The following is a 57671-nucleotide window of genomic DNA, read 5'->3' on the forward strand; positions in this document are numbered from 1 at the left end:
CGGTGTCGGGGTCGCCCGCCCAGACGAACTGCTCGTCGTCGGCCGTGACGGTCATGCCGTGCTCGTACAGGCTCACGGCGCCGCCCGCGATCCACGCGTCCCACGCGGTCTCCAGTTCGTCGACGAGCCGGCGCGGACCTCCCTGGGAGGCGATCGCGCACCCGTTCGGCGGCGTGGAGATCGTCGCCCAGGACCGGGCGCCATCGTGGAGGCGGGCATGGACGCCGCCGGTGTCGACGGTGGTGTCGAACAGGACGTCGGGCAGGCGCAGGCGCAGCGCCCACATCAGGTGGGCGTTGTCGTGCAAGGGGCGTAGGTCGCGGGTGAGGGCGCGTTCGTGGTCGGGGTCGCGGTCGGCGCGGACCCTGCGGTGGGTGGGGGTGGTGGGGGTGCCTCGGGCGTTCATGAATTGGGCGAGGCCATGGAGCCATCCGCTCGCCGAGCGGCCGTCCTTGGCGGTGGTGAGGGCGAAGTAACCCAGGCGGGTCCAGGGGAAGACGATGTCGCCGCCGGGGGTGGTCTGTTCGATCCAGGCGCGGGGGACGCGTTCGACCGCATAGGTGGCGATCAACCGGTCGAAGGGGGCGGCCGGGGCCCAGCCGAGGGCGCCGTCGCCGACCCGGACGTCCACGCGGACTCCGGCCCGGGCCAGGGTCGCGGCCGCGCCGGTGGCGAGGGCAGGGTCGGTCTCGACGCTGGTGACGTGTCCGGTGGGTCCGGCGCGGTGGGCGATCAGGGCGGCGTTCCAGCCGGTTCCGGTGCCCAACTCCAGGACGCGGTGGCCGGGTTCGAGGTCGAGGGAGTCGAGCATGTCGACGACGATCGACGTGCAGGACAGGGACGAGGACGGGATGCCGTCGGTGATCTCGGTGATCGTCGCGTCGTCGGGTCCGGCGTGGACGAGCCGGGCCCAGGCTTGCGGGTCGTCGGCGCGGGCCACGCGCCGCCAGGCGTGGCCGTCCCAGGTCCACAGAGTGTCGGGCGCGAAGGCGTCGCGGGGCAGCGCGTCGACCGCGTCCCGCAGCCACGGGGAGTCCTTCGGCCACGCGTTGCCGGTGTCCATCGCCGCGAGCGCGCGGCGGCGATGGACACCGATGTTCTCGGGGTCGGCGTTCACTCCTGCCGGTCCTTCTTGTGCTTGCCCTTGGGGTCCTCGGGCTTCGGTACCCGGCCGTCCCCGTTCCCGGGAGGCGGGTCGCCCTTGTCCAACGGCTGGTCCGGCTTGCTGTGCTCGCCCACCGCACACCCCCTGGGATCGTCACGCTCCGGGGTCCCATGATGACGCGACACACACCTCGAGGGGAACCGGCGAACACCCGACATCGCGGTCAGGTCCCTTCCTCGGTGGCGCGGGCATCGGGCCCGTCGTCGAGTTCGCGTTCGTGTTCGGCGATCCGCCGGTCGACCGCGCCGTCGCATGCCGCAATCTGCTCCCGGCAGTGACGCAGCAGGAGCTCCGTGGTGGGCTCCGGGTCGTCGGTGCGGCCGATGATGTGCAGGAGGGATTCACGCAGTTGCCAGTCGGCGCCCTGGTCCCAGCGTTGCTCGTCGAACGCGTCGTCGCCCGGCCAGTCCATGCGGACGACGATCTCCTCCCAGTCGGTCAGGTCCTCCGCCGCCCAGGCCCAACGTTCGGTCGGGGTCGGGTCGGGCACACCGGAGTCCTCGACATACACGGGGTGGTCGGCGAGTACTACGGCCGCGTACTCCAGGGGGATGCCGCCGTGTTCGACGGCCCACCCCACCCCCACACGGCCAAGGCCTCGACGAACGACGGACTCTCGGAGGGCGGGATGCCGCGAAACACGATCGTGTGTCCCTTCCTTCGGTGGTGCGCCGCACACCCTTGGCTCACGCTGTTCGATCGAAGTCGGCGCGGCGACGAACGTTCGCGGCGGATGGCGTAGGGCGTGGCCGGGTCGGCGGCCGGCCCGTGCCGTGGCCGGTCCCTCGATGCCGGCGAACTCGATGGTGTAGCAACCCATCGCCCGGCCGCCGTGCAGCAGGGGGAAGTATCCGCGCGCTCCCTCGCCGGGATGCACGGTGACGCCCGGATAGGCACGCTCCACCTCTTCGCCCGAGCCGAAGATCCTGGCCCTGGCCGTGGCGACCGTGTCGGTCTCCGGAGTGCGCCGGGACAGCGGCGTCCCTTCGATGTCGCGGACCGCATCGCGGGGCAGACCGGCGGCCCCCGCCACGTGCAGCCGCTCCCGCTCGACGACGGACAGCGCCGAGGCCCTGCCGCCGAAGGCCTGGACTGGGGGTTGGCTCCGTGGGCCTTTGGGGGTGGGGGCGATGTGCCGGGCGGGCGGGCGGTGGTCGGTCGACCACCGCCCGCCCGCCCCTGACGTTGCGTCAGGGCGCTGGGTTCAGCGCCCTGGGGGTCTCGACGACGCCGGGACGGTCGTCAGACCTGTTCGAGCCAGAACATGTCGGCCGTATAGCGGTGTTGTTCGGTTACCGCGCCGACCACCGAGAAGCTCGGGATGGAAACGAACATCTTGGTGTGCTGGACCTGCATGACGAACGGCCGGGGGTGCGCCATGGGGCCGTCGCTGAAGAACAGCTTGAACCGCTGGCTCGCAAGGTTGTTGCAGTCCTCGACCTTGAGCATGGCGCCCTCGTAGGCGGCGCCTCCGGTGACGCCCATGCACCACGGGCCACCGGCCCACCTGGTGACGAACGTGTACTCGAAGTCGTCGATGGGCCCGCCGAAGACCGGCCGGGTGCGGCACATCGTCCACTTCTCGTCGTCCCAGTCGTTCCAGGGCATTTGGATGACCCTACCGTGCAGGGGTTCCCAGCGATTCTGGTCGAAGTCGAGGAGCATGCCGCTGTTGGTGTGGATGATGTAGACGCCCCCACAGTCCATGTCGGACGGCCACGACGGGCCGGCCTGGGCGGTGGGCGAGGCGGTGAGGAGCATCGCCGCCGCGACGATCGTGGTGGTGACCGCGGCGACGAGGCGCCGGATCGGTATCGGGGTTCGGGTCGTACGCTTCATCGGTTCCCTACCATTTCGGGGTTGGTGGGACGGGGTATGGGACCGGTCAGCAGTGCAGGCGGGCACGGGCGACCGCGCGCACGGTGCCGGGGGGTTCGGCCTGGGCACACGAGACGGTGCCCTGATCGGGGAACGTGAAGGTGACGTACGTTCCGGTGCCGGCGGGGCCGCCGACCCAGACCCACTTGCCGGTGGTGGGGCCGGTGCGGCCGCAGATCTCCAGGAGCCACTGGCCCTCCACCCGCTCGGTGCCGCGGTAGAGCCCGTAAACACCGGGTTGGTTGAAGTGCACGTTCTCCGTCAAGGTGCTGGTCGTGGTGCTGCCGGCGCTGGTGGCGACACTGAGACCGAACTTGGTGCCGACGCTGCCGAGGGTGGTCTTGTCCTCGGACGAGAAGTCGACGCTGTTGTTGACCGATGTGCTGACCGAGTTCACCTGGGTGAGCGTGCGGGTCTGGTCGATGGAGGTACCCGGCGCGACGGCGAAGCTGTCCCACTCGGTGATGACCGGCGTGAGCACCGCGGTGATGGGCGTGCCGCGATAGCGGGTGACGTTCGGGTTGCAGTCGGGCGCATCCGCGTACGCGGGGGCGGCCTGGATGCCCACGGCCATGCACGCCAGCGTCGCGAACGCGGCGGAAACGGCCAGCGAGCGCCGCAATATCGGACGGGGAACACTACTCGTGCTCACGAATCGACCCCTTCGATGGACGGAGCCGCTTCCTCCGCGCCGGCGAGGGAGCGCGTCGTTGCGGGGGCGGCCCGCATGAGCGTGACATCGGTGAGGTGAACCCCCCATCAACTCGTAGGATGGAAGCCGAGGACATCCCACCGGAGGAGTTGGTGGTGACCGGTGATGCCGTGGTGACCATCCGGCGTCATCCGGTCGCAGGATTGTCGGAACATGCGATCTTGTGGGAATGGCGCATCGCGTGCACGCCGGCAGCGTTTCGATGTCCGCGCAGGCCACAGGCCGTGTGAAGGGCATCCTGTGCGGGCGGGTCCCGCGTCGAGTGGCGCGGGCGGGTGCCGGCTTCGGCGGCCGTGCCGGATGAGACCAGCGGAGGATGGCCCCGAGGTCGAGCACGCGCGTCGCGGCGGCCGTACGACTTCAACAGCCGGCGCGCGCATCACGCCTGCGTGCGCACGCGTGCACGTCGCCGTCGATGTGGCGGTAACGCGACTTGCCTGGCGGGTCCGCGACTTCGTTCCATCCGGGCGATGCGTCGGCGGGTCGGTGCTTCGGTTCCGTCCGATTCGTCGGCCCGATCGATCCATGTTTCCAGCGTCCTTGTGCCGGAAGGGGGCGGGTGGAGACAGAGTTCGATGGGAGCGCAGGTGAGGGTCGGACAGGCACCAGGACCGGTGGCCGTCGTGGCCGGCGGGGCGCGTGCAGCGTCCAGGGGCAATGGGGTGGGCCATGCGGGTGGAGCGGGCAACCCCGACACCGCGCCGAGGACCGGGTTCTGCGGCGAGGTTTCGGGGGTGCGACCCGGCCGGTCGGCGAGTCCTGGGCCGTGGGTGCCGGTGGTTCCGTGGGCGGCGTGGCCGACGGCGGTGTCGTCGATTGCGTGGAGGGTGTCGAGGGCGTGATGGCGGGGGCGGGCCCGGCCGGCGGTGGCCTCGCCGGAGTCGGCGTGTCGGAGGCCGTCGTCGTGATCGCCCAGCCGGCCGCGGCCAGGGCCAGTACCGCTGCCGGGGCGCGGACCCGGTCGGCCAGCAGCGGCTTACCGGTGCTTTGTTGACGGCGGCTCTCGTTCGCAGTATGCCGTGAAGTAGCAGTCTTCGTGGGTATGTTCGGGGACACAGACCTCGGTGCCGCCGTCGACGCCGCTCGTTGCCAACGCGCGGAGCTGTTGCAGCAGTCGGCGCCGATACCGTCGTCACCGACGGCGATCGCGTGATCGGCGGCGGCCTTGGCGCGCGGTATCCAACCCGCCGGGTCGCCGAGACGGCCTGCGTGATGGGCGACCTGAACGAGTGGAGGCGGCTGCGATCCGTTCAAGACCTCGATCGCCCGGCGGTGCAGTCGTCTGCGCCGCGGACCGAGGATGCGGGCGTAGAGCGCCTGGCGGAAGGTGTACCGGTCGTCCGCGACCTCCTCCAGGACACTCGCGGTCAGGGCCGCCTCCAGGGCCTCCTCGGCCTCCTCCGGTTCCAGGCCCGTCATCCGGGTGAGCAACTCCTCGTCCCGGGCACCGCGAGAACCGCTGCGGCCCGCACGATCGCCACCGCGGGGCGCGGCAACTCGTGGACGCGGCTGCCGATCACCTCCTGAAGCGCTCGCGGCACGCCGACGTGCTCCAACGCGGCCGCGGAGACGCTGCCGCCGGTGGCCGCGAGACGCTCCTCCAGCACCCGCAAGTCCTCCTCGACCGCCGGCGGCAACCCCGCGCTGCGCTCGTACAACTGCCGGTCCAACGCCGCAGCCGCGGTCGAGCCGAGCACAGCGGCGGCCGGCTCGGCAACCCCGGCCTGCTCTTGCACCCGGCGCTGGATCTTGACGCCACCACTAGCCTGAAGCGGGGCGGCCTGCTGGGCGCCCCGCCGGTCCGGGCTGGTGTGGACGGCCCATTGCGCACCGTGCGAGTAGCAGAGCGTCCGGGCTGCCCTGCGCGGATCGGGTACCAGCCTGCGGGAGTGTTCGGTCGCGTGGTCACCGAGGGCCCACTATCGCGAGTTGATTCCTGACCGGTCCTCACGACGCGGTGGTCATCGTCCTGTTACTCCGTGATGATCGCGGGGTCGCTGACGCCGGGGGTGCCGTTCTCGACGTGTCCGGCGAATCGCCGCAGAAACGTCGAGTCGGCGTTCGATGTGACGGTGAGGTCGTACCAGCGGCGAGTGGCTGCGAGGTCGACGGTGTGCCGCACCCGGGCGCCCGGGCGCACCTGGAAAGTCAACGGCCGTCCGGTGTGGCCGTTGGCGAGCTTCAGCATTACCGTGCGGGATCCCTTGTTGGTGAAGGTGAGTTCGACGCAGTCGCCGCAGTGGCGGGCTGTGACCTCGGGGCCGGCGGCCTTGCCTGGGCCCTTGAAGACGCGCAGGAAGCCGTTCGGGCCGTGCACCGTCAGGTCGTAGGAGCCATTCGAGAACGCCGAGTTCCAGGTGTCGGCGACCGTCTTGCCGGCCTCGGTGGTGTAGGACCACGGGCCGTCGGTGCGGTTGCCGGAGGTGACGAGGAAAGCGGCGCCGGCCTTCGCGCCAGAGGTGAAGGTGAGGGTGAACTTCCCGGCCGCGCTGTCCACCGAACCGTCGACGATGGGGGCGTACTTGAGCGGACGGGTAGGCTTGCGGCCGCGTTCCTGCCGGGGCAGGACGGGGTTGGCGGGCGGCACCGGCACGTAGTCGGGGTGGCGGTCGTGGTCCGGCGGCTTGTAGCCGGCCGGGTCCGGCAACGTGACCGGCCGGGTGTCCTTGCGGGAGAAGTCGAACGCGGCGGTCAGATCGCCGCATACCGCACGCCGCCAGGGCGAGATGTTCGGCTCGTGCACGCCGAAACGGCGCTCCATGAACCGGATGATCGAGGTGTGGTCCAGGGTCTCGGAGCAGACGAACCCGCCCTTGCTCCACGGGGAGACGACGAGCATCGGCACACGCTGACCCAGACCGTAGGGTCCCGCGACATGGTTGCCGTCGCCCTCGAAGACGTCCGGGCCGACATCGACGGTGGACTTGCCCTGGGCGGCGGAAACCGGGGGGAACGGCGGGAGTTGGTGGTCGAAGAAGCCGTCGTTCTCGTCGTACGTGATGAACAGGGCCGTCTTCGCCCACACCTTCGGGTCGGAGGTGAGCGCGTCGAGGACTTGGGCGACGTACCAGGCGCCGTAGTTGGCGGGCCAGTTGGGGTGCTCGGTGAATGCCTCGGGCGCGACGACCCAGGAGACCTGCGGCAGCTTTCCGCCCTTGACGTCGGCCTTCAGCTCGTCGAAGAAACCCTCGCCCTTGCGTGCGTCGGTGCCGGTGCGGGCCTTGTCGTACAGCGGGTCGCCGGGCCGGGCGTTCCGGTACTGCTCGAAGTAGAGGAGCGAGTTGTCGCCATAGTTGCCGCGGTAGGCGTCCTGGATCCAGCCCCAGGAGCCGTTCGCGTCGAGGCCGTCGCCCACGTCTTGGTAGATCCTCCAGGAGATCCCGGCCTTCTCCAGGCGCTCGGGGTAGGTCGTCCAGCCGTAGCCCGCCTCGTCGTTGCCCAGGACCGGCCCACCGCCCCGGCCGTCGTTGCCGGTGTAGCCGGTCCACATGTAGTAGCGGTTCGGGTCGGTCGAGCCGATGAACGAGCAGTGGTAGGCGTCGCAGATGGTGAAGGCGTCGGCGAGCGAGTAGTGGAAGGGGATGTCGTCGCGGGTCAGGTACGCCATCGTCGTGGCGCCCTTGGATGGCACCCACTTGTCGTACTTGCCCCCGTTGAGGGCCGCGTGGCCGTCGTACCAGCCGTGCGGGAGGTCCTGGAGGAAGGCCATGCCGAGGTCGTCGGCGTTCGGGTGGAACGGCAGGAGGTCCTTCGTGCCGTCCGACTGGTACCAGACCGGCTTGCCGTCCTGGCGGGTGATGACGGGACGCGGGTCGCCGAAGCCGCGGACACCTCGGAGGGAACCGAAGTAGTGGTCGAACGACCGGTTCTCCTGCATCAGGACGACTATGTGCTCGACGTCCTCGATCGATCCCGTGCGGTGGTTCGCGGGCAGCGCGGCGGCCCGCTGGATGCTGCCGGAGAGTGCGGTGAACGCCGTGGTGGCGCCCGCGAGTTGAAGGAACCGGCGCCGATTGACTTCGGGCATGAGTGCGACCCCTCATTCAGACGTGCTGAATTGTTGGAACGTGGCGGATTCCGTGCGATCGACGGTTTCGAGCGCAGCACCGTCAGGACAAGCTTCGATTGAGTCGACGTGACGGTCGGCGATGCGTGACGGCGCGGGCGGTGTTCGCGCCGCCGAGAACACGCGTCCCCGTTTTCGATCAGGGCAGGGCGTCACTCCGTCATCGCCGGGGAGGCGTTGTCGAAGCCCCCCACGCCTGGGGCACCTCATTCATCGTGAAGTCGAGGTGTCCGCCGCGTATCAGCGCCTCGTGGCTCACGAACGGCTTGTTGATGCTGTCTCCGTTCAGCTTGACCGCTTGCACGTAGGCGCGGGACTTCGCGTGGGAGGCCGAGATGACCAGCGGGCGACGCGCCCCGGGCAGGTCCAGGGTGACCTTGTCGAACAAGGGGCTGCCCACGGCGTAGTTCCCCGAGGCGGGGTTGACCGGGTAGAAGCCCATGACGGAGAACAGGTACCAGGACGACATCTGACCGCAGTCCTCGTTGCCGGGCAGTCCGTCAGGGGCATGGCGGTAGCTGCCCTCGGCGGTCTGCCGCACCAACTCCTGGGTACGCCACGGCCGGCCCGAGTAGTCGTACAGGTAGGGGATGTGGTGGCTCGGTTCGTTGGTGTGGTTGTTGTGGCCCCCGGCGAAGTACCCGTCGAGCCATGAGGCGAACTTGTCGTTTCCTCCCTTGAGGGCGATAAGGCCTGGGACATCGTGAATGACGTCGTTGGTGTAGACCCACTCGTCGCCCTCGGTCCAACCGCCGTCGGCCCAGGTTCCGTCGAGGTTGCGCGCCTGCATGAAGCCGGTCGCGGCGTTGTACTGGGTCTTGTAGTTCTCGCTGCGCTTGAGGAAGTACGCGGCGTCGTCGGGCTTGCCCACGGCTTTGGCGACCTGCGAGACGGCGTAGTCGCCGTAGGCGAAGTCCAGGGTCCTGGTTCCGGCTTCGGCGGTGCGGTCGGCCGCGACCCAGCCGTTCTGCATGTACCAGGTCAGTCCGGCCCGGGCTTCGACGGCCGTGGCCATCTCGCGGTCTTCGTAACGCTGTTGGGTGTCCTTGTCCGGGGGCGTCATGGCGTTCTTGCGGACCGCCTGGTAGGCGAGGTTACGGTCGAAGCCGTGGAAGCCCTTGACGACGGCCTCCGCGATCACCGAGTCGGCGCCGCTGCCCTCCATGATGTTGGTCTCGGTGATGTTCTTCCACAGCGGCAGCCAGCCGCCCTGCTGGTAGTCCTGCAGCATGGAGGTGACCATGTCGTCGATGCGCTCGGGGGCGAACAGGGTGAGGAACGTGTTCTGCGCCCGGAAGGTGTCCCACAGCGAGTATCCGGTGTAGCTGACACCCTTGTGGACCTTGTCGTCGTAGGCGCTGTAGTAGCGACCGTTCTCGGACATCTCCGACGGGTACTGCAGTGCGTGGTACATGGCGGTGTAAAAGGTCGCGAGCTGATCGGGCGTGCCACCGCCGATGCGAACCCGGTCGAGCTTGTCCGCCCACGCAGCTTTGGTCTTGGCCACGGTCGCGTCGAAGCCCGCCCGGTCGGGGGCCTCGTTCTCGAGGTTGGCCCGCGCCTGGTCCACCGAGATGAACGAGGTTGCGATCCGCACGGTGACGGTCACGGCGCCGGCGGGGAAACGCACATAACCCGAGACGCTCCGGTCCGTACGGTCGGACTGACCCTCATGCTGCGTCGCGCCGGTCGCCGTGCCATGGGTGTCGAAGGCGGTGTCGAAGCGCGCCACGAAGTAGCCCTTGAATCCCGGCGCCTTGAACGGGCCGAGATTGCTGTCCTGACGGTCGGGGTTGTAGCCGGTGATCTCCCGTTTGGTGGGGTCGATGTGCACCTGACCGGTGATGCCGGATCGCGTCGCCTGCACGACGAAGTTGGCCGGCACACCGCTGGGGTAGGTCATCCGCAGAAAGCCGATGCGGGACGTGCCGGTGAGTTCCGTGCGCAGCGTCTGCCCGGGCGTCGGGTGCATGTTCACGGTGTACTTCTCGGGCGAGGCCGTCTCGTCGCCGTGGCTGTAGGGCAGGGCCCGGTCCTCCTCGGCCGTCTTGACGGTACCGACTCCGGGCATGCCGACCACGTATCCGGAGTCCCCCATCCAGATCGCGGGTTGGTGCGTGCCGATGAACCCGGTCATCTTCGGATCGTTGAGGCGGTACGGGAGTCTGCTGACGTAGTTGGTGCGCGTCATCGGTGACCACCGCGTCATCGCGAACGGAGGTGCCGCACTCGGGATCATGCCCCCGTACTCGGTGCCGCTGTCACCCGTCGTCCCGATGAACGGGTCCACCTTGCCCACGTTCGAGTTCTGTCGGTCACGCAGGCGTTCGGTACCCGCAGGGGAGGCCGCCCGCGTCGGGGGAAGCAGTGCCGCTGGCAACGCGATGAGGATCAGGGCTGCCCACCACGACGGCGCCCGCCCGCGCGACGCCACGGGCGAAGCGGGAGCCGTCGATTGGCGCCGAACCCGGCCCATGCGGATACGCATCTTGCCTCCACATACGGAGAGGATGGGAAACGGTGCATGGCAAGTGGTGACAACGGTGTGGCGTCCGAAGCGCGTCGTCCCCAACCCCGGCGCGCCCAGGACGTGGCGGCGAGCGCGATGACGACCAGCCACGGCAGCCCAGCAGACGCCCGTCGCCGACGGCTCCGGTGAGTTTCGTCGGTACGCCGCGAACGTCCTGGCCATCCGTCGTGACCGGAGCCGGGCGCCATGCCGAGACTGCCCAGGGTGATGATGAGCGCGGGCACCCGCGCCTTGGCGATGAGGAACCCGTTGATCGGCCCCACGTGGCGCCTGCGGCGAGCCCGGCGAGAAGCCCGACCATTATTCGATCCCCATCCCGCTTCGGCCCCGGCGATGCCGGACCGCAGCAGGACGCGGGGCCGGAGAGTGGTGGATGATCATACGGAAGCCTTCAATATGAGTAGTACTCATGTTTCGTCCATATGTTAGGGACACGTGCCCACGACGCCAACCCTTGACGGGGGCTGTCATCGGAATGTGGGGAGACCGCGGCGATACTGCCGGCAACCGTGACGAGGCGCTCACTCGTGTCGGCGGCGAACGACCGGTCGGACTGGGGGCGTCCGGGCCCTGCGCACAGGGGGCTGCTTGGTCGGTGCGCACCGCGCCCCACCAGCCGCGTTCCGGGCCGTCACGCCCTTGGGCGCCTGTGCACCCCCAACGCCACGGACCGTGATGTCGCGCCGCCACGATGTCCCTGCCCGCCTTGGCACCCCGGCCGAACGCACTCCGGGTGGGTCACGCCAGGTGGGCAGGGTGCTGTCATTCCGCCGTGCCCTGTTGCCGCTCGGCCATGGCGCGCCGGCTGGAGGCTGCCGCGCCTACTCCGCTGTCGACGAGTACCGGGTCACGATGCCGTTGTGTCGGCTGAGGGAAGGTTCTGCTCCGCCCAGATGATCTTCCCCGCGCCCGTGTAGCGGGTTCCCCATCGCCGGCTGAGGTGTGCGACGAGGAACAGACCCCGGCCGCCCTCGTCGGTCGTACGGGCATGCCGCAGACGCGGAGACGTGTTGCTGCTGTCCGAAACTTCACAGATGAGGGCGTCGTCAAGGATGAGGCGCAGGCGAATGGGCCCGCCACCGTAGCGCATGGCGTTGGTGATCAGTTCGCTGACGATCAGTTCCGTGGTGAAGAACAGGTCCTCCAAGCCCCATGACACGAGCTGATCATGTACGAGTCTCCGGGCGCCTGCGACGGCAGCCGGATCGCTCGGCATATCCCACGTGACAACCAGGCCGAGACCAAGGGCATGGGTACGCGCTACGAGCAGCGCGACGTCATCGGACAGCGGCCCCGACACAAGAGCGCTGATCACGGCGTCGCAGATGCCTTCGGGATGCGTGTCATGCTCAGCGAGGACAGCGGCCAAGCGAGCCATTCCCTCATCGATGTCCTGATCACGGGTTCGGACGAGCCCGTCGGTGTACAGGGCGAGCACGCTGCCCTCGGGGAGTTCGAACTCGGCGGACTCGAAAGGCAGCGCCCCAAGGCCCAGCGGCGGCCCGGCAGCGAGGTCGGGAAAGGACACCGCCCCGTCCGGGCTGACCACAGCGGGGGGCAGGTGCCCGGCCCGCGCCATCGTGCAGCACCGGCTGACCGGGTCGTAGACCACGTACAAACACGTTGCGCCCGTGGCCGCGGCAGCCACCGTCTGTGTCTCATCCCCCCCGACCGCGTCCTCCGTTCCCTGCAACTCGAGAACGAAGTCGTCCAAATGGGCCAAGACCTCCTCCGCAGGAACTTCCAGAGTGGCCAACATGTGAACAGTTGTTCGAATACGTCCCATGGCCACGGCGGCGTGGTAGCCGTGCCCAACGACATCGCCGACGACCAGCGCCACGCGGGCCCCGGACAGCGGGATCATGTCGAACCAGTCACTTCCCAGCCCATGGCTGGCCACCGCCGGGAGGTAGCGCGATGCCACTTCCAGGGCGGGGCGCTCGAACAGGACACGCGGCATCAGGCTGCGCTGAAGGACCGTAGCCGCCGTCTGCTCACGGGTGAACCGTCGCGCGTTGTCCACGCATACTCCAGCACGCGCGACGAGCTCCTCGGCGAGGAGAACGTCGTCCTCCTCGAACCGGTCCGGAGAGCGCCAGCGTGCAAAGCACACCACTCCCAGCGTCACGCCGCGGGCCCGCAGTGGTACGGCCATCACCGAGTGCGGCCGCAGCGCGCCGACCTTCGACCACGGGTCCTCGGCGGCCGACGCCGCCGTGACCGTTTCCAGGACGGCCCTGTCCTCAGCCAGGGTACGGGCTGCGAGCGAACCCAGCGGGTGGCGGATCGCCTCTCCGATCCGTACGCGGGCCTCCGGGTAGTCCCCGGAGACCGACCGCATCGCCGCCCGATACATGTCTGGGATGTCGTCGGCTCGGCCGGGAGCAGGCTCGACACCTTCCGGAACCGTATACAGCAGGTCGATCGCGGCAAAGTCGGCCAAGCGGGGAACCGCGACATCGGCCAGTTCCTGAGCAGTCCGTGTGACATCCAGAGTGCTACCAATCCGCGCGCTGGCCTCGTTGAGCAGCACCAAACGCTCCCGAGCCCGCCAGCGGTCCGTGATGTCGCTGGTGATGTACCACACCCCGTGAACTCTGCCCGCTTGGTCCTCAAGCCGGAAGAACGACATGCGGTACACGTACTCACGGGAGTCCTTCGTCGGTACGCGGCCACGGAACTCGTAGTCCAGAATCGGAACGCCGGACTCAAGCACCCGCCGCACCCGCGTCTCAACCCCCCGAACATCCACGTGCGGGACCGCCTCCGCAATGTGCAGGCCGAGCCGCCGAGCGCGAGGGATGGCGCCTCCGTATTCCAGCGCATCGTTGACCCAGACGTAGCGCAGGTCCGTGTCGAGCACCGCCACGCCGATGGGGGAGCCGACAACGAAGGGCTCGAACATCATCTGGCTGAGCGTCGAGGCCGACTTGCGCTCGTCATCTTCGGCAGACACCAGCCAGCAGGTACGCCCGGTGGTGTCGAGCAGCGGGGATGCCAGCACGGCCCGTTCCAGACGTCCGCCGTCTCGGTGGCGGAGCGGCACAGTACCGCCCCAACTACTACGCGCCCTATGCTCTTTGGCCATTCGGAGCACCCCTCGAGCGTCCCCCGCCAAAAGCGCAGCGGCCGGCCGATTCAGGATCTCTTGGGGCGCATAACCGAGAAGCTGCTGCGCAGCCAGGCTCCACGCGATGACCGTACCTCGAGGATCCAGCACTGCTGCCGCCACGCCTGCCACGTCAAAGGGCCGTGCCATCTCCCCCGCCGGCCCCGTGCCTCTCGCCGCCGACTCTTCCGGTCCGTATTCAGCGCGAGGGCGGTCATGTGGGTTGCACACATTTCCACCTTAACAGCCAGTAGATTAGCGAACCCATCATCGGCCAGGAGCCCACACGAACAAGGGCAGCAGGTGTTCGTGGACGACGTCCACCACGTCCTGACCGGTGACTGCCGAGGCGAGTGCCATGGTCGTCGCGGCGATTCGCTCGGTGCGGTCCACGGCCACTTCGCGCGTTTGATCCCGCGGCATTCGACTGGGGCGGGCGCCGGTGGAGGCGACGATGGAGACGGCCAGTCCCCCTGGATCACCGAACTGATGCACAACGCCGGCGACGCCACCTACGAAGGGGAGTTCCGCAAGGAGATCGCTCGGGCGGAACCGGAGCGCCGGTTCACCTCGCCCACGGCGAGCCGTCTCTTCGGCGAACTCAGCGCCGGACTGCTCTGAGCAACAGCCTCGGGCGCACCCCACGGAGTCCCTGGAGCCGGTGACTCACCGGCTCCAGGGCCGCTGGAGCAGCCGACCCCCGTGCCGACCGATGCCCCCATCACCCGGGCGCAGAGCCGAGAAGAAGTCCGCAGACAAGGCATTTCCCCGGCATATCCCCACGACCTCGCGGCCGCCTTGGCGCCGAGCGCACAGGCGGGCGCAAGCACGCCCGCACATGGCCGTCGCCGACGCCCCATTGTGCCCGTGCCCGGGCCGCGTTGCCGATCCCCATCCGACGTTGCAGCCGTCCGAAATCCGGCCGGCCCGTCTTGTCCAGGGCGACCACCTCCCCGTCCAACACCACCGCTCTTCCGCCCAACTGCGTACCCGGCGCTAAGAGGTCCTACTTAAGCCGGACCATCCACCTCTCACGCACGAACCCGCTGTTTCCCCCGGAATCGCAGCCTCCGCGTGTGGCGTTCCCTGCCGGTCATCGTCGGCGTAGTTCGTTCACCGTCGTGGTGACCTCGTCCAGCACCGCCGGGATCGGCGTGACACCGAGGCCGGGACCCGTCGGTACTGTCAGGTGCCCGTCCCGCAGGACGAAAGGCTCGGTGATGTCGGTGGCGAAGTATCGGTCCGAGGCCGAGATATCCCCCGGCAGCGTGAAGTTCGGCAGCGCGGCCAGTGCCGCGTTCCCGGCTCGACCCAGCCCGGTTTCGAGCATTCCGCCGCACCACACCGGAATGCCGGAGGCGGCGCAGACGTCGTGGATCCGACGGGCCTCGAGGTAGCCGCCGACGCGCCCGGGTTTGACGTTGACGATGTGGCAGGCGCCCAGCGCGATGGCGTCGGCGGCCGAGCGGGCCGAGACCACGGATTCGTCGAGACAGATCGGGGTGTGCAGACTCCGCGCGAGGGCGGCGTGTCCGAGCAGGTCCTCTTCGTCGAGCGGTTGCTCGATCAACTGGAGGTCGAAGGAGTCGAGTCGGGCGAGGTGTCGGGTGTCGGCACGCGTGTAGGCGGCGTTTGCGTCGACCTGTAGGAGTGTGTCGTCACCGAAGCGCTCACGGACCGCGCGAACCGGCGCGATGTCCCAGCCGGGTTCGATCTTGAGCTTGATCCGTCGGTAGCCCTGCGCCAGGTAGCCTGCCACGGCGTCGATCAGCTCCGGCAGCGAGTCCATGATTCCGACCGATACCCCGCTGGGGACGCGGTCGGCGACGGCGCCCAGACCGGCCGCGAACGACCTGCCGTAGGACCGCAGTTCGGCGTCCAGGACCGCCATTTCGAGTGCGGCCTTCGCCATGCGATGGCCTTTGACCGCGGCGACCAGGGGCGCCAGGGTACGAGCGGTCACGGACTCGGCCGCCAGCAGTGGGGGCACCAGATGCCGCAGGAGGACGTCTTCGGCGCCCTCGACGTACTCCGAGGAATAGTCGGGTTCGGCCCCGGCGACGCACTCGCCCCATCCCTCGGCGTCCGCTGTGAACACCTGCACCACCAGCGCCGAGCGCTCGTATTCGATGCCCAGGGACGTGCGGAAGGGGGTGATCAGGGGCAGGGAGATGCGTCGAAGGCGGACGTGCTCGATCCTCATCGGCCCTCGCCTCGGGTGAGCACGTAACCGCAGGCCGTCCGGTCGAAGTCGACCAACCGGCCGCCGTCGGCCAACACGGTGCCCAGGGTGTCCCGGAGGGCCAGGCGCCAGTCACGGGCGACGGACGGCCGTCGGGCACGGAGAAGGTCGATGTCGGGTGGTACGGCGACCAGGACCGTCGCGTCCCCTGCCCGCCGAGTCACCGGCCGATCGCCGTCGATGTCCAGCAGTGCCCGTGGGGTCGGCCCGGCGGGCGTGGGCGCGGGCGCGGGCCCGGTGTCCTTGTCGCATGCCGCCATGACCCGCTCGGCGCGCAGATCCCAGTGCAGCATCAGCCGATCCGACTCGTCGGCGGAGTTGAGCCCGTCCGACAGGGGTCCGTAATAGTCGGGCAGGTACGTGTTCGTCGTGCCGCCGAGTTTGTGCAGATTGAAGTGGGCGTTGCGGGCGACGAGCGGGTCGAACGTCCAGGTGATGCGATCGACGCCGTGCTCCAGGGCGTGCGCCCGCTGATCCAGCTTGAGCGCGTAGCCGACCTCGCGTCCGCGGGCGGCGACGTGGACGCCCGCGATGTGGCTATGCATTCCCGGCCGGCCGGGTGGGCTCCACAGGCCGACGCACGCTCCGAGAAGCCGGTCGTCGCCGTCCGCCTCGTCGAACGCACCCACCACGTAACTCCCCGCGTCCGCCATCGCCTTGACGACGTCGCCGGCGAGTGGCGGGCGGTCCGGATCGGTCTGCCACACCTCGCAGAGGAAACGCGCACAGGTGTGGCCGTCGGCCGTGGAATCCAACATCCGGATCCGTACGCCGGATTTCTTGCCGGCGCTCGTCGCGCTCGCTCGTGCCCTGGTTGCCGCAACACCGATGTCCATAACACGCCATTGTCGGCAACTCCGGTGCCCGGTAGGCGAATCGCGATCATCGTTAAGATCACCTTCGGGTGAATGCCAACTTCCGGTTACGTCAAATATCCCTGAGGCAACGACCGTTGGGGCCATGAACCTCGGCAGGCGGAGCCATCGGCGTCTCGTCCTTCTCAGGCCCGACATCTCCTTAGCGGACACCGCGGTCCGGACACTGGCGGAAGTCGCCCGACGGCTGAGTCGGGATCTGGTCCCCACAGCGACCGCGATCGACCCGACGGCTGTCGCCGTCCACACGCACGACGCGTCCGACGACACCGTCGGGCCCACCATGTACGTACGGATCGAGCCACCCGATCGACTGTCGCTCGAACTCCGATTTCCTCCCGGCGATGTGTGGGAGCGGGCCGCGTCGGCGGTCACCGAGATGCACACCGAACTGCTGGGCGCGGTGCTCACCGATCCGGACCCGGACCTCGATGAGGTCGCCGCGCTGTCCCGGGACACCGAGTCGGCGGTGCTCGGCCCGCTCGCCGGAACACGCGTGGACCACGGCCCCTACCGCAGCGTCCCGGAACGGATTCTGGCCGTCTGCCGCTCCGTTCCGGACGCCGTGGCGGTGTACGCAGCCGACGGAACCCTGACCTACCGGCAGTTCGTCGCCCACGCCGGCACGCTGGCCGCCCGGATCCGCGCCGCGGCACCGAGAACCGACGGATTCTTGCCCATTCTCGTCGCGGACGGCCTCGCTCTGCCGGTGTCGTGGGCCGCCGCGATGATCGCCGGGATCGGCTACGTGCCGATCGACCCCCGCTGGCCCCCACAGCGGATCGCCCACACTCTCGATCTCCTCGACGCCCCCGCGGTGCTGTGCGCCGACCCCGCCGCCGTCCCCGCCGCCCATCGCGACCGGGCGATCCGAGTCGAACTCGCCGAGCCCGACGAGGACATCGCCTTGGACGGCCCGCCCGACCCGCCCCGCACGGCGCCGCACGACGTCGTCTACGGGGTGTACACCTCCGGTACCACGGGAACACCCGTGTGCGCGGTGAACCTGCACGGCGGCCTGGCGAACCGGCTGGCGTTCATGGACCGCTGGTTCGGACCCCCACCGGGTCGCGAAGTGGTGCTGCAGAACACTCGGCACACGTTCGATTCGGCTTTCTGGCAGCTGTTTTGGCCGCTGACCACCGGTGGCGCGACGGTGGTGCCCACCACCGGAGAGCATCTCGACCTGCAGCACACCATCGACCTCATCGACACCCACGGCGTGACCGTCACCGACTTCGTACCGGCGGTACTGGGCGCGCTGCTGACCCTGCTGGAACGACGACCGGCGACGGTCGAGCGGCTGCGATCGCTGCGACACCTCGTGGTCGGTGGCGAACAGATCAATCCGCAGGACGTACGGGCCCTGCGGGAGTTGCTGCCGGGGCTGCGCGTCAGCAACGCGTACGGGCCCTCGGAGGCGTCCATCGGCATGATCTTCCACGAGGTGACCGCCGAGGACGGCGACGACATCCCGCTGGGACGGCCCATCGACAACTGTGTCGCCGTCGTCGTCGATGTCGACGGGCGGCCCCTGCCGCCCGGAGCGACCGGGGAGATCGTCATCGGCGGCGCCTGTGTCGGGGCCGGCTACCACGGCGAGCCCCACCGCACCGCGCAGCGCTTCTTCGCTTCCCCCACGTTCGGCCGGATGTACCGCACCGGTGATCTCGGGCACCTCGACACCGAGGGTCGCTTTCACTTCGCGGGACGCGTCGACCAGCAGATGAAGATCGGCGGGGTACGCATCGAGCCGGGCGAGATCGAGAACGTGTCCCTGGCCTGCAAGGGAGTTCGGCAGGCCGTCGCACTGGTCGCCGGGTCCGCCGAGAGTCGTGAGCTGGTGCTCGTGATCACCGGGACGGCGAGCGAGGAGGCGGTGCTCGCACATCTGCGGGCCGGACTGCCTCGTGCCTGCATCCCGCGACGCGTCGTGGTCGTCGAAGGGATGCCCCTGACCGAGGCGGGAAAGATCGACCGGCGGCAGCTGGCCCCGCGGGTCGAACAGCCCGACTCCCCGCCCCCCGCCATCGGCGCCGATCCCGTGCTGGCCATTCTCCGAACCGCCCTGCGGCGCCCGGACTTCGCAGCCGACGACGACTTCTTCGCCGCGGGAGGAAACTCACTGCAGGCGGTTGCGGCGGTGGTCGAGCTGAGCGACCGGTGCGGGACGGACATCGGGGTCCGGGACATGGTCGATCATCCGACGGCGACCGGTCTGCGTCGGCTGATCGCACGGCGCGGGCGCGACCCCATACCGTCCTCGGCCGAGTTGGTCGCCGCCGACCTCGCCGCCCTGGTGGCGATGCCGGCACCTCGCCACGAGCGGCGAAGCCGGGCACCGCGCACGGTGCTGCTCACCGGCGCGACGGGGTTTGTCGGTACGCGGCTGCTCCACGAACTCTTCGAAAACACCGACCTGACGGTGCTCTGCCTGACCCGCGGCAGGGACGATTCCCACGCGCGGGAACGTCTCCTTGAAGCCCTGTCCGCGCGCGGGCTCGACCACACCGGGTACGCCGGACGGATCACCGCGATCGCCGGGGACCTGGCCCGACCCGGACTCGGGCTGACGGACACCCGCCGGCGCTCGCTCGCCGAGGAGTGTGACCTGATCGTCCACGGCGGCGCCCTGGTCAACCTCTTGTACGACTACCGCGCGCACCGCGAGCCGAACGTGCTGGGCACGGCGGAGATGATCCGCCTCGCCCGGGAAGCCGGCGGCGTCCCCCTGCACCACATCTCGACCCTCGGAGTCCTGCACGACCACGCGCTGGCCGACGGCCGGCCCGTACCCGAAGACGTGGACATCACCACCGTGACCCCACCGTCGAGCGGATACAGCCTGTCGAAGTGGGTGGCCGAGCAACTCGTACACGCCGCCGTCGACCTGCCCGTGACGGTGCTGCGCCTGGGCGAGGTCATGCCCGCCGTCGACGCCCTCGCAGCACCCAACCCGACGGCGCTCACCCATCTGCTGCTCACCGCCTTCGACCGGCTGGGATCGGTGCCCCGGGCGACGATCCGATCGGACTACAGCCCGGTCGACGCGATCGCACGGGCCATCGGCGAAGCGATCCGGGATCCGGCGATGCACGGACGTGCCGCGCACCTCTTCAGCCCGGGCAGCGTGCACTTCGACGAACTGGCCGGCGCGCACGCGGAGCGGGTTTCCTGCCTGCGTTTCCTGTCCCGGCTGCGCACCGCCGCAGCGGCCGGAGACGCCGAGCTCGGCATGCTGCTCGCGATCGTCGAACACCGCGCCGGCGGCCGCCGCGACGACGAGGCGGACATGCGCGAGGTGCTCGAAAACCTCCTGCAGGACAACCCCGCCCTGTTCACCACATCCAACACCCGCCCGAAGGAGCCCGTCGGTGCATGACGAGGAGCGAGCGATGGTCGCCGACGAGCGAGAGACGCCGATGCGAGAGCGCACCATGGGACGGCTCGGCTGGAAGGTCGGCGAGGTCGGCTACGGGATGTGGGGAATCGGCGGCGGTCCGGGCGGATTCACCGGATGGGACTACGACATCGCCCCCAACGCCCTCGACCTCGCCGTGGACATGGGATGTACGTTCTTCGACACGGCCTGGGTCTACGGGCGCGGCAAGTCCGAGTCCCTGCTCGGCGAACTGCGCGACCGCCGGCCCGGCTCCGGAATACGGCTGGCCACCAAGGTTCCCCCGCTCAACCGCGAATGGCCCCCGCGCCCGCAGGACACCCTCGAGGACGTCTTCCCCCTCGATCACATCCTCGACTACACGCGCCGCAGCCTGGACAACCTCGGCGTCGACAGGATCGACCTCCTGCAGTTCCACGTCTGGGAGGACCGCTGGGCCGCGGATCCCGCCTGGCGGAAGGCCGTCACCCTGCTCAAGGAGCGGGATCTGATCGACGGATTCGGCATCAGCGTCAACCGCTGGGAGCCGACGAACTGCTTCGCCGCGCTCGACACCGGGCTGGTCGACTCGATCCAGGTCATCTACAACATCTTCGACCAGGCCCCCGAGGACGAGCTGTTCCCCCGCGCGATCGAGGAAGACATCGCGATCATCGCCAGGGTCCCCTTCGACGAGGGTTCCCTGACCGGGAACCTGAGCGCCGACACCGTGTTCCCACCCGAGGACTGGCGAGCCGTCTACTTCGGACCGGAGAACCTGCCACCCACCGTCGAACGCGTCGACGCGCTGCGGGGCCTGGTCCCCGCCGGCCGGACCCTGCCGGAACTGGCGCTGCGATTCGCACTGCACCACCCCGCCGTCTCCGTGGTCATCCCGGGCATGCGCCGCCCCGAGCACGTGCGCTCGAACCTGCGCGTGTCCGGATCGGATCCGCTGCCGCCGGACCTACTCGAAGCCCTGCGCGCCCACCGCTGGGACCGGCGGCCGACGCACTGGTCGATGTGAAAACCGAGGAGACCCGGGTGACCCCAACCCATGACACGTCGCCCTCCACAGTCGACGGCGACGTCTGGTCGTCCCTGGCCACGCAGGCCGTCCGGACACCGCACGCGACGGCACTGGTCGACGCGCACGGCGAACTGGACTACGAGACCCTGTTCGACCTGGTCGCCGACCTGGCGGACCGACTGGCCGACGCAGGCGTTCGTCCGGGCGATCTCGTCGGAATCCCGCTACCGCGTGGCCGGGACGCCATCGTGGCCATCCTCGCGGTCCTGCGCGCCGGAGCCGGGTACGTACCGCTCGACCCGGTCTATCCGGCGGCCCGCCTGGACCTGATGATCGAGGAGACCCGGCCCCGCGCGCTGATCACGGCCGACGGCGTGCTGGCACTGGACGAGAGCGTGCGCAGGCGGGATCCCGCGTATGTCATCTTCACCTCCGGTTCGACGGGCCGGCCGAAGGGCGTCCTGGTCGGCCGTCGGCAACTCCGCGATTTCACGGAGGTCTTCGCGGACCGGTTCGCCTTCGCGGAAGGCGACCGGATCCTACAGTTCGCCTCGCTGAGCTTCGACACCAGCGTCGAGGAAATCTTCTGCCCACTGCTCCGGGGTGCCACCCTGGTCCTGCGCGACGACGACATGATCAGCAGACCGGACCTGTTCTTCGAACGCTGCGACGCGCTCGGGATCACCGTCCTGGACCTGCCGACCGCGTACTGGCATCAGCTGGTCGCGGCCCTGGATCGGGGCGAGACCGCGCTCCCGGCCGCCGTGCGGTGCGTGATCATCGGTGGCGAGACCGCGCGGCCGGACGCGGTACGCCGCTGGCAGGCCGCGGTGGGCGGCGCCGCCCGGCTGTTCAACACGTACGGCCCCACCGAGACCACCGTGGGCGCCACGGCCGCAGACGTGACCGAGTGGTCGGGGGACGTGGTCCCGATCGGCCTCCCGCACCCGGGCGTGACCTGCCGGATCGGCGACGACGACGAGCTGCTGATCGGCGGCATCGGCGTGGTCGACGGCTACCTGAACCGCCCCGAGCTGACCGCCGAGCGGTTCGTCACGACCCCCGGCCGGGGCCGCGAATACCGCACCGGCGACCGGGTCCGCCGGTCCGCCGACGGGCAACTCGAGTTCCTGGGACGGCTCGACAACCAGGTGAAGATCCGGGGCCACCGGGTCGAACCGGCCGAGGTCGAGGCGACGCTCCGCACGCTCGACAACATCACCGACGCCGTGGTCCTGGTCGACGAGCACACCGGCCGCGCCAGGCTGATCGGCCACGTCGTCACCGACGCCACGACCGACCTCACCACGGTACGCGCCGCCCTCGCCGACCTCGTACCCGCCCACCTCGTTCCCGCCGCCCTGATCGCGCACCCACGGTTTCCCCTGAACCCGCAAGGAAAGATCGACAAGGCGGCCCTCGCCGCGAAGGCGCCGCAGCAGCACGCTCCGGACATCGCCCGTACGGCGGCCGAACGGAGCGCGGGCACGCTGATGGGGGAGGTCCTCGGCGTCCCCGTCACGAGCGCGGGGGACGATTTCCTCACCCTCGGCGGCGATTCCCTGGACGCCGTACGCCTCATCGCCGCCCTACGGCTGCGGCACGGCGCGGAGCTGACCCTCACCCGGTGGTACGCGGATCCGACCGTCGCCGCGCTCGCCGGGCTGATCGACGGCGCGAAGGGGACGACGGGCGCGAAGACCGATCCTCCCACCGGCACGCTCGCCGAGGGGGTCCCGCACAAGCTGAGCCCGATGCAACGCGACTACTGGATCGCCGAGCAACTCTGCGCCGATCTGCCCGTGTACACGCTGGGCATCAAGTATCGCTGGGCAGAACCGGTCGACGTCGCGGCGTTGACCACGGCGCTCGCGGAACTGTCCCGCAGGCACCCGCTGTTGCGAGCGCGCTTCCCCGACGACGGCACCGAGCCGAGTATGGTCGTCGCGCCTGCGGCACAGATCCCGCTGACGCTCGGCGAGCCGGATCGCGCCGGCATCGACTTCCGGGACGGCCCGGTCGCACACGCCTTCCTGAACGGCGACGAACTCGTCGTGATCGTGCATCACCTCGCCTTCGACGGATGGTCGGCGGGTGTGCTGGGGCAGGAACTCGCCGCCCTGTACCGGGCCATGCGCGAAGATGCGGACCCGGCCACCGTCCCCGGTCTGCCGCCGGCCGCCCCCGTGCCCGACCTCGCCGCCCGCAGCGCCGAAGCGAAGGGCGACGCGTCACTCGTCTCGTACTGGCGGGAGCGATTCGACGGCGCCGATCTCGATTCGGAGCTGCCCACCGACCGGCCTCGCCCGGCCACCCCCTCGTACGCCGCCGGCCGCATCAGCCGCCCCCTCGATCCCGACCTGCTGGACCGGCTGCGTTCCTACGCCGGCGAACAGCGGGCAAGCCTGTTCATGGTGGTCCTGGCCGGGCTCCAGGTCGTACTGCACCGGTACACCGGACGCACCGACGTCACCGTGCTGGCACCGGTGGCCGGGCGGTCCACCGGTGAGTCGGCCTCGTTCATCGGCCCCGCGTTGAACGTCCTGCCGCTGCGCGGCGACGTGTCCGGCGATCCGTCGTTCGCCGAACTCGTCGCGCGAGTGCGGGACGCCGTCCTGGGCGACCTCGACCGCGGGCAACTCGCGCTGCCCGATCTGGTGGACGCCCTGGCGCGGCCCGGTGGTGCCAAGCGCCTGAGCCCGGTCATGCTGACCGTGCACAACACCCCGGCATCCGACGACCCGATCATGCTCTACGCCGGCGAGCTGGCACCGGCCGCGACCATGGTCGACCTGGCGATCGGCCTCGACTTCCCCGCCGACGGCGCGGTGCTGAATGCCGACTACGCCGCCGAACTCTTCGACGGCGCACGCGTCGAGGCGTTCCTCGACCACCTGCTGACCCTGCTCGACGCGGCGACCGGCGGGACCGGGGCCACCGCGGCGACCGGCGGGACGAGCACGCCGGTCACCCGGCTGCCGATGCTCACCGACGGCGAGCGCCGCCGCATCGTGCACGACTGGAACGACATCGTCGCCCCGATACCGGATGCCACCGCCGTACACCAGCTGTTCGAACGCCACGCCGCGGCCACGCCCGACGCGCCCGCGCTCACCGTCGGCGGCGACACCCTCGGCTACGGGGAGTTGAACCGCCGGGCCAACAGGCTCGCCCGAAGACTGCGTCGGGAGGGAGTCCGGCCGGGCCACCGGGTGGCGATCAACCTGGATCGCGGCGTCGAACTCTTCACCGCGATGTGGGCGGTGCTCAAGTCGGGCGGTGCCTACGTGCCGCTGGATCCGGCCTACCCTCGCGACCGGCTGGACCACATGCTGGCCGACAGCGCGCCGACGGTCGTGATCAACCGCGACTACCTCGCCGGAGGACTCCCTGAAGGACCGCCCGAAGGACTCCTCGGGGGATTCCCCGAAGGACCTCTCGAAGGACTTCCCGAGGACGACGGCGATCCGCCCCTGTGCAACTCGGCCGACGATCCGGCGTATGTCATCTACACCTCGGGATCCACCGGCAAGCCCAAGGGAGTTGTCGTCACACACGGCAACCTCGTCCACGCCGCCGGCATGTGGCAGCAGGCGTACCGGCTGCGCCCGGAGTGGACCTACCTGCAGGCGGCCAGCTTCTCCTTCGACATGTTCGTGGGCGAAACGCTCCGGGCGCATCTCAGCGGCGGCCGACTGGTGGTCGCCCCGCGCGAGACACTGCTCGACCCCGCCGATCTCCACGCGCTGATGAACACCGAGAACGTCAACTGCACCGAACTCGTGCCCGCGGTGCTGCGCGCGCTCCTCGACCACACCGAGAGCAGCGGGGCGGATCTGTCGTTCGTCCGCCTGCTGATCGGCGGCGGCGAGAAGTGGCACGTCAAGGAGTACGAACTGGCGAAACGCCTCGTCGGCCCGGACAACCGCGTGGTCAATTCGTATGGTGTCACCGAGGCCACCGTCGACAACGTGCTTTTCGAAGGCTCGGTCGAACACCTCCCCGACGACGCGCCGTTGCCGATCGGACGGCCCTTCCCGAACAACCGGGTCTACGTCCTCGACGCGCATCGCCGGCCGGTTCCGGCGGGTGTGGTCGGCGAGCTGTATCTGGGCGGGCTCGGCGTCGTACCCGGCTATCACGACCGGCCCGAGCTGACCGCCGAGCGATTCGTGTCCGATCCGTTCGTCACCGCACCCGGCGCCCGGATGTACCGCACCGGCGACTCGGCCCGGTTCCACCTCGACGGCACGGTCGACTTCCTCGGCAGGCTCGACGACCAGGTCAAGATCAACGGATACCGGATCGAGCTCGGCGAGATCGAGGCCCGCCTCGGCACGCCGGCGAACGTGGCGGCGTGCGCCGTGGCCGCACACCGGCCGACCGGCGGCATCAGCCGGCTCATCGGCTACGTGGTGACCCGCGACGGGGCGGATGCCGACGAGGCCGCCTACCGCGAGATGCTCGCCGCCGGTCTGCCCGCGCACATGGTTCCCACGCGTATCCTCACGCTGCCCGCACTTCCGTTGACGCCGAACGGGAAACTGGACCGGCGCGCACTGCCCGCCCCGGCCGGGACGGGGCCCGAGGTCGCCGTGACACTCGCTCGGACCGACACCGAGAAGCGGATCGCGGCGATCTGGGCGGAGGTCCTCGGGGTTCCCGAACCCGGCATCGACGACAGCTTCTTCGCCCTCGGTGGCGACTCGTTCTCGGCTCTCAAGGTCGTCCGTCGCCTCGAACCGGCGCCCAGCCTGGTCGAGTTCTACCAACACGCCACCATCCGTCGACTGGCCGTACATTTGGGCGCGCGGTCGGAGGCCGGGCCCGCCGAGCAGCGGCTGCTGCAACGGCTCACCGCCACGGACGCCGACCCGGCGACCGGCGGGCACACCGTCGTCGCGGTGCCCTACTCCGGTGGCAGCGCCGTCGCCTATCAGCCGCTCGCCGACGCGCTTCCGACGAACTGGGCGCTGCGGGCAGTGGAGTTGCCCGGCCACGACCGATCCAGACCCGACGAGGAACCGGAGCCGATCGCCGTCGTCGCCGACCGCATCGTTGACGAAATGCGAACGATCGACGGCCCGGTCCTCCTCTACGGACACTGCCTCGGCGTCGCGCTCACCGTGGAGGTGGCACGGCGCGCCGAGGCCGCGGGCGTGCCGCTCGCCGGGGTCGCGCTCGGGGCGGGATTCCCGACCGCCCGGCTGCCGGGACGATTCTTCGACTGGATCTACCGGCACGTGCCGGTGGACCGCTTCACCTCCGACCGCGAATACCTGGCCTACCTCCGCGCGCGCGGTGGTTTCACCGATCTGGACGACGAGGAGCAGGAGGCCTTCGTACTCCGCAACGTCCGGCACGACGCCCGCGACGCGGAGGAGTACTTCACGGCCGCGTACCGGCAGACGTACCGCCCGCTGAAGGCTCCGGTGCTCACGGTCGTCGGCGCCCGCGACCGGGTCACCGAGCACTATCAGGAACGCCACCGGGAATGGCGGCACTTCACCGAGGGCGACCTGGGCCTGGTCGTGCTGCCGCGCGCGGGGCACTTCTTCCTCAAGAGCCACGCGGAGCCGCTCGCGGAGGCATTGGTGGCCGCCGTCGTCTCCGGCGCCCCGCAGTCGCCCACCGAGCCCACCGGCCGGCCGCCCACCGAGGTACAAACCCCGGCGCCGGGAACCGCACCCGATCTGCGCAAGTTCGCGCTGGTCGCGTTGGGTCAGCTCCTGTCGATGATGGGCAGCGGGCTGAGCACACTGGTACTGAGCATCTGGGTGCTCGACCGGACCGGCTCGCTCACCTCCTTCGCGGTGGTGAGCGCGATCGGACTGCTCCCCGGCATCCTCGTGGGGCCGGTCGCCGGGGCCGTCGCCGACCGGTGGGACCGCCGCAAGGTGATGCTCGCGAGCGACACCACGGCCGGACTCTCGATGGCGGCCCTGGTCGTCCTCATGCACGGCGACGGCCTGCGTCTGTGGCACGTCTGTCTGGTCGTGTCGGTGACGTCGGTGGCCGGCGCGTTCCAGCGGCCAGCCTATCTCGCGGCGGTCGCGCAGCTCGTACCCAAGCGCTACCTCGGCCACGCCGCCGGAATCGGGCAACTCGGGGTCGGCGCCGGGCTGGTGTTCTCACCCATGCTCGGTGCCGCCCTCATCGACCCGATCGGCATCGACGGCGTGCTCCTCCTCGACACGGGCACCTTCGCGATCGGGGCACTCACCCTGCTTCTCGTCCGCTTCCCGAACCTCATGTTCCGCGTACGTGAGGAAACCTTCGGTACGGAGATCCGCAACGGCTGGCGCTACATCACCCGCCGACCCGGCCTGCGCGCCGCGCTCCGGTTCTTCGTCGTCGACCACGTCTTCTACACCGTGGGCTTCGCCGTCATCACACCGATGCTGCTGGCCGAGCAGTCGGACTCGGTGCTGGGTCTGGCGCTGGGTGCCGGCGGCGTCGGCGGGCTCTTCGGCAGCGTCCTGATGGGCCTGTGGGGCGGTACCGCCCGGCGCAGTCACGGAATGCTCCTCTCGATGGCCATCGGCAGTTTCGCGATGATCCTGGTCGGAATCTCCACCGTTCCGGCCCTGATCATCGCCGGGATGTTCCTCGTTGGCTTCGGCGAATCCCTCGCCGAAGGTCATTGGATCGCGATCGTGCAGAGCAAGGTCGGGTTCGAACTGCAGGGCCGCGTCCTGTCCCTGTTCATCGCCCTGATGATGCTGACGATGCCGCTGGGCTACCTCGTCGTCGGGCCCCTGGCCGAACGATTCGTCCAGCCACTGCTCGAATCCGAAGGCCCGGGACGGGGCCTCGCCCTGCTGATCGTCGTCAGCGGACTGCTGCAACTGGCCTGGTCCGTCCGCGGCTGGTTCGACGACCGGCTGCGGCTGATCGAGGACGAACTACCCGACGCGATACCGCCCGCCGAGATCGGCACGCGCGACGACCTGCAGCGCGAAGCCGACGAACTGCTCTCCGCCCGCACCCGGTGAAGGAACCATCTCCTTGTTGCCTCCGATTTCCGTCGCGCCCACCGATCCGTACCTGACCCCATTGATCGTCGCGGACGGCCTTCTGCCGGGCGTCCGCGTCTTCCTCAAGGACGAGACCCGCTACGCCTCCGGCAGTCACAAGGAACCCGCCGCCCGCGCGGTCGTGGCCCGCGCCGTCGCCGAAGGACACGACCGGATCGTGGTGGGATCGTGCGGCAGTTACGGGCGGGCGATGGCGACGGCGTGCGCGGCGGCGGGCCTGCGGTGCACCGTGGTGCTGCCCGCCGAATGGAGCGACGGCGGCGGCGCCGCCGCGACCGTCGGGGCCGACATCCGTCTCGTCCACGGCGGTTACGAGGATGCCGTGGACGAATCCCACCGCCTGGCCCACACGTTGGGGGCTCTCGACGGCAATGTCGACGGTCCCTGCAAGGACGCGATCCTGGAGGGCCACGGACATGTCGTCCACGCCCTGCACCGAGAACTGGGCGGCGCTCCGGCGCACCTCTGGATCCCGGTCGGCAACGGCACGACGACCGTCGCCGCCCACCGCCAAGCCCGCCTCCTGACCTGGCCGGTGACCCTCCACGCCGTCGGCTCCTCCGGCAACAACCCGATCGTGACGAGCTGGCCGGGCCCTTACCGCACCCTGCCGAGCCACGACGTCGTCACGACGGAGCACAACGAGCCCCTGGTCAACTGGCACGCCCTGCACGGCCCCGAGGCCCTGACCGCGATAGCCGACTCGAGCGGCGCGGCGCACGCCGCGGACGACGACGAACTACTCGCCGCCCAGGCCCTGCTGGGCCGCTACGGAGTTCACCCCACCGCGGCGGGCTCGGCCGCGCTCGCCGGCCTGCTGGCCCACGCCGAAACCACTACGGTCAGCGGGAACCAGATCGTCCTGCTGACCGGCCGCTGAGTGGGCGTTCAAAGGGCACCGTCGTCGGCGTCGCAGCTCCGGGCAGCCGATGAGTTCGGGCCGCGGGAAAGCCTGACGGATCCGGCCCGGCGCCCCACGTCCCGGGCCGGGTCCGCGACGCCGCCCACGCGGCACCCGCACTCGGGGTGCGACCCCTGCGGAGCCCATGTCGCGCGGACCGGGGCAGCAACGACAGCGCGGACTCGTCCGCGAACACGATCCCCGCCCCGTCCGTACCGCCATGGTTTTACCCGGGCCACACCGTGCGCCGCCAAGTCGTCATCGCCGGCGGGAGGCCCCGGAGGCGCTCGGCGCCGCAGTTGGTCGATCGCCAACCAGCCCGCTTTCGGGCGTGAGGATCGATTCGATCGGGTCTACTGACGGGCCAGATGCATGCGCATCTCGCTCTCCGCATCGGTGATGAGTTCGCCCGACACGTCGATGGTCACGGTGTGCAGCGTGCCGGTGAAGCGGAAGGGTGAAGTGTATTCGGGGGTCACCGGCGGTCCGGGGTTGGCTCCGCAGGTGACGCCGCCGGGGTTGAACATGATGGGTGTGGTGACCGGAAAGTCCTTGGCGCCGACGAGTTGGCGGTCGATGTACAGCTGGGCGCGGCACGGCGTGCCCTTGCCGCCGGCGAGGTCGGGCTTGCCGGTGGGCTCGAATTCGAACCGCAGCTCGTGGTGGCCTTCGGGTACCGGGCCCTCGGAGGTGACGGTGTCCCAAGTGCGGCGGACGTAGTTGTGCGTGTAGTGCAGCCTGCCGTCCTTGAGGTAGAGGGCCCAGCCGCCGGCGCTGGTGCCCTGGCTCATCAGCACGCCTTCGGCGCCGTCGGCGGGGATCTCCACATCGGCGGTGATGCTGTGGGGGCGGTTGAGCACCCTGGGGGAAACCGACGCCGGAAGGGTCTGAGTGCCGGGCCGGAAGGTGAAGGAGTCGCGGGCTTTGGTGATCTGGGGGCGTTCGACCATCATGCGCGCGAGGGTGTTGCTGTCGATGGGCAGTACTCCGTACTTCCCCGCCTCCACGTACCACAGGGAGATCATCTCGATCAGCTTGTCGCGGTGGTCGGCGGCGATGTCGCGGGTCTCGGCGAAATCCTCGTCGACGTGGTAGAGCTCCCAGTTGTGGGCATCCAGCGCGGAGAGCGTCTCGGAGGTGATGGGAGTGCCGAACGGCTGGTCCGATTCCGTGAACGAGGGACCGGGCCACGGGCACACCGCGCGCCATCCGTCGTGGTCGATGGCACGGTGGCCCAGCATCTCGAAGTACTGGGTCCGGTGGCGACCGGGCGCGGACACGTCGTCGAAGGTGTGGGCGAAGCTGACGCCTTGGAGCGGTGATTGGGTGACACCCTTGATGGTCTCGGGCGGCTCGACCCCGAGGACGTCCAGCACGGTCGGGAGCATGTCGATGAGGTGGGCGTACTGGGTGCGCACCTCTCCCCGTGCCTTGATTCCGCGCGGCCAGTGGACCAGGAACGGGTCGCTCGCGCCGCCTCGGTAGGTCTCCCTCTTCCAGCGCCGGAAGGGAGTGTTGCCCGCCCAGGTCCAGCCCCACGGGTAATGGTTGAACGTCGTGGGGCCGCCGAGGTCGTCGATCGCTTTGAGGCTGTCCTCGATCGGCTCGGGCGCGTTGTTGAAGAACTGCGCCTCGTTGGCGGTGCCGGTGGCGCCGCCCTCCGGACTGGCGCCGTTGTCGGAGACGACCATGATCAGTGTGTTGTCGAGTTCACCCGTCTCGGCGAGGAAGTCGATCAGGCGGCCGATCTGGTGGTCGGTGTGGGACAGGAAGCCCGCGTAGACCTCCATCATGCGTGCCGCCAGGCGCCGGCTTTCGGCTGGGAGGGAGTCCCATTGCGGCACGTCCGGGTCGTGCCGGGAAAGCTCGGCGTCGGGTGGTGCCACTCCGAGCCGCTTCTGGTTGGCGAAGGTCTTCTCCCGGTACGCGTCCCAGCCGTCGTCGAACCGCCCGCGGTAGCGGTCGGCCCATTCCTTCGGCACGTGGTGCGGGGCGTGGGTGGCACCGGTGGAGAAGTTCATGAAGAACGGCTTGTCGGGGGCGACCTGCTTGGAGTCGGCGATGAACGCCATCGCCTTGTCCGCCATGTCCACGGTCAAGTGGTAGCCCTGTTCCGGTGAAGCGGGGGGGTCGATCCGGTGGTTGTCGTAGACCAGGTCCGGATACCACTGGTTGGTGTCGCCGCCGAGGAATCCGTAGAACCGCTCGAAGCCGCGCCCCAGCGGCCAGCGGTCGTACGGTCCTGCCGGCGACTCCTGCTCCGAGGGCATCAGGTGCCACTTGCCGAGCATGTAGGTGTTGTATCCGTGTTGCAGCAGCATCTCCGACAGGAAACCGTTCTCGAAGGGGATGTTGCCGTTGTAACCGGGAAAACCGGTGGCCATCTCCGTGACCGCCGCCACGCCGTTGGCATGATGATTGCGGCCGGTCATGATGCACGATCGGGACGGCGAACACAGGGCCGTGGTGTGCATGTTGTTGTACAGCAGGCCGCCTTTGGCGAGCCTGTCCAGGTTCGGGGTCTGTATCGGGCTGCCATAGCAGCCGAACTGCCCGTACCCGGTGTCGTCCAGGACGATGAACAACACGTTCGGCGCACCCGGAACGGCGCGCATCGGCTCCGGCCAGGCCGGGCTGGACTCCTCGGTCGTCCGCCGATCACTCCGGGAAACGCGCTGCCCTGCTTGTACTCGTTAACAGGCATGGCGCCCGTCCTCCTTCTGATCGATCCCATGCGTGTACATCGCTGTCCGGCACGAGTTCCAGGACATTGCCGAACTCAACGCGGAGACCAGGAGACGCCCACGGAAATGCGTGTAGTGGAATCGAGGTCCCGTGCTTCACTCGAGCGGCACCGGGTCGCGAGATGAGGCACGGCATCTTCGGGTACGCGACCCACCGTTGAAGGGATTTCGGGCACCACCCTTGTGCGCATCGCACAAGATTCATCCTAGGTACGGCCGAGGGCGGATGCCACTTGCGCATGAAGGGTGTTTCCCGCCCGCTATTCCGGGTAATTCCCAGTGCGTTCAGCGTGCCGTTCTCGAGAGGCGGCCGGACAATGGGGCACGCAGCCCTGGCATCCATCCTGGGCAGTTGCGCAGGGCGACTCATCCTCGACGACGAGTACGTGCCCGCTGCAGGGCCCCGAACCGGATTGGTATGGCGGCGCCGGGTGTTGCGCCCGCCGAACGGTGCGGGTCTCCCGGGTGACACTTCTACTCGGCCTTCATTCCGAAGAAATTCGAACGATTTCGCATCGAAGCCCCCATGAGGAGATGTCTCGGGAATGCGGCGATTTACCGCCGTCCGGCGTGTGGAGGTTGCCTTTCATGTTTGGAAACTGGCATCCACTCACCGAATGTGGAGACATTTTTTTGAAGTCCGCGCCTTTCCGGTGCGTGGACTCCGTTGACATCGATGCGCCGCCTGCCCGCATCTGGGAGATCATCACCGGCGATGCGCTGGTCACATGGACTCTGGTCTTCACCGCTCTCGTCTGGCACCCCGACCCACCGTCCGGCCCGGGCACGACCCGAGAGGTCACGCTGCTGCGGCTGCTCACCGTACGCGAGCGGTTCTTCCGCTGGGAGGAGAACAACCGCTACACCTTCAGCGCCGTGGGCACCTCCCTCCCTGGCCTGCGCCACGTGGCGGAGGACCGGGCCATCGAACCCGCTCCGGGCGGCACCCGTCTCGTCTGGACCCTCGCCGCCCAAGCCGCCGTACCCGCCGTTCCGCTGCTGTGGGCGAGCCGCCCGCTCGTCAAGCTCATGCAATGGCACGTCCTGCGCTCGGTCCGACTGCACGCAGAGAGCCGAAACGCGCCGCGCTCGCGGGCACGGTCCGGACAACGCCGCCCCGGCGACGGCCGAGCGGCGCGGCTGTGGCCCGGGTCATAACGGCCGGCGCCGAGTCCGGCATAAGGTGCAAAGATTCTTCTCGGGGGGCTCGTCGAGCAGACCGCCGACGTTGCGCTGCAAGGCTCGTTTTTTGAGGTTTCCACAGAGGGAGATCTTCGTAAGGTGCAGCAGGCTTCCCTGGACGATGTGCGCGTGCGCGCGGTCATACGAACTCTCGGTCCCTACGGGTGGCGCGGGCTTACCCCCGAGATGGTGAGCCGTCGCGCGCTCGCGGCCGTCGACGGTCACGTGGCGACCGAGACGGTGCCCGTAACGCGGCACGACGAGCGAATCGACGTGCTCCTCGAGTTTCTCGGGTGCTGTTCCTGGCGCACCCTGACAGTCGGTGCCCTGAGTCGGCGGCTGGTGACCGCTCTGGACGCCTGGCAGAGCGAAAGCCAATGGCTCGAGATCGAACTGTGTTGGCTACTCGACGCCGACGACTGAGTGAAGCCCGGCCCGGGCCCTACCTGGCAACGCCCGGAGCCGAGACCAAGCACACGCACGCAGCGCCGGCGAACGCAACCCGCGCACCCTCGCAGACCTCGCCAAGGGCAGCCTGGTCAAGAAGAAGCCGGCCCTCATCGAGGGCCTGACCGGGCAGTTCCAGGACCACCACGCCCGGCCGCTGCGGGTGTTGCTCGGCACCGTCAACCACCTCACCGCACAGATCCGGGAACACGACCGGCTCATCGCCCACACGCTGGAAGAGATCACCACCCCGCACGACCGCCCGTCAGCAGACCCGTCCGCCGCCGGCACGGGCGCCCGCGCCCCGGCCGAGAAGCCGGACGCCGTTCCCGGCGTCGGCCCGGCCACCACGCAGATCATCCTCGCCGAGATCGGCGCGGACACGAGCCGCTCCCCCACCCCCGAACACCTGGTGTCCTGGGCCAAGTTGTGCCCCCGCACGATCCGGTCCGGAGCGAAGAACACCGCAGACCCGGCCGGGCGGGGCCCGTGGCTCAAGGGCGCCCTCGGCAAGGCCGCCAACGCCGCCGCCCGCACCGACACCTTCCTCGGCGCCCGCTACCGGCGCATCGTCAAACGCCGCGGGCACGCCAAAGCCCTGGTCGCCGTCGCCCGCTCGATACTCCTCATCGTCTGGCACCTGATCAACGACCCGGACGCCTCCTACCGGGAACTCGGCTCCGACTGGCACCAACGGCATCTCAACCCCGCCCGCAAGACCCGCGACCTCGTCCGCCGGCTCCAGGCCCTCGGCCACCAGGTCACCCCCGAACCCACGGCCGCCTGACCGACCTCACCCCGACGTCCGGTCCGCGAGCGGCCCGGATGCTGCCGCCTGCCCGGCTGAGCATTGATTTTCCGATCAGCATCCGGGTCACTGCGGCCGGCGCCCCGCCGGGACGGATTCCGGTGCCTACAGCCCGTCCGCGCGCATGCCGATCTCGAACCAGGTCGTCTTGCCCCGTCCCGCGGGCGAGCTGCCCCAGGCCGTGGCGAGGGCGTCGACGATCAGCAAGCCTCGTCCCGACTCGGCCTCCACGTTGCGTGCGTCGTCCTGGAGCAGCGTGGTCGGTACGGGGGGATACGGATCGCTGTCGCGCACCTCCACCCGGATCCGGTGCGGATAGGCACGCAGTCTCAGGTCCACCTCGCTGTGGGCGTGGATGAGCGCGTTGGTCACGACCTCGGAGACCAGTACCTCCAGGTCGTCGAGCATGGGCAGCAGCGACCACCGCCGCAGCACGTCCCGCAGGAAGCGACGGGTCTGGGCGACCCCGAGCAGGTCGTGCCGTTGCACCGACATGCGGGCGACGCGCGCCGTCTCGTGCGGCCGCGCGCCTTCGAACCGCATCAGGACAAGGGCTGCGTCATCGCCGCCGGCCTCCCGCGCCGAGCCGGCGTGGACCATGGCGTCGGCCAGCACTTCGAGGTCTTCGCCGCCCTTGTCGGCGAGTAGACCGGTCAGTCGCACGACCGCGTTGTCGAAGCCCAACCGGCGTTCCTCCAGCAGGCCGTCGGTGAACAGTGCCACCACCGATCCCGGGCGCAGATCGATCGCCGTGTCCCGGTAGACGGCCCGCGTGTCGACCCCCAGCGGCGGCCCGACCGCGAGTTGCGGCTGCGCCACGTCGGGGCCGTCACCGACCAGGGGTCCCGGGTGCCCCGCGCTCGCGATGGTGGCGGTGCCGGCCGCCACGTCGACCCACATGCAGCAGCACGTCGCGAACAGGTTGGCGTCCAGGCCCGACAGCACGCTGTTGCTCCGCTCCAGCACGACGGCGGGATCATGCCCCTCCGCGGCGTACGCCCGTACGACGCTGCGCAGTTGGCCCATCACCGCTGCGGCGGCCAGGTTGTGGCCCTCCACGTCGCCGATCACGAGCCCGATACTTCCGTCGGGCAGGTTGAGCACGTCGTACCAGTCACCGCCCACCGCCACGCCCTCGGTCGCGGAGAAGTACCGGGCGGTGGTGACGGCTTCGGGAATGTGCGGCGGGCTCCCGGGCAGCAGGGTGTGCTGGATCCTGCGGGTGAGGGCGTGCTCGACCTCCTGCGACCGGGCGCGGGCCAGGGACTGGGCCACCTGCTCCAACAAGAGGCTCAAAAGCATGGTTTCCGTGGCGGACAACGGCTTCCGTGAGCCGGCGAACTCGATGGTGTAGCAACCCATCGCCCGGCCGCCGTGCGGCAGGGGGAAGTATCCGCGCGCTCCCTCGCCGGGATGCACGGTGACGCCCGGATAGGCACGCTCCACCTCTTCGCCCGAGCCGAAGATCCTGGCCCTGGCCGTGGCGACCGTGTCGGTCTCCGGAGTGCGCCGGGACAGCGGCGTCCCCTCGATGTCGCGGACCGCATCGCGGGGCAGACCGGCGGCCCCCGCCACGTGCAACCGCTCCCCCTCGACGACGGACAGCGCCGAGGCCCTGCCGCCGAAGGCCTGGACAACCCTGGTCTGGGCGAGTGCGAGAATGTCGGAGACCTGCGCCGCACCGGTCAGCTCCCTGGCAAGCCGCTGGATCTGGTACAGGTGGCTGCTGCGGACCGCCGCCGACGCCACGGCCTCCAGCAGCCTCGGCTCAAAGTCCGGGTGGCCTGCGGCGGGCTCCGGTTCCGCGGGGATGAACACCGGAACGGCGGGAGCCGTGACGGCCTCTTCTCCCCCGGTCAACTCCTCGAGGTCGGCGGCCAGCCGGTCGGCGACCGCCTGCATGTACTCCCGCTCCTCGGTCGTGACCGACCTCGGCGGTACCAGACGTATGCCGATGGTCCCGAACCGGTTCCGTGAGGTTCGTATCGGCGCAGAGGCGACCGCCATGGAGAAGGTGATGTTGGTCGGGAACCGATGCGGCGATCGACGCACCCCCTCCCATACGTCGACCTCGTCGAAGACCACCAGTTTCCCCGTCCGATACGACCGTGTCGTCGGCCACGACAGGTCGTCGATGTCGAATCCGGACGGAATGCCGAAACCCAGGGGAGAGTCCACGATCATGGACGCGGCCAGTGTCCGACGGCTTTCCGTCGGGAGATAGGCGGCACAGGTGCTCGCTCGCAGCCGGTGGTACACGTCCAGCAGCGCGGACGCGACCAGCCCGCCCTGGCGCGTCCCCGGGTCGATGACGCCGTAAGGCGGCTGGGCAAACAGTTCCCGGTCCATGAGACCTACCGTCGCTTGGGTAAACGGAAGCCGCTCCTATTTCCTGCATAAATATTAGTTCATTTCCCCATATTAATTCCATTATAGACAAGCAGGATCAGAGCGCCGCAAGCATTGTCGGAGCCGCCGAGGCGGGCTGTGTCGAACTCTCTGAACCTCGGCCCCGGATGATCGTCGAGCAGGCCGGGATCCTTCTCCTCGACCGCGGGAGGACCCGGACGCCGCGGGGCCTCCCGCCGGCATTGCGCACGGTCGGGGACCGTCGACCCGGCGACCGCATCAACGACCAAGCCGCTCGTGCCGGTTTCGCTTTCGGATACGAGTGGGGGTTGTCTCCGTGGGCTTTTTGGAGTGGGGGCTATGGCTATGGCGAGGCCGCCATGGTGGTTGGCGGTGGTGGTGATCCGGGCGGCGTGGGCGTGGACGATGGCTTGGACTATGGACAGGCCCAGGCCGGAGCGAGGTCCGCCGCTACCGGGCTGGTACCGGCACGTCACGTCGTCGATGCTCGCCCACACGTTCCTCGCCGCCCTCGCGACCGACGCCGCGGAAAGGAGGGAACCGACCCCAACCCGATGTCGTCCCGCTCACCGTGCGGAGATCAGGCGACTCCTGGCAGCTCTGAACGCGCCCCCGACGCACCGCCGACTCTCCCACATCCCCCACTGGTCCACTTGGCGCAGACGCCGCCACGCCGTCGCCCGCCGCCGCCACTTGCCGGCGCGGAAATCGCCGATACTCGGTATCGCCCGAGCCGTCACGGATAAACCAGAAACCGCCTCACATAGGCTCTGACCTGGACAGATCCCGAAGTGTTGCTGGGGTACTAGGAGCCCGGGCGCCGCTGTGCGACCAGCGCGGCGACCTGTGCGCGGTTGATCTTCCCGGTGCTGCTGCGGCCGACGGAGTCGACGAAGTGGAACTCGCGCGGTGTCTTGAACCGCGCCAGACGGTCGGCCAGGTGACTGCGCAGGCGGGTGGCAGCCGGCTCGCCGCCCTCCTCGCCGCCCTTCAGCTGCACGACGGCGACGACGCGCTGCCCCCACTCGTCATCCTGCACGCCGATAACCACGGCGTCGGCGACCGAAGGCTCCGTCACGAGGGCGGCTTCCACCTCGGCCGGGTAGATGTTGACGCCCCCCGAGAGGATCAGATCCGAGCGTCGGTCGCCGACGTAGAGATAGCCGTCCTCGTCGAGGTGGCCGATGTCGCCCGCGGTCCGGAACGGGTCGTGGGCGTCCGATGCCCCGGCGGGGATCAAGTCCCCGGCCGCGCCGCTGTAGGTGAAATCGAAGCCACCGCTGACGTAGATGGTGCCGGCCTCGCCCGCGGGGAGCGGCCGTCCGTCGCTCCCGCGGATCTCGAGCTGGATGCCGGGTGCCGCGCGACCTGCGGAGCCTGGCTTCTGCAACGCCTCCTCGGAAGTGATGATCGTGGCGATGCCGAACTCCGTGCACCCGTAGTACTCGGTGAGCACCGGACCCCACCACTGGATCATCCGCTGTTTCAGCTCCGGCGGGCACGGTGCTCCAGCGTGGGTGACCAGCTGGAGCGAGCGGCCTGAGAAGGAGTCGCGGATCGACGCGTCGAGGTCGAGAAGCCGATGAAACATGACCGGGACCATGAACGTGGTCGTGACCCCGAATCGGTCGATGAGCGAGAGCGTCTCAGCCGCGTCGAACCGTGTGGTGATGACGAGCTCCTGCCCCAGGTGCAGAGCGCAGAGCGCGTTCAGATTCGGTGCCGGGTGGTAGAGCGGGGCGACCACCAGGTGCACCTGGTGGAGCCCGGTGTCGGTGTCGTACTGCGCGAACCGCTGTCGAGCTCGGGCATCGGCTGCCTCGTCGGGGGTCGTCGTCGGCAGCGCCCGACGGACACCCTTGGGGCGCCCGCTCGTCCCAGAGCTGTAGTACTGCACCGAGCCTGCGCTCCGCTGCATCGGCGCAGAGGCAGGATGCCGTGCGAGCAGGTTCTCGGCCGAGAGTCCGTCCGACGCGCCTCCGACCACGACGACGCGGTCGGGGGCGAGGCCGCCACCCAGGCGAGCCCCTTCGACGGCAAGCGACTCGAGGGCAGACTCGGTCACCACGGCGCGAGCCCCGGAATCCCCGATCAGGTAGGCGGCCTCGGAGGCGGTCAGGTGCCAGTTGACTGGAACGAGGTATAGGCCGATCTGCTCCGCCGCGAGCTGTGCGGCGATGAAGGTCGCACCGTTCCTCAGGACGAGGGCCACGGTCTCGCCGCGCTGCAGATCCAGGTCGTCCCGCAGCAGGCGGGACCAACGGTGGGCGTCATCGAGCAGGTCGCCCCGCGTGACGGTCTCGGACCCGAGCCGCAACGCGACGCAGTCGCGGTCGCCGGCCGCGATCTCGAAGAAGCCCCGAGCAGGCGCGGCCGCCGGTGTTGTCATGCCGACACCTCCTGGTTCGAGAGCACCAGCGTCGCCGCCTCCGAGAAGAAGTGTCCAACACCCTGGACCACACTGACCTCCACGTCGGGCACCTGGGCGAACGCCTCGCCCCGGAGCTGGCGGACGGCCTCCTGGATCGCGAACATCCCGTACATGCCGGTGTGGGTGTAGCGAAGGCCGCCGCCGTTGGTGTTCATCGGCAGGTGGCCGCCCGGGGCGGTGTTACCTTCGGCGACGAACGCGCCGGCCTCCCCACGCCCGACGAAACCGAGCGCCTCGAGGCCGTACAGCGGTACGTGTGCGAACGCGTCGTAGACCATCAGGTGATCCACGTCGTTGTGGCTGATGCGCGCCTCGGTGAAGGCAGCCGCGGCCGACCGCTCGAACGTCTCGGCGCGCGTGAGGTCAGGCATCTGCGACACCAAAGGGCTGTCGGCCGCCTCGCCCGACCCCCACAGATAGACGGGGGTGCGGCGCAGTTCGCGGGCGCGCTCTGCCGACGTGACGACCAGCCCACCGCCTCCGTCGCTCACCATGCAGCACATGAGCTTGGTGAACGGCCAGGCGATCGGCGTCGATGCCAGGACCTCGTCGACGCTCGCGAGAGAGGGGCGGGCCGCTCGGGGATTTCCGTGCGACCACTCGCTCTGCCGAGCCGGCACGGAGGCCAGCTGCTCGATCGTCGTCCCCGTCTCGTGGGCGTAGCGGAGGTAAGGGAGCGTGAACATCGTGGGAGGGCCGTAGACGCCGAACGGTAGCTCGAACTGACCGAGCATCCCGTCGGCCGGCACCGGACGCGGATGGCGCCCGACCACCGACCGACGGGATTCGCCGTGCAGCACGAGGACGACTTCGGCCTGTCCGGCAGCGATCGCGGCAGCAGCGTGACGCACGTGCACCAGAAACGACGTCCCGCCCACACTCGTGCCGTCGAACCACGTCGGACGGACTCCCAACGCGTGAGCGATCTCGACCGGGTTGTGCACGGCGCTCGTGATGCCGTCGACATCGTCGAGGCTCAGGCCGGCGTCGGCGAGAGCGAGCAGCGCGGCATCGACGTGGAGGTCCAACTCAGACATGGCGGGCAGTCGTCCGAGGCTCGTTTCGGCGGCGCCGGCGATGGCGGCCACGGGGCGACTCACGCGGCGTGCTCCTCTCGGGGGGCGAACACCGGGACCACCTGGCCGCGCCGGTCCTCGAAGGCGACCCGCAGCGGCATGTCGATGACCAGCTGGTCGGGCACAGCGTCGCTCCCGATGATGTTCGTCATCATGGTCGGCCCTTCCTCCAGCCGGACGATCGCGATGACGTGCGGACCGACTGCTTCGAATCCGGGGGCGGGGAGGTGGTTGATGACATAGCTCAGCAACGTCGCGCGTCCGCTCACGTCAACCCACGACACCTCGCGGGAGCCACAGGACGGGCACGCGATGCGGGGGTAGAAGAAGTGCGTTTCACACGACCCGCACTGCTGGACCACCAGGCGGCCCTCGGTCGCGGCGTCCCAGAAGGGGCGGGTGGTCGGTGTCGGCAGCGCCTGCGCGGCGCCCTCGCCAGGGGTGACCCCGGACACAAACATTGGTACCATGAGCGGTACTATACAGGTCGTTATGATACCGTCCAGTCGTTGCTCGGCACTCGGCGCAACCGAGCGGAAGGAAGATTCGTGGGCACTCGAACGATCTACACGGGCGCGTTGGTCTTGGTGGGCGACCCCCGCAACGGCAGCTTTCAGCGAGTCGACGTCGAGGTCGTCGACGGCCGGATCAGTCGGCTTGCCGAGAACCTCGGGTCCACGCCCGAAGGTGCCGATGTCGTCGATGCGTCCTGGGCTTGGATCATCCCGGGGTTCGTGGACGCGCATCACCACATGTGGCAGGCGACGATGCGCGGCCTCACGGTGGACTTCACGCTGTCGGACTACGTGTGGACGATCCGGCGCAACCACTCCGGCGTGCACCGCGCGGTCGACATCTACAACGGGACGCTCGGTGCGGCCGTGGGGCTGCTCGACTCCGGCACGACCTGCTCGGTCGACTACTCCCACAGCATCTTGACCCCTGAGCACGCCGACGCGGGCGTGGCGGCCATCAACGAGTCCGGAATCCGTGGCGTGTGGTGCTACGGGCTCTATGACCCCCACACGACGAATCCGTACTTCACGTCTGTCGAGTCCCGTCTCGAGGACGCGCGACGCGTGCGTTCATCGTTGTTCGAGACCAGCGGCGGGCGGGTGCGCTTCGGGATCGCCCCGACCGAGATGAGCCTGAACGGCATCGAGCAGGCCGCCCAGGAAATGGTGCTCGGGCGCGAGCTGGATTGCCTGATCCACACTCACACCAACGCCCGGTGGAAGCCCGGATACCGGTCGGAGATCAAGCAGCTGGCCGAGGCTGGGCTCCTCTGGTCGCACCAGCTCCACTCGCACTGCAACACCTCCGACGCCGAGGACTTCGCGATCCTGGCCGATCATGGGGCCAAGGTCTCCTCCACCCCCGAGACCGAGCTCAATATGGGGATGGGGTTCCCGATCGCCGCCGTCGCCGACCGCGTCGGTGTCGTGGCGGGGCTGGGTGCGGACATCCAGTCGAACAACTCTCCCGACATGTTCACGACCATGCGCCTGATGCTGGCGGGGGAGCGTGCGCGGGCCAATCAGCGCGCGCTGGAGGAGAAAGGCATTTACGACATGGGCGGCCTCGAGTTGCGTGCTGCCGACGTGCTGTACTTCGCGACGCTCGGCGGAGCCACCGGTCTGGGCCTGGAGGACGAGTGCGGTTCGATCGACGTCGGCAAGGCCGCCGATCTCCTCTTCATCCGCAACACATCCCTGAACCTGACACCAGCCGTCGACCCGATGGGTGCGATCGTCATGAGCGCTCGAACCTCCGACGTCGACACCGTCCTCGTCGGCGGTGAGGTCGTCAAGCGGGACGGCGCGATGCGTGCCGACCTCGTCGAGAAGGCGATCCGAGGCCTACAGGAGTCGGGCACCCACATCGTGAACGAGTCGCAGGCGTACGGAGGCATGACGCCTCCGCAGCCCGAGTGGTGGGGCGCCGCGACCGCAGCGACGGGCTCGCCGTCATGACCCGTCGGCGGCCTCGTTTCGAGCGCTGGGACAGCGAACTCCGGGAGACGACATGCGGTGGGTGACATGCCGGCACCGGCACGGTCTGCGGGTCGGTCTGGTCGTCGACGACGCGGTGCATGTCTTGGACGACGACCGCACGCTGATCGACGTGATCTCCGCAGGCCAGGTCGAGATGGAGCGCATCGCCGAGACGGTGCGGCGATCGCCCGCGACCGTCGTCCCACTCGAGTCGATGGTGCTGCACTCCCCGATCCCGCAGCCGCCCTCCGTGCGCGACACGGTCGGCTTCCTCGACCATGTCCGCGGGTGCCGAAGGGCCTACGGCCGTGACCCGGAACTCGGCGAGGTCTGGAGCCGCGTTCCCGCCTTCTACTTCGCCAATCCGGCCACCCTGTTCGGCGCTCGCGACGACGTCGCGATCGCGCCGGGCTCACGCTGGTTCGACTTCGAGCTCGAAGTCGCAGCGGTCATCGGCACGCCCGGCTCGGACCTGGATCCTGTCGCCGCCCAGGACACGATCGCGGGCTACATGCTCTTCTGCGACTGGACCGCCCGGGATCTGCAGCAGGCCGACATGGCGCTCGGCATCGGTCAGGGCAAAGGCAAGGACTCCGGCATGACGTTCGGTCCGTGGCTCGTGACGGCCGACGAAGTCGCGAACCGGCTCGTCGACGGTCGCCTCGACCTCGAGGTGGCGGTCGAGGTCAACGGCGTCGAGATCGCCCGCGGGACGACCGGTGCAATGGACTGGACCTTCGGAGAGATCGTGTCGTTCGTGTCGCGCGGCACCCGTTTGGTCCCCGGCGACGTCATCGGGTCCGGCACGATCCCCGGCGGTTGCCTGCTGGAGCACCTCGTCGGTGACCCGGAGACCTACGACGGATGGCTGAAGCGAGGCGACACCGTCTCACTCAACGGCCGCGCCCTCGGACGCACGCATCAGCGCATCGTCGACGGCGCCCGCCCTCACCCGCTCTCGAGCGGCTACTGATCCCGACCGACACGAGGAACCTGTGACGAACACCTACACGCGCGGCCTGCACGAGATCGCCGCGGGAATCTGGGCCTGGCTGCTGCCCGACGGCGAGTGGGGCATGAGCAACGCGGGGCTGGTGCAGGGCGAGGGGCAGAGCTTCCTCGTCGACACCCTCTTCGACCTCCCCCTCACGACCGAGATGCTGGACGCCATGGCGGACCTGACCGCCTCCACGCCGATCCAGGGCGTCCTGAACACCCACGCCAACGGCGACCACTGCTTCGGCAACCAACTCCTCGACGACACGGTCACGGTGTACGCGACGAGCGAGACCGACCACGAGATCCGGCACGGCACGACCCCCGAACGGCTCCACATGCTGGCGACATCGGACTTCGGACCGGTCCTGTCGCCCTTCCTGCGGAGCTGCTTCGGAGCATTCGACTTCACCGGCATCACTCTGCGAAACGCCGACACGGTCTTCGACGACTCCCTGACGGTGACAGTCGGCGGTCGCGAAGTCGAGCTGTTGCGGCTGGGCCCGGCGCACACTGCCGGCGACGCCATCGCCCACGTGCCCGATGCCGGGGTGATCTTCGCCGGCGACCTCCTCTTCATCGGTGGGACGCCCATCATGTGGGCCGGCTCGCTCACGAACTGGCTGCGTGCCTGCGACCGGATGACCGCGCTCGATCCGACGGTCGTGGTGCCCGGTCACGGACCGCTCACCGACGTCGACGGGATCGCGGAGATGCGGGGCTACCTGGCCCACGTCAAGGACCGCATCGCCGACGGGGTGGAGGCGGGTCGACCGTGGCGCGAGACCGCCGACCGGATGGATCTGGACCGCTACGCCTCCTGGCCGCAGGCCGAACGCATCGTCGTCACGACCTACCAGGCCTACCGGCAGGCTGCGGTGGACACCCCGCAGGAGGACGGCATCGACCTCTTCGGCGAGATGGCCGCCTGGCAGCAGCGCCATGTAAGGAAACGCTGACGCCCCGGCGCCGCGGCCGACGACGGATGGTTCGGCCGATGAGGTCCGCCCGATCTGTCAGCAGCGAGGCGGGCCCGTGGTCTCGCGACAGTCCGACGTGCTCGACGCACTCGAAGCGGCGTTCCTGGACGAGTGCCGGCGTACAACAATGCGGCTCTGGTCCGAAAATAGAACTCTCCGTGCCTTCATGGTCCGCTACCACCTCGACGAGATCGACCGCCTGCGATCCACCGCCACCGCGTTCGACACGCGCATCGCCAACTTCGGGACCCCGAGGTGCTGGACCGGATCGGTGCCGCACGAGGCGAGGCGTTGGAGCCGTTCGGGCATCTCTGCCGCCGTGGCCTGTCCTGATCGGGCGTCGCCGAGAGCCGGCGGGGGGAGCGCATTCACTTGTGCGGTACCAAAGAAGCATCTATAGTACCAGAACTGTTACCAGCATCACGCGCTGGTCCGCGGTGTGCGCGGTGGAACGGCGGTGGCGCTCTTGGCGCCGCTCGGATCGCTGACGACCCCCGCAAGGATCCGCGTCGGCGTGCTGTTCATCGTCGGAAGGACCTGTCAATGACCGACACCCCATCGGTGTACGTGGTGACCGGAGGTGCCGGCGGACTCGGCGGCGCCACGGCGAAGCTCTTGGCGGAGCGCGACGTGTCCGTCGTGGTGACCGACCTGGTCGACGCCGACGAGAGCGAGCTGCGCGCGCGGCTCGGTGAGCGCGTGACGTTCGTCCGCGGCGACGTCTGCTCGGAGAGCGACCTCGGCCAGGTGCTCGACCACGCCTCCGAACGCGGCACGATCCGCGGGCTGGTCCACTGTCCGGGGAAGGGTTTCCCCCGCAGGATCGTGGACCGTGCCGGGACGCCATTCCCGCTGGACCGGTTCGAGACCGCCCTGAGGCTGAATCTGGTGGGCACCTTCAACGCCCTGCGGCTGACGGCCGCACGCATGGCCACGAACGACCCCGACGAAGGCGAACGCGGGTCGATCGTCATGACCGCGTCGGTCGCCGCCTGGGACGGGCAAGTCGGACAGATCGCCTACGCCGCCGCGAAGTCCGGCGTCGTCGGCATGACCCTGTGCGCCGCTCGTGACCTCGCCGACCTCGGCATCCGCGTCAACACCATCGCTCCTGGCATCTTCGATACCCCGCTGCTGGCCCGGTTCTCCCAGGACATCCGCGACGGCCTCGCGGAATCGGTCACCTTCCCCAAGCGCCTCGGTGACCCGGAGGAGTACGCCTCGCTCGCCGACCAGCTACTCCATAACCGCTACCTGAACGGCGAGGTCATCCGCCTCGACGGCGCCATCCGGATGGCGCCCCGATGAGCGCCGCCGGTGCCCCGGTCTTGTTCGAGGAGACCGACGGTGTCGCGACGATCACCCTCAACCGTCCCGCGGTGCGCAACGCCGTCGACGCCTCGATGGCGGGAGCTCTCGCCGAGATCGTCGACCACCTGGACGAGCGCAGCGACCTCCGCGCAGCCATCCTCACCGGTACCGGCGGCAGCTTCTGCTCGGGCATGGACCTGAAGGCCTTCGTCCGTGGCGAGAAGTCCTCGATCCCGGGCCGCGGGTTCGCCGGATTCACCGCCCGCCCTCCCGCCATCCCCGTGATAGCCGCCGTCGAAGGTGCCGCCGTCGCCGGCGGCTGCGAGCTCGTGCTCGCCTGCGACCTGGTTGTCGCGGCCGAGTCCGCACGCTTCGGGGTGCCGGAGGTCAAGCGCGGACTGGTCGCCGTAGGCGGCGCGCTCCTCAAGCTGCCGTCGCGGATCCCGTACCAGGTCGCAATGGAGTGGATCCTGACCGGCGACCTGGTCGGCGCTCGTCGCGCCCACGAGGTGGGGCTGGTCAACGCGGTGGCGCCGGACGGTGAGGCACTGGCGGTCGCCCGGCGCTTGGCAGACCGCGTCGCCGCCAACGGCCCGCTGGCGCTTCGCGCCAGCAAGCAGATCGTCGCGGCGTCGTCCTCGTGGAGCCACGAAGAGGCGTACGAGCGTCAGCTCGAGATAGCGCGCCCGGTGACGGAGTCGGCGGACGCCCAGGAGGGCGCCCGTGCCTTTGCCGAGAAGCGAAGCCCCGTGTGGAGCGGTCGATGAGCGCGGGGCCGCTGGACGGCGTGCGTGTCGTCGAGCTCGGCGGGATCGGACCGGCGCCGTTCGCGTGCATGATGCTCGCCGACCTCGGCGCCGACGTCATCAGGATCGACCGGCCGGGAGCCGAGCTCCACCCGGTGATGCACCGCAATCGCCGCTCGATCGCGCTCGATCTCAAGTCTCCGGAGGGCCGCGCGATCGCGATGCGGCTGGTCGCGGCCGGCGACGTCGCCATCGAGGGCTTTCGCCCAGGGGTGGCCGAACGCTTGGGCCTTGGGCCTGACGACGTCTCGCGCGAGGCGCCGCACGTCGTGTACGGCCGGATGACCGGTTGGGGGCAGGACGGTCCCTGGGCACAGCTTCCCGGGCACGACATCAACTACATCGCCCTGACCGGCGCCCTCCATGCGATCGGCCCCGCCGACGGGGACCCAGTGGTGCCACTCAACCTCATTGGCGACTTCGGCGGTGGCGGCATGCTGTTGGCCTACGGCGTCCTCGCGGCCGTCGTCAGCGCTCGCACCACAGGGCGAGGGCAGGTCGTCGACGCCGCGATGATCGACGGCTCGGCGGCCCTCATGGCGATGCTCCACGGGTACCTCGCCGAGGGGCGATGGGTCGACGAGCGTGGGGTGAACCACCTCGACGGCGGCGCTCCCTACTACCGGACGTACGCGTGCAGCGATGGTCGGCACGTGGCGGTCGGCTGCATCGAGCCGCAGTTCTACGCGAGCCTGCTCAAGGGGCTTGACCTGGGCGACGACCCGGACTTCACGGCCCAGGACGATCGCTCGCGATGGCCGTCCATGGTGCACCGCCTGCAGGCGATCTTCGGTTCGAGGCCGCGTGACGAGTGGGCCGAAGTGTTCGCCACGAGCTCGGCCTGCGTCACCCCGGTTCTGTCGATCGGTGAAGCGCCACTGCACCCGCACCACGTCGAACGGCAGACCTATACCTTGCTCGGCGACGGTCACATGGCGCGACCCGTGCCTCGCTTCGCGGGAACACCTGCCGCCGAGCCGCGCCCGGCACCCGTCGTCGGTAGCGACGGCTTTGCGCTGCTGGGGGAACTCGGCCTCGAGGCAGCCGAGGTCCGGAGTCATCTTGAGGCGGGGGTGGTCGTGCTGCCGCCGAGCGCCACCGACGAGGGGGGACCGAGGTGACGACGGCGCGCGAGCTCGTGGCTCGTTACGTGTTCGACGGCATGACGATCGCCGTCGGGGGTTTCGGCCTCTGTGGCAACCCGTTCGACCTGATCGAGGCGGTCCGTGACTCGGGCGTGACCGACCTGACGATCGTCTCCAACAACATGGGTACCGACGGCAAGGGTCTCGGCGTGCTCCTGGAGGGTCGGCAGGTCCGCAAGGTCGTGGCGTCCTACGTCGGTGAGAACCGCCGGTTCGCCCAGCAGTACCTCGACGGGCAGCTTGAGATCGAGTTCACCCCGCAGGGCACCCTGGCCGAACGGCTCCGCGCGGGCGGGGCGGGGATTCCCGCCTTCTACACCCCGACCGGAGCCCACACGATCGTCGCCGAGGGCAAGCCGACCACGCAGATGGGCGGCCGTACCGTGATCCTGGAGCACGCGATCGTCGCGGACCTCGCACTCGTGCGCGCCCACCACGCGGACGCGGCGGGCAACTTGACGTATCGAATGACAGCGCGGAACTTCAATCCCGTCGTCGCCACTGCGGGGCGGGTCACGCTCGCGGAGGTCGACCGGGTGGTGGAGGAGTACCTCGACCCCGACCTCGTGCAGACGCCGGGAATCTACGTCGACGAGGTGGTCGTCGCGTCGGCGCGAGCGCCGGAGATCGAGCAACGGACGACGCGGCCGCGGCAGTCCGAAGGAGGCGCCCATGTGGAGGCGTGAGCAGATGGCCGCCGTCGCGGCGCGCGAGCTGGTCGACGGCGCGTATGTCAATCTCGGGATCGGCATTCCGACGTTGGTCGCGAATCACGTGCCGGCGGCCATCCGGGTGACCCTGCAAAGCGAGAACGGCATGCTGGGCATGGGGGAGTTCCCGCTCGAGGGCAACGAGGACGCCGACCTCATCAACGCTGGTAAGCAGACGGTCACGATCGAGCCGGGTGGCAGCTTCTTCGGGTCCGACCAGTCCTTCGCGATGATTCGCGGCGGCCACATCGACCTGGCGATCCTCGGGGCCATGCAGGTGTCGGGGTCGGGCGACCTCGCCAACTGGACGATCCCCGGTGTGCTCGTCAAGGGCATGGGCGGCGCGATGGACCTCGTGGCGGGGGCCCGGCGGGTCGTCGTCCTGACCGACCACACGACGAAGGACGGCCGGCCCAAGATCGTCGAGACCTGCGACCTGCCCCTGACCGGCCGCGGTGTCGTGGACCGGGTCGTCACCGACCTGGCCATCTTCGACGTGACGCAGGCAGGTCTGGCGCTGGTCGAGCTCGCCCCCGAGGTGACGCTGGAGGAGGTCCGCGACCGCACGGGCTGCCGGTTCGACGATCTCCGGGAGGGTACGGCGCACGGCATCGACTGACGGTGCAGCCGCCCGACCACGACTCCAGGCCCAGGAAGCGGTATCGTTCGCGACCTCGGAGTACCGTGAATCGGGCCGGCCCAGTCCCGGTGACGACGCAGTGAAGTGAGGTGGACCATGCCGGACGTCAGGTCGAACGCCCTTTCCGGGCGGCAGTCCGACGTACTCAACGCCCTTGAGGAGGCCTTCCTCGCCGAGGGCTTCCGCCATCTCACGATTGGTGACATGGCCGCCCTCGCTCGCACCTCCCGTCGCACGATCTATCACCTGGGGCAGACCAAGGACGAGGTCGTGGTCGGCGTCGTCGACCGCTACTTCAACTCGATGGGCAAGGAGGCACTGCGCCGCGCCCACGACACAGCGAATGTGCACGACCAGATCGAGGCCTATCTGTCAGCCTCCGTTGAGCGCAATCGTCGAGCCAGCCGTCAGTTCGTGCACGACGTCGAGAACTATCTGCCTACGAGCCACGTCTACGACCGCCATCAGGAGATCGCGATTCGGGAGCTGGAGACGATCGTGCGAAAGGCGATGGAGCGGGGAGAGGTTACCGGTGGGTCGCCGGCCTTGTGGGCCGAGATGCTCGGCGCAGTGATCCGTCACCTGCGGGACCCCGATGTGCTCGATCGAGTGGGCGCCACCCGCGCCGACGCACTTGAGTTGTTCGGGCGGTTCTGCCGCCGCGGCCTGGCTTGAGCCTGACTCTGCCGGGGATCTTGGATGGCCGGACTCAACTACCGAGGGTGCGCCAGGACTTCGGCCTGGGAATCGCGTTCTCATCCAGGAAGGTCTGGAAGGCAGTCGGCGGCCTCGGTTCTCGCGGGGGGAAGCCCACCTTCCGGGCGCTCTCGCGGGAGCTGGTGCACCGAGGGCGGTCCGGACACGGCCGGCACTGGCTCGTGGTGAACCGCGCCACGATCAAGGGGTTGCCCGGCAGTGGACCGCTGACGGTGATCCGGTGTTCGCGGGCGGCGCGTTCCGGATGGACCAGTGAGGTGTAGCCGCCGTCGACCGGGTGCTCGTCGGGCAGCAGCCCGCGACGCGCCAGGCGGGTGTCGGGGCGTGTGAAGTCGATGCGGCATCGGACCGCTTCCGCTGCCTGACGGTCCGACAGACCGAGCAGGAACTGCGGTACACACACCGGCCAATTGGGCGGGCGAGACGCCGGGGCGTCCGTCGCGCGGGTACCGGCCCGCGAAGTCCTCGTCGCATCCCAGTCCGTCCAGCCGGTCTCTCACCCACATCGCCGTCGTACCGCTCGGATTGCTCGCGCGCGATCTGCGCGGTCAGAGACGGGACTTGCTCACCGGATCGGGGACGGAGCGACGACGGGCACCTCGCAGCCGCATCGGTCTTTGAAACAGTCCCGAGCATGCCTGCTGATCATGGTGGTGCACCGGGAAACTCCAAGATCCCCGGCAGAGTCAAGCCGAGACGCGATCGTGTGGCCGCTCGATAGGCGGCAGCGGCACGCCGGACTGAACGGCATGGGACCGCATTCGATGTAGCCGCCCTGCCGCCGTGGTCCGGCCCTGTGACGCTTCTGCTGCCGTCCTCGGAGGACCGCCGAGGGCGAGGTTCGATGACGGCCTTGACCGGTACCAGAGGTGCGCTTACGATACCGATGGCAGTACCAAATGTGGGCTGGGTCACTCGATCGATCGTGATCGTCAGCGCAGTTCCGCGGCCTGCGAGTGGCTCCCCCGAGCGACTCGTGTGGTCATCCAACTGCCGCAGGACGGGGCGGACCTGGTCCGCGCCGACGTGAAACCGAGGGAGGAGAAGGTATGACGAGAACTCGCATCGCGGCGGTGTGCGGGGCGCTGCTGGCGCTCACGCTGTCGGCGTGCGGCAGCTCGTCGTCGGACGGTCCCACCGGGTCGACCAGCGACGTCATCATCAAGCAGGCGAAGGCCTCGACGGAGCACGCCCTCGCCGGCACCGATCGTGCCCTGCCGACCCACGGTCCCAAGGCGCAGGCCGGCAAGACCGTGTGGGCGCTCGCCTGCAGCACCCAGGCGGCCGGCTGCGTCGTGCCGGCCCAGGGATTCGTCGACGCCTCGAAGGCGCTCGGGTGGGAGGTCAAGCTGGTCGACGGCAAGGTCGACCCGGCGGTCTACAACTCCCAACTGCGGGCCGCTGCGGCTGCGCACGTCGATGCCGTCGCCTTGTTCGGCGTCGATTGCTCCGTGGTCAAGGCCTCGATTGAGGTGGTGCACGCAGCCGGCGTCAAGGTCTACGGCGGCAACGCGCTCGACTGCGACGACAAGTTCAGCCACGGTGGCAAGCCCCTGTTCGACGAGTACCTACGGTTCAACCAGGACCTGATCTCGTACGAGGACTACATGAGCACCTTCGTCGGCCCCACGATCGCCGACTGGGTCATCGCCAAGACCGACGGCACGGCGGACGTCGTCCTGATGCGCCAGGACGACAACGCCACCCTCCGGATGGTCGGAGACGCCCAGGCCGGCCGCCTCGCCGAGTGCGGCGGATGCGTGGTCCATCAGGTGACGTTTACTTCTGTTGACCTGTTCGGCGGGAAGCTGCAGGGCAAGGCCGCCGCCGCGCTCCAGCAGTTCCCGAACGCGGACGTCGTCATGGTTCCGGCCGACTCGGCGATCACCCTCGGAGTGGGGGCGGCTGTCGACCAAGCGCGCCAGGGCGGGCGTAAGGACCTGCTGCTCGCGGGCAACGAGGGTGTTGCCTCGTCGATCACCCTGATTCGCAACGGGACGCAGTCCTACGCGGTCGGCCGGCCGCTCACCTGGACCGGCTGGGCTGCGGCGGACGGCCTGAACCGGCTCTTCGCCGGCGAAAAGCCGGTCGATTCGGGCATGGGCATCGGCAGCATGGACGCCAAGCACCTCCCCGGCGGCAACGTGTACGACGGCAACCCGGCATCGTCGGGCTACCAGGAGAACTACAAGAAGATCTGGGGAGTGGGCTGAGTGGTCGACGCCACCTCCGGGAGACGGGCGAGCGCTTTGGCGCTCGCCCGCCTCTCCAAGACCTTCCCCGGCACGCGAGCCCTCGCGGACGTGAGCCTCTCGGTCGCGCCCGGCCACTTCCACGCACTCGTAGGCGGCAACGGCTCAGGGAAGTCCACGCTCATCAAGATCCTCGCCGGCGTCTACAGCGCCGACCGGGGTGGGTCGCTCCACCTGGGTGACGAGAGCTTCGACGTCGAGCAGTTGACGCCGCGCTGGTCCCGGGAGGCAGGCATCAGGTTCGTCCACCAGGACCTCGGCCTGTTCCCGGAGCTGACCGTGACAGAGAACGTCCTCGCAGGCAGTCCTTTCCCGCGACGGCGCGGCGGCATCGACTGGTCCGAGGCACGCCGATCGGTCCAGCGACTGCTGGACGCGCTCGAGATCCCTGTCCACGCGCGGTCCCTCGTGCGTGACCTGCGACCTGCCGACCAGACGCTCATCGCGGTGGCGCGCTGCCTGCGCGACCGCGACTCCTGCGGCGTCGGTTTGCTCGTCCTGGACGAGCCGACGACGCGCCTGCCCGCCGACGAGGTGGACGGCCTGCTTCAGCGGCTGAGTGCCTACAGCAGTCGGGGCCAGAGCATCCTCTACGTCACGCACCGGCTCGACGAGGTTCTCAGCTACGCCGACACCGTGACGGTGCTGCGCGACGGCCGCCACGTCGACACCCGCCCCGCGGCCCAGCACGATCGCGAGAGTCTGGTGGCGCACATAGCAGGACACGCGCCCGCTAAGCGACAGCGCCGGCCGCGGACCTCCTTCGGACCAGCCGTGCTCTCGGTCGAAGGCCTGCGGGGTGGCCCCCTGGAGAACGTCACCTTCGATATCCGCGCCGGGGAGGTCGTGGCCCTGGCCGGGTTGGTCGGCAGCGGCCGGACCAGCGTGATGCAAAACGTCATGGGAGCGGTCAAGCCGCGGGGAGGCTCGGTCTCAGTGAGCGGCCGACGGCTCCGGTCCGGGCACGTCGCCGAGGCGATCTCGCGTGGCCTCGCGATCGTCCCCGAGGAGCGGGCGCGCGACGGTGCGTTCCTGTCCCTGTCGGTGACCGAGAACCTCTCGGCGTCGACGATCGGTCGGTACCGGCGCGGCGGCTGGTTGCGACGCACCGACGAGCGCAGGGATGCCGAGCGCGACATCGACACTTACGGCATCAAGGGAACGGCGGACGCACCGATCGCTCGGTTGTCGGGCGGGAACCAGCAGAAGGCCGTGATGGCGCGGGCGATGAGGTCCGCCCCGGTCGTCCTCCTCCTGGACGAGCCGACGCAGGGGGTCGACGTCGGTGCACGGGCCGACATCCACGCCCGGATCGACGCAGCCGTCGCCGGCGGTGCGGGAGTGCTCCTTGCGACGTCCGACCTCGATGAGTTGCTCCATCTCGCCGACCGGGTGCTCGTGCTTGCCGACGGCCGCATCACAAGCGAGGCCTCGGGTCCGGATATCACCCGCACATGGATCTTCGACAACGTCTACCAGCACGAGAAGGAGGCATCGACATGACATCCCAGGACGCCCGTACCACCCTCGAGATGCCGACCGAGAAGCCACCCGCCGAGGACAACGCCGTGCCGACGACGAATGGATGGCGCCCGTCGCTCCTGCGCCTGACCGAGCGTTTTGGACTCGTGATGCTGCTGCTGGGCGTCGCGATCTACTTCGCCCTCGATCCCGCCACGTCGGCGACGTTCCCCACGGTGTCGAATCTCCGCAACATCGTGGCCAACGAGTCGGTGCTGATCCTGGTGGCACTCGCCGCCCTGATCCCCTTGGTGGCGCATCGCTTCGACCTCTCGGTAGGAGCGATCGTGGCACTGACGTCGATCGCCGCGGCCAAAGCGACCACCTCGATGGAGCTGCCGATCCTCGTCGGCGTGGTCATCGCCGTGACGATCGGTGCGCTGGTTGGGCTGGCGAACGGGATCCTCACCGCGTACTTCCGGGCCAACTCGCTCGTCATCACCCTCGGCATGGCCACCCTGCTCGGGGGCGTGGCGTCCGCGTGGTCCGGCCATCAGACCATCGTCGGCGTCCCCGTGACCCTCACGAACTTCGGCAACGGCCTGTGGTTCGGCGTCCCGCGGCCGGTGTACCTCGTCATCGTGGCCGCACTGGCGGTGTCCTTCCTCCTCGGGCTGACGATCTTCGGGCGGCGTCTGTTGTCGGTGGGCGTCAACGAGACGGCGGCACACCTCGTGGGCCTGCCGGTCCAGCGCACGGTCGCTCTGGCCTTCGTCGCCTCGGGCGCGCTCGCCGGCCTGGCGGGTGCGCTGCTCCTCGCTCGGACCGGTAGCGCGGCCTCCGGGGTCGGGGTGGGCTACCTGCTTCCGGCGCTCGCTGCGATCTTCCTGGGGTCGACCACCATCCGCCCGGGGCGCTATACCGTCGCGGGCACTCTCGTCGGCGTGTTCTTCGTCGCCATCAGCATCAACGGCTTGACCCTCGCAGGAGCGGCCGACTGGGTCGAGCCCGCGTTCAACGGCGGCGCCGTCATCGTCGCGGTGGCGGTCTCCTCACTGCTGACCCACCGTCGCCTGACGGGTGCGTCGCGATGATCGCCTCGTACGAGCTCGACGCGGAGGAGACCGCGATCGTCGCCGTCGTCCGCGACTGGGTCGACCGCGAGGTCAAACCCGTGGTCCAAGAGCTGGAGCACGCCAACACCTACCCCGCGAAGCTCATCGACCAGATGAAGCGGATGGGCATCTACGGCCTGGCCATCCCCGAGCCGTGGAACGACGCCGGGGTGAGCACGCCGTGCTACGCCGCGGTCACCGAGGAGCTCGCCCGCGGATGGATGAGCCTCGCCGGTGCGATGGGCGGCCACAGCGTCGTGGCGAAGCTCCTGATCGACCACGGCACGCAGGAGCAGAAGGACCACTACCTGCCGCGGATGGCGACCGGCGAGATCCGCGCGACGATGGCGCTGACCGAGCCGGGAGGGGGTTCCGACCTGCAGGCCATGCGCACGACGGCCCGCAAGGAGGGCGACGACTACGTCGTCAACGGCTCCAAGACCTGGATCACGAACGCGCGGCGCTCCCAGCTCGTGGCGCTCCTGTGTCGCACAGACCCGGACGCGGAGCCCGTGCACCGGGGCATCAGCATCCTGCTGGTCGAAAAGGGTCCGGGCTTCGAGGTCTCCCGTGATCTGCCGAAGCTCGGCTACAAGGGAGTCGAGAGCTGCGAGCTCTTCTTCGACGGGTACCGCACCCGGCAGAGCAGCCTGCTCGGGATCGAGGAGGGCCAAGGGTTCGCGCAGATGATGCGTGGTCTCGAGATCGGTCGCATCCAGGTTGCCTCGCGTGCGCTGGGCGTCGGCGCCGCGGCCCTCGAGGACGCGCTGCGCTACAGCCAGGAGCGCGAGAGCTTCGGCAAGCAAATCTGGGAGCACCAGTCGATCGGCAACTACCTGGCCGACATGGCCACGCAGCTGACCGCAGCCCGTCAGCTCGTGCAGTACGCAGCGCGGCGCTTCGACTCCGGTGAGCGCTCCGACATGGAGGCCGGCATGGCCAAGCTCTTCGCATCCGAGGTGGCCATGAAGATCGCCCTCGACGCGGTGCGCATCCACGGCGGTTACGGCTACTCCACCGAGTACGACGTGGAGCGGTACTTCCGCGACGCGCCGCTCATGATCGTCGGCGAGGGTACCAACGAGATCCAGAAGAACGTCATCGCCCGCCAACTCGTCAAACGGAACCCGGCCTAATGGGCGTGAGCAACCGCACATGGTTGTTCGTCCCCGCCACGACCCCACTGCGGTTCGCCGGCGCCGCGGCCTCGGGTGCCGACGCCGTGATCGTCGACCTCGAGGACGCCGTCGGTGTCGATGCCAAGGACTCGGCCCGTGGGTCGGCTGCGGCGTGGCTCTCGAACGGAGGCCGGGCCTGGGTGCGGGTCAACGCGACCGGCACGCCATGGCACGACGACGACGTCGCGGCACTCGCCGAGCTGCCCGGCGTGCTGGGTCTCGTAGTGCCGAAGGCCGAGGACCCGGTGGCGCTCACGGAGCTGGCCGGACGTCTGCCGGCCGGGCGGGGTTTGGTCGCGCTCGTGGAGTCCGCACTGGGCGTCCACCGGTCCGTGGAGATTGCCGAGGCCCCCGGCGTGGAGCGGCTGGCGTTCGGCTCGCTCGACTTCGCGGTCGACGTGCGGGCCGAGCACGTCGACGACGCGCTGCTGCCGGCGCGCAGCACCCTCGTGCTCGCCTCCCGCGTCGCGGGGCTGCCCGCACCGATCGACGGCGTCACGACCTCGGTCTGCGACACCGACCTCGTCGCCGCAGAGGCCCGCCGGTCCCGCGCGCTCGGGTTCGGCGGGAAGCTCTGCATCCATCCTGCCCAGCTGGAGGCGGTGGCGCGGGTGTTCGCGCCGACCGCAGAGCAGCTGACGTGGGCTCGCGGCGTCGTCGAGGCAGCCGCGGCCGCAGGTGGAGGCGTGGTCGCCGGTCCCGATGGTCACATGATCGACAAGCCCGTGATCGATCGCGCACGCGCGATCCTGCGGGACTGAGCAGGAGGGAATCCCGCATGCTTCCTCTGGAGGGACTCACCGTCGTGTCGCTCGAGCAGGCCGTGGCCGCACCGTTCGCGACCCGGCATCTCGCCGACCTCGGCGCCCGCGTCATCAAGGTCGAGCGACCCGGCGCGGGCGACTTCGCCCGCGGCTACGACCGCACCGTGCACGGAGACTCCAGCTACTTCGTGTGGCTCAACCGCGGCAAGGAGTCGATCGAGCTCGATATCAAGGCGCCCGAGGACCGCGCTGTGCTCGACGCCATGATCGCCTCGGCCGACGTCGTCGTGCAAAACCTTGTGCCCGGTGCCGTGGAACGTCTCGGCCTGGACGCGGCGAGCCTTCGAGCACAGCGCCCGGAGCTGATCCACTGCTCGATCTCGGGGTACGGCACCGTGGGGCCGTACCGGAACAAGAAGGCCTACGACCTGTTGGTGCAGTGCGAGACCGGGCTGCTGATTGCCACAGGTACGCCCGACACCCCCAGCAGGGTTGGCACTTCGGTCGCCGACATCGCTACGGGGATGTACGCGTACTCCGGCGTTCTCGCCGCACTGCTGCAGCGCGCGACGCAAGGAATCGGCGCCACGATCGAGGTCGCGATGATCGATGCGCTGGGCGAGTGGATGAGCCAGCCCGCCTATCACGCGGTGCACGGAGGCACCGAGACGCGTCGCACTGGCGCGAAGCACGCCTCGATCGCACCGTACGGCCCCTACCCCGCCGGCGATGGAAACCTCGTGTTCCTCGGGGTCCAGAACGACCGCGAGTGGGCGAGGCTCTGCACCGATGTCCTGCACCGGCCGGAGCTCGTCACGGACCCGAGGTTCGTCGGCAATCCCGAGCGCGTGGAGAACGACGAGCAGATCACTCCGGTTATCGCCGAGGCCTTCGCCGGTATCGATGCCGAGGAGATCGTCGCGCGCCTCGACGCGGCGGGCATCGCCTGCGCGCGCTTGCGGGCACCCTCCGAGCTTATGGCCCACCCACAGCTCCAGGCTCGCGACCGATGGCGCGAGGTTCGGACCCCGGGTGGCGTGATTTCCGCGATGCTGCCGCCGGTGTCAATGGACGGTCAGGAGTCGCGCATGGGTGACGTCCCGCGCCTTGGTGAGCACAACGTGGCGCTACGCGCCGAGTTCGCAACCGGACGTATTGAGGTCTCCGCGTGAGCGAGCACCCGACCCACATCGAGCGCCGCGAGGTGCTCCGGCCGGAGCCCGCGCTCGCGCTGACCCGCCTGCTGGAGGTTGGTGAGCCGGACTTCGATCGCGACGGTCTGCCGCTGCTGTGGCACTGGCTGTACCTCCTCGAGCGGCCGGCCCAGGCCGATCTCGGCACCGACGGCCACCCCGTCAGCGGCGTGATTCCGGCGCCGCCGGAGCCGGGGCGGCGTCGCATGTGGGCAGGCGGACGGGCCACGAGCCTCGCGCCGCTGCGCTTCGGCGTCCTGACGACCCGGCGCACCGAGATCGTGTCGTCGACCGACAAGGACGGCCGCAGCGGACGGCTGACCTTCGTCGTGGTCCGCCACACGATCGAGCAGGACGACGCACCCGTCGTGGTGGAGGAGCAGGACATCGTCTACCGCGACGCCGTGGCGCCGGGTGCCCCGGCGCC

At 69.4% G+C, this 57671-nt stretch carries 43 protein-coding genes and 1 pseudogene (1 of these 44 running past the window's edge); 25 read left to right on the plus strand and 19 right to left on the minus strand.

Annotated elements, in window-relative coordinates; translation table 11 throughout:
- From A3IC_RS0120220 to A3IC_RS0120240, 5 genes are all read right to left on the minus strand, one after another.
- The coding region (locus tag A3IC_RS0120220; RefSeq protein ID WP_020551868.1) for a methyltransferase domain-containing protein at window positions 1-1117 on the minus strand (1117 nt) is incomplete at its 3' end.
- Window positions 1114-1239: a hypothetical protein gene (locus tag A3IC_RS72580; protein WP_020551869.1), complete on the minus strand. Its 126-nt coding sequence runs from the start codon at window positions 1237-1239 to the stop codon at window positions 1114-1116. The genes A3IC_RS0120220 and A3IC_RS72580, both read right to left, overlap by 4 nt.
- A gap of 89 nt (window positions 1240-1328) precedes the next feature.
- Window positions 1329-2198: a hypothetical protein gene (locus tag A3IC_RS0120230; protein ID WP_026218501.1), complete on the minus strand. Its 870-nt coding sequence runs from the start codon at window positions 2196-2198 to the stop codon at window positions 1329-1331.
- 209 nt (window positions 2199-2407) lie between these two features.
- Window positions 2408-3004 (minus strand): RICIN domain-containing protein, encoded by a 597-nt coding sequence (locus A3IC_RS0120235; protein ID WP_020551870.1) that lies wholly within the window; start codon window positions 3002-3004, stop codon window positions 2408-2410.
- Between the two features lie 46 nt (window positions 3005-3050).
- Complete coding sequence (locus tag A3IC_RS0120240) at window positions 3051-3695, minus strand: hypothetical protein (protein ID WP_158696023.1); 645 nt, start codon at window positions 3693-3695, stop codon at window positions 3051-3053.
- 119 nt (window positions 3696-3814) lie between these two features.
- On the opposite strand from A3IC_RS0120240, the gene A3IC_RS68785 reads away from it, so the two are divergent.
- Window positions 3815-3985, plus strand: coding sequence for a hypothetical protein (locus tag A3IC_RS68785; protein WP_158696024.1), 171 nt, complete (start codon window positions 3815-3817; stop codon window positions 3983-3985).
- 1185 nt (window positions 3986-5170) lie between these two features.
- Here A3IC_RS68785 and A3IC_RS0120250 read toward each other — a convergent pair.
- The 5 genes from A3IC_RS0120250 to A3IC_RS72585 all read right to left on the minus strand — a co-directional run bounded on the left by A3IC_RS0120250 (window position 5171) and on the right by A3IC_RS72585 (window position 13853).
- A complete protein-coding gene (locus A3IC_RS0120250; protein ID WP_020551874.1) occupies window positions 5171-5491 on the minus strand; it encodes a hypothetical protein in 321 nt (106 codons plus the stop codon).
- A 236-nt stretch (window positions 5492-5727) separates the two neighbouring features.
- A complete protein-coding gene (locus tag A3IC_RS0120255; RefSeq protein ID WP_020551875.1) occupies window positions 5728-7782 on the minus strand; it encodes a phosphocholine-specific phospholipase C in 2055 nt (684 codons plus the stop codon).
- 199 nt (window positions 7783-7981) lie between these two features.
- The gene (locus A3IC_RS0120260) at window positions 7982-10513 is read right to left on the minus strand and encodes a GH92 family glycosyl hydrolase (protein ID WP_321184132.1); all 2532 of its coding nucleotides are present in this window, start codon (window positions 10511-10513) and stop codon (window positions 7982-7984) included.
- A 685-nt stretch (window positions 10514-11198) separates the two neighbouring features.
- Entirely contained in the window at window positions 11199-13610 is a 2412-nt protein-coding gene (locus A3IC_RS0120265; protein ID WP_040876910.1) for a SpoIIE family protein phosphatase, read from the minus strand.
- A gap of 117 nt (window positions 13611-13727) precedes the next feature.
- On the minus strand, window positions 13728-13853 hold the full coding sequence (locus tag A3IC_RS72585; protein WP_281174499.1) for a hypothetical protein: 126 nt from the start codon (window positions 13851-13853) through the stop codon (window positions 13728-13730).
- A 96-nt stretch (window positions 13854-13949) separates the two neighbouring features.
- Here A3IC_RS72585 and A3IC_RS0120275 point away from each other — a divergent pair, with 96 nt between their 5' ends.
- Window positions 13950-14081, plus strand: a complete 132-nt coding sequence (locus tag A3IC_RS0120275; RefSeq protein WP_020551879.1) for a hypothetical protein — start codon at window positions 13950-13952, stop codon at window positions 14079-14081.
- Window positions 14082-14328: 247 nt separating this feature from the next.
- On the opposite strand, the pseudogene A3IC_RS71155 reads toward A3IC_RS0120275, so the two are convergent.
- From A3IC_RS71155 to A3IC_RS0120285, 3 genes and pseudogenes are all read right to left on the minus strand, one after another.
- A pseudogene (locus A3IC_RS71155) lies at window positions 14329-14466 on the minus strand (ATP-dependent DNA ligase); the annotation flags it as partial.
- Between the two features lie 87 nt (window positions 14467-14553).
- Window positions 14554-15663 carry an o-succinylbenzoate synthase gene (menC, locus tag A3IC_RS0120280; protein ID WP_020551880.1) on the minus strand — a complete coding sequence of 370 codons (1110 nt, stop codon included), beginning with the start codon at window positions 15661-15663 and terminating at the stop codon, window positions 14554-14556.
- A complete protein-coding gene (locus A3IC_RS0120285; protein ID WP_020551881.1) occupies window positions 15660-16460 on the minus strand; it encodes a hypothetical protein in 801 nt (266 codons plus the stop codon). The genes menC and A3IC_RS0120285 overlap by 4 nt, the downstream gene beginning before the upstream one ends.
- Here A3IC_RS0120285 and A3IC_RS0120290 point away from each other — a divergent pair.
- From A3IC_RS0120290 to A3IC_RS0120305, 4 genes are read left to right on the plus strand one after another with little or no spacing between them, the layout of a single operon-like run.
- Window positions 16447-19959 (plus strand): non-ribosomal peptide synthetase, encoded by a 3513-nt coding sequence (locus A3IC_RS0120290; RefSeq protein ID WP_205354386.1) that lies wholly within the window; start codon window positions 16447-16449, stop codon window positions 19957-19959. The two genes, A3IC_RS0120285 and A3IC_RS0120290, sit on opposite strands and share 14 nt — an antisense overlap.
- The gene (locus A3IC_RS0120295) at window positions 19952-20983 is read left to right on the plus strand and encodes an aldo/keto reductase (RefSeq protein WP_205354387.1); all 1032 of its coding nucleotides are present in this window, start codon (window positions 19952-19954) and stop codon (window positions 20981-20983) included. Before A3IC_RS0120290 ends, A3IC_RS0120295 begins: the two co-directional genes overlap by 8 nt.
- A gap of 17 nt (window positions 20984-21000) precedes the next feature.
- On the plus strand, window positions 21001-27981 hold the full coding sequence (locus tag A3IC_RS0120300) for a non-ribosomal peptide synthetase/MFS transporter (protein ID WP_106668954.1): 6981 nt from the start codon (window positions 21001-21003) through the stop codon (window positions 27979-27981).
- A gap of 13 nt (window positions 27982-27994) precedes the next feature.
- Window positions 27995-28903: a pyridoxal-phosphate dependent enzyme gene (locus A3IC_RS0120305; protein WP_205354388.1), complete on the plus strand. Its 909-nt coding sequence runs from the start codon at window positions 27995-27997 to the stop codon at window positions 28901-28903.
- Between the two features lie 374 nt (window positions 28904-29277).
- On the opposite strand, the gene A3IC_RS55505 is transcribed toward A3IC_RS0120305, so the two are convergent.
- Window positions 29278-31539 carry an arylsulfatase gene (locus tag A3IC_RS55505; protein ID WP_020551886.1) on the minus strand — a complete coding sequence of 754 codons (2262 nt, stop codon included), beginning with the start codon at window positions 31537-31539 and terminating at the stop codon, window positions 29278-29280.
- 786 nt (window positions 31540-32325) lie between these two features.
- Between A3IC_RS55505 and A3IC_RS55510 the strand changes: the two genes are divergently transcribed.
- The 3 genes from A3IC_RS55510 (at window position 32326) to A3IC_RS55515 (ending at window position 34084) form a co-directional block, all read left to right on the plus strand.
- Window positions 32326-32826, plus strand: coding sequence for an SRPBCC family protein (locus tag A3IC_RS55510; protein ID WP_020551887.1), 501 nt, complete (start codon window positions 32326-32328; stop codon window positions 32824-32826).
- Window positions 32827-32949: 123 nt separating this feature from the next.
- Window positions 32950-33273: a hypothetical protein gene (locus tag A3IC_RS0120320; protein WP_158696025.1), complete on the plus strand. Its 324-nt coding sequence runs from the start codon at window positions 32950-32952 to the stop codon at window positions 33271-33273.
- A gap of 187 nt (window positions 33274-33460) precedes the next feature.
- Window positions 33461-34084, plus strand: a complete 624-nt coding sequence (locus A3IC_RS55515) for a transposase (RefSeq protein WP_020551890.1) — start codon at window positions 33461-33463, stop codon at window positions 34082-34084.
- A gap of 126 nt (window positions 34085-34210) precedes the next feature.
- Here A3IC_RS55515 and A3IC_RS62460 read toward each other — a convergent pair whose 3' ends face one another.
- The 4 genes from A3IC_RS62460 to A3IC_RS0120345 form a co-directional block, all read right to left on the minus strand.
- Entirely contained in the window at window positions 34211-36454 is a 2244-nt protein-coding gene (locus tag A3IC_RS62460) for an ATP-binding SpoIIE family protein phosphatase (protein ID WP_020551891.1), read from the minus strand.
- 826 nt (window positions 36455-37280) lie between these two features.
- A complete protein-coding gene (locus A3IC_RS0120335; protein WP_020551892.1) occupies window positions 37281-38864 on the minus strand; it encodes an AMP-binding protein in 1584 nt (527 codons plus the stop codon).
- On the minus strand, window positions 38861-39994 hold the full coding sequence (locus tag A3IC_RS0120340; protein WP_020551893.1) for a thiolase C-terminal domain-containing protein: 1134 nt from the start codon (window positions 39992-39994) through the stop codon (window positions 38861-38863). The genes A3IC_RS0120335 and A3IC_RS0120340 overlap by 4 nt, the downstream gene beginning before the upstream one ends.
- A gap of 8 nt (window positions 39995-40002) precedes the next feature.
- Complete coding sequence (locus tag A3IC_RS0120345; protein WP_245599357.1) at window positions 40003-40452, minus strand: Zn-ribbon domain-containing OB-fold protein; 450 nt, start codon at window positions 40450-40452, stop codon at window positions 40003-40005.
- A 117-nt stretch (window positions 40453-40569) separates the two neighbouring features.
- Between A3IC_RS0120345 and A3IC_RS0120350 the strand changes: the two genes are divergently transcribed.
- The 9 genes from A3IC_RS0120350 (at window position 40570) to A3IC_RS0120395 (ending at window position 49239) form a co-directional block, all read left to right on the plus strand.
- A complete protein-coding gene (locus A3IC_RS0120350) occupies window positions 40570-41955 on the plus strand; it encodes an amidohydrolase family protein (protein WP_158696026.1) in 1386 nt (461 codons plus the stop codon).
- A 124-nt stretch (window positions 41956-42079) separates the two neighbouring features.
- Window positions 42080-42949: a fumarylacetoacetate hydrolase family protein gene (locus A3IC_RS70130; protein WP_205354390.1), complete on the plus strand. Its 870-nt coding sequence runs from the start codon at window positions 42080-42082 to the stop codon at window positions 42947-42949.
- A gap of 22 nt (window positions 42950-42971) precedes the next feature.
- The gene (locus A3IC_RS70135; protein WP_026218507.1) at window positions 42972-43931 is read left to right on the plus strand and encodes an MBL fold metallo-hydrolase; all 960 of its coding nucleotides are present in this window, start codon (window positions 42972-42974) and stop codon (window positions 43929-43931) included.
- A gap of 564 nt (window positions 43932-44495) precedes the next feature.
- A complete protein-coding gene (locus A3IC_RS0120370) occupies window positions 44496-45260 on the plus strand; it encodes an SDR family NAD(P)-dependent oxidoreductase (protein ID WP_020551897.1) in 765 nt (254 codons plus the stop codon).
- A complete protein-coding gene (locus A3IC_RS0120375; protein WP_020551898.1) occupies window positions 45257-46030 on the plus strand; it encodes a crotonase/enoyl-CoA hydratase family protein in 774 nt (257 codons plus the stop codon). The genes A3IC_RS0120370 and A3IC_RS0120375 overlap by 4 nt, the downstream gene beginning before the upstream one ends.
- Window positions 46027-47190: a CaiB/BaiF CoA transferase family protein gene (locus A3IC_RS0120380; RefSeq protein ID WP_052173648.1), complete on the plus strand. Its 1164-nt coding sequence runs from the start codon at window positions 46027-46029 to the stop codon at window positions 47188-47190. The genes A3IC_RS0120375 and A3IC_RS0120380 overlap by 4 nt, the downstream gene beginning before the upstream one ends.
- Window positions 47187-47900 carry a CoA transferase subunit A gene (locus A3IC_RS0120385; RefSeq protein WP_020551900.1) on the plus strand — a complete coding sequence of 238 codons (714 nt, stop codon included), beginning with the start codon at window positions 47187-47189 and terminating at the stop codon, window positions 47898-47900. Before A3IC_RS0120380 ends, A3IC_RS0120385 begins: the two co-directional genes overlap by 4 nt.
- A 4-nt stretch (window positions 47901-47904) precedes the next feature.
- Window positions 47905-48543, plus strand: a complete 639-nt coding sequence (locus A3IC_RS0120390; protein WP_020551901.1) for a 3-oxoacid CoA-transferase subunit B — start codon at window positions 47905-47907, stop codon at window positions 48541-48543.
- A 117-nt stretch (window positions 48544-48660) separates the two neighbouring features.
- Window positions 48661-49239 (plus strand): TetR/AcrR family transcriptional regulator, encoded by a 579-nt coding sequence (locus A3IC_RS0120395; RefSeq protein WP_063744855.1) that lies wholly within the window; start codon window positions 48661-48663, stop codon window positions 49237-49239.
- A 34-nt stretch (window positions 49240-49273) separates the two neighbouring features.
- Here A3IC_RS0120395 and A3IC_RS71160 read toward each other — a convergent pair whose 3' ends face one another.
- A complete protein-coding gene (locus tag A3IC_RS71160) occupies window positions 49274-49684 on the minus strand; it encodes a hypothetical protein (RefSeq protein WP_020551903.1) in 411 nt (136 codons plus the stop codon).
- 646 nt (window positions 49685-50330) lie between these two features.
- Between A3IC_RS71160 and A3IC_RS0120405 the strand changes: the two genes are divergently transcribed.
- From A3IC_RS0120405 to A3IC_RS0120435, 7 genes are all read left to right on the plus strand, one after another.
- A complete protein-coding gene (locus tag A3IC_RS0120405; RefSeq protein ID WP_020551904.1) occupies window positions 50331-51494 on the plus strand; it encodes a substrate-binding domain-containing protein in 1164 nt (387 codons plus the stop codon).
- A gap of 90 nt (window positions 51495-51584) precedes the next feature.
- Window positions 51585-53036 (plus strand): sugar ABC transporter ATP-binding protein, encoded by a 1452-nt coding sequence (locus A3IC_RS0120410; protein ID WP_245599365.1) that lies wholly within the window; start codon window positions 51585-51587, stop codon window positions 53034-53036.
- The gene (locus A3IC_RS55525; protein ID WP_020551906.1) at window positions 53033-54088 is read left to right on the plus strand and encodes an ABC transporter permease; all 1056 of its coding nucleotides are present in this window, start codon (window positions 53033-53035) and stop codon (window positions 54086-54088) included. Before A3IC_RS0120410 ends, A3IC_RS55525 begins: the two co-directional genes overlap by 4 nt.
- The gene (locus tag A3IC_RS0120420; protein WP_020551907.1) at window positions 54085-55245 is read left to right on the plus strand and encodes an acyl-CoA dehydrogenase family protein; all 1161 of its coding nucleotides are present in this window, start codon (window positions 54085-54087) and stop codon (window positions 55243-55245) included. Before A3IC_RS55525 ends, A3IC_RS0120420 begins: the two co-directional genes overlap by 4 nt.
- Entirely contained in the window at window positions 55245-56048 is an 804-nt protein-coding gene (locus tag A3IC_RS0120425; protein WP_020551908.1) for an HpcH/HpaI aldolase/citrate lyase family protein, read from the plus strand. The genes A3IC_RS0120420 and A3IC_RS0120425 overlap by 1 nt, the downstream gene beginning before the upstream one ends.
- Window positions 56049-56065: 17 nt before the next feature.
- Complete coding sequence (locus A3IC_RS0120430) at window positions 56066-57223, plus strand: CaiB/BaiF CoA transferase family protein (protein WP_020551909.1); 1158 nt, start codon at window positions 56066-56068, stop codon at window positions 57221-57223.
- A protein-coding gene (locus A3IC_RS0120435; RefSeq protein ID WP_020551910.1) for an HTD2 family dehydratase crosses the window boundary here: on the plus strand, window positions 57220-57671 show its 5' portion. Its footprint extends 391 nt past the window's final position; the window shows 452 of its 843 coding nt (coding positions 1-452); the start codon lies at window positions 57220-57222; the stop codon falls past the right edge of the window. The genes A3IC_RS0120430 and A3IC_RS0120435 overlap by 4 nt, the downstream gene beginning before the upstream one ends.

Origin of the sequence: Embleya scabrispora DSM 41855, from assembly GCF_000372745.1 — a bacterium.
Lineage (GTDB): Bacteria > Actinomycetota > Actinomycetes > Streptomycetales > Streptomycetaceae > Embleya > Embleya scabrispora.

Excerpts from the sequence above, each read along its gene's own strand:
- A3IC_RS0120430 (WP_020551909.1), top strand. The coding sequence starts at position 56,066 with ATGCTTCCTCTGGAGGGACTCACCGTCGTGTCGCTCGAGCAGGCCGTG.
- A3IC_RS0120285 (WP_020551881.1), bottom strand. The coding sequence starts at position 16,460 with ATGTTGGATTCCACGGCCGACGGCCACACCTGTGCGCGTTTCCTCTGC.
- A3IC_RS68785 (WP_158696024.1), top strand. The coding sequence starts at position 3,815 with ATGGAAGCCGAGGACATCCCACCGGAGGAGTTGGTGGTGACCGGTGAT.
- A3IC_RS0120395 (WP_063744855.1), top strand. The coding sequence starts at position 48,661 with ATGCCGGACGTCAGGTCGAACGCCCTTTCCGGGCGGCAGTCCGACGTA.
- A3IC_RS0120255 (WP_020551875.1), bottom strand. The coding sequence starts at position 7,782 with ATGCCCGAAGTCAATCGGCGCCGGTTCCTTCAACTCGCGGGCGCCACC.
- A3IC_RS0120375 (WP_020551898.1), top strand. The coding sequence starts at position 45,257 with ATGAGCGCCGCCGGTGCCCCGGTCTTGTTCGAGGAGACCGACGGTGTC.
- A3IC_RS0120390 (WP_020551901.1), top strand. The coding sequence starts at position 47,905 with ATGGCCGCCGTCGCGGCGCGCGAGCTGGTCGACGGCGCGTATGTCAAT.
- A3IC_RS0120275 (WP_020551879.1), top strand. The coding sequence starts at position 13,950 with ATGCACAACGCCGGCGACGCCACCTACGAAGGGGAGTTCCGCAAGGAG.
- A3IC_RS0120370 (WP_020551897.1), top strand. The coding sequence starts at position 44,496 with ATGACCGACACCCCATCGGTGTACGTGGTGACCGGAGGTGCCGGCGGA.
- A3IC_RS62460 (WP_020551891.1), bottom strand. The coding sequence starts at position 36,454 with ATGGACCGGGAACTGTTTGCCCAGCCGCCTTACGGCGTCATCGACCCG.
- A3IC_RS55505 (WP_020551886.1), bottom strand. The coding sequence starts at position 31,539 with ATGCGCGCCGTTCCGGGTGCGCCGAACGTGTTGTTCATCGTCCTGGAC.
- A3IC_RS55525 (WP_020551906.1), top strand. The coding sequence starts at position 53,033 with ATGACATCCCAGGACGCCCGTACCACCCTCGAGATGCCGACCGAGAAG.
- A3IC_RS0120420 (WP_020551907.1), top strand. The coding sequence starts at position 54,085 with ATGATCGCCTCGTACGAGCTCGACGCGGAGGAGACCGCGATCGTCGCC.
- A3IC_RS0120425 (WP_020551908.1), top strand. The coding sequence starts at position 55,245 with ATGGGCGTGAGCAACCGCACATGGTTGTTCGTCCCCGCCACGACCCCA.
- A3IC_RS0120260 (WP_321184132.1), bottom strand. The coding sequence starts at position 10,513 with ATGGCCAGGACGTTCGCGGCGTACCGACGAAACTCACCGGAGCCGTCG.
- A3IC_RS0120345 (WP_245599357.1), bottom strand. The coding sequence starts at position 40,452 with ATGGTACCAATGTTTGTGTCCGGGGTCACCCCTGGCGAGGGCGCCGCG.
- A3IC_RS0120405 (WP_020551904.1), top strand. The coding sequence starts at position 50,331 with ATGACGAGAACTCGCATCGCGGCGGTGTGCGGGGCGCTGCTGGCGCTC.
- A3IC_RS0120235 (WP_020551870.1), bottom strand. The coding sequence starts at position 3,004 with ATGAAGCGTACGACCCGAACCCCGATACCGATCCGGCGCCTCGTCGCC.
- A3IC_RS0120380 (WP_052173648.1), top strand. The coding sequence starts at position 46,027 with ATGAGCGCGGGGCCGCTGGACGGCGTGCGTGTCGTCGAGCTCGGCGGG.
- A3IC_RS0120335 (WP_020551892.1), bottom strand. The coding sequence starts at position 38,864 with ATGACAACACCGGCGGCCGCGCCTGCTCGGGGCTTCTTCGAGATCGCG.
- menC (WP_020551880.1), bottom strand. The coding sequence starts at position 15,663 with ATGAGGATCGAGCACGTCCGCCTTCGACGCATCTCCCTGCCCCTGATC.
- A3IC_RS0120265 (WP_040876910.1), bottom strand. The coding sequence starts at position 13,610 with ATGGCACGGCCCTTTGACGTGGCAGGCGTGGCGGCAGCAGTGCTGGAT.